The organism is Halorubrum sp. (assembly GCF_046498025.1).
GTDB lineage: Archaea > Halobacteriota > Halobacteria > Halobacteriales > Haloferacaceae > Halorubrum.
This window is the reverse complement of sequence record NZ_JAWOBM010000017.1, coordinates 1-55,064: the sequence shown is the minus strand read 5'-3', so window position 1 is coordinate 55,064 and position 55,064 is coordinate 1. Positions and strand designations below refer to the sequence as shown.

General features: G+C 70.4%; 57 protein-coding genes (1 of these 57 running past the window's edge). 29 read left to right on the top strand and 28 right to left on the bottom strand.

Features of this window, described 5'->3' with window-relative positions:
• Nucleotides 1-956: the 3' portion of a sugar ABC transporter permease gene (locus tag R6U01_RS03760; protein ID WP_410285124.1), read on the top strand. The gene continues 112 nt to the left of window position 1, outside the view; only the last 956 of its 1,068 coding nucleotides appear in the window; the start codon falls outside the window, past its left edge; the stop codon is at nt 954-956.
• Between the two features lie 260 nt (nt 957-1,216).
• Here R6U01_RS03760 and R6U01_RS03755 read toward each other — a convergent pair whose 3' ends face one another.
• Nucleotides 1,217-2,248: a glutathione S-transferase family protein gene (locus R6U01_RS03755; RefSeq protein ID WP_410285123.1), complete on the bottom strand. Its 1,032-nt coding sequence runs from the start codon at nt 2,246-2,248 to the stop codon at nt 1,217-1,219.
• Nucleotides 2,249-2,351: 103 nt separating this feature from the next.
• Between R6U01_RS03755 and R6U01_RS03750 the strand changes: the two genes are divergently transcribed.
• Nucleotides 2,352-3,638, top strand: a complete 1,287-nt coding sequence (locus R6U01_RS03750; protein ID WP_410285122.1) for an NAD(P)/FAD-dependent oxidoreductase — start codon at nt 2,352-2,354, stop codon at nt 3,636-3,638.
• Nucleotides 3,639-3,674: 36 nt separating this feature from the next.
• Here R6U01_RS03750 and R6U01_RS03745 read toward each other — a convergent pair whose 3' ends face one another.
• Both R6U01_RS03745 and R6U01_RS03740 read right to left on the bottom strand, forming a co-directional pair.
• The gene (locus tag R6U01_RS03745; protein ID WP_410285121.1) at nt 3,675-4,100 is read right to left on the bottom strand and encodes an Hsp20/alpha crystallin family protein; all 426 of its coding nucleotides are present in this window, start codon (nt 4,098-4,100) and stop codon (nt 3,675-3,677) included.
• Between the two features lie 3 nt (nt 4,101-4,103).
• A complete protein-coding gene (locus R6U01_RS03740) occupies nt 4,104-4,259 on the bottom strand; it encodes a hypothetical protein (RefSeq protein WP_410285120.1) in 156 nt (51 codons plus the stop codon).
• Nucleotides 4,260-4,315: 56 nt separating this feature from the next.
• On the opposite strand from R6U01_RS03740, the gene R6U01_RS03735 reads away from it, so the two are divergent.
• The 3 genes from R6U01_RS03735 (at nt 4,316) to R6U01_RS03725 (ending at nt 8,290) form a co-directional block, all read left to right on the top strand.
• Nucleotides 4,316-5,404, top strand: coding sequence for a DUF429 domain-containing protein (locus R6U01_RS03735; protein ID WP_410285119.1), 1,089 nt, complete (start codon nt 4,316-4,318; stop codon nt 5,402-5,404).
• 98 nt (nt 5,405-5,502) lie between these two features.
• On the top strand, nt 5,503-7,380 hold the full coding sequence (locus R6U01_RS03730; RefSeq protein ID WP_410285118.1) for a radical SAM protein: 1,878 nt from the start codon (nt 5,503-5,505) through the stop codon (nt 7,378-7,380).
• A 4-nt stretch (nt 7,381-7,384) separates the two neighbouring features.
• Entirely contained in the window at nt 7,385-8,290 is a 906-nt protein-coding gene (locus tag R6U01_RS03725; RefSeq protein WP_410285117.1) for an MBL fold metallo-hydrolase, read from the top strand.
• Nucleotides 8,291-8,345: 55 nt separating this feature from the next.
• Here R6U01_RS03725 and R6U01_RS03720 read toward each other — a convergent pair whose 3' ends face one another.
• Together R6U01_RS03720 and R6U01_RS03715 are read right to left on the bottom strand one after the other, a co-directional pair.
• Nucleotides 8,346-8,966: an HAD family hydrolase gene (locus R6U01_RS03720; RefSeq protein WP_410285116.1), complete on the bottom strand. Its 621-nt coding sequence runs from the start codon at nt 8,964-8,966 to the stop codon at nt 8,346-8,348.
• 118 nt (nt 8,967-9,084) lie between these two features.
• Nucleotides 9,085-9,567, bottom strand: coding sequence for a hypothetical protein (locus tag R6U01_RS03715; RefSeq protein ID WP_410285115.1), 483 nt, complete (start codon nt 9,565-9,567; stop codon nt 9,085-9,087).
• A 150-nt stretch (nt 9,568-9,717) separates the two neighbouring features.
• Between R6U01_RS03715 and R6U01_RS03710 the strand changes: the two genes are divergently transcribed.
• The 7 genes from R6U01_RS03710 to R6U01_RS03680 all read left to right on the top strand — a co-directional run bounded on the left by R6U01_RS03710 (nt 9,718) and on the right by R6U01_RS03680 (nt 14,113).
• Nucleotides 9,718-10,608 (top strand): hypothetical protein, encoded by an 891-nt coding sequence (locus R6U01_RS03710; RefSeq protein ID WP_410285114.1) that lies wholly within the window; start codon nt 9,718-9,720, stop codon nt 10,606-10,608.
• Between the two features lie 95 nt (nt 10,609-10,703).
• Nucleotides 10,704-11,345 carry a halocyanin domain-containing protein gene (locus R6U01_RS03705; RefSeq protein ID WP_410285113.1) on the top strand — a complete coding sequence of 214 codons (642 nt, stop codon included), beginning with the start codon at nt 10,704-10,706 and terminating at the stop codon, nt 11,343-11,345.
• Nucleotides 11,342-11,731: a hypothetical protein gene (locus tag R6U01_RS03700; RefSeq protein ID WP_410285112.1), complete on the top strand. Its 390-nt coding sequence runs from the start codon at nt 11,342-11,344 to the stop codon at nt 11,729-11,731. Before R6U01_RS03705 ends, R6U01_RS03700 begins: the two co-directional genes overlap by 4 nt.
• Nucleotides 11,732-11,738: 7 nt before the next feature.
• The gene (locus tag R6U01_RS03695; protein WP_410285111.1) at nt 11,739-12,548 is read left to right on the top strand and encodes a cytochrome b; all 810 of its coding nucleotides are present in this window, start codon (nt 11,739-11,741) and stop codon (nt 12,546-12,548) included.
• Between the two features lie 4 nt (nt 12,549-12,552).
• The gene (locus R6U01_RS03690) at nt 12,553-13,341 is read left to right on the top strand and encodes a cytochrome bc complex cytochrome b subunit (RefSeq protein ID WP_410285110.1); all 789 of its coding nucleotides are present in this window, start codon (nt 12,553-12,555) and stop codon (nt 13,339-13,341) included.
• Between the two features lie 54 nt (nt 13,342-13,395).
• A complete protein-coding gene (locus R6U01_RS03685; RefSeq protein ID WP_410285109.1) occupies nt 13,396-13,827 on the top strand; it encodes a hypothetical protein in 432 nt (143 codons plus the stop codon).
• Nucleotides 13,828-13,831: 4 nt separating this feature from the next.
• A complete protein-coding gene (locus R6U01_RS03680) occupies nt 13,832-14,113 on the top strand; it encodes a hypothetical protein (protein ID WP_410285108.1) in 282 nt (93 codons plus the stop codon).
• Between the two features lie 317 nt (nt 14,114-14,430).
• Here R6U01_RS03680 and R6U01_RS03675 read toward each other — a convergent pair whose 3' ends face one another.
• The 8 genes from R6U01_RS03675 to R6U01_RS03640 all read right to left on the bottom strand — a co-directional run bounded on the left by R6U01_RS03675 (nt 14,431) and on the right by R6U01_RS03640 (nt 21,530).
• Entirely contained in the window at nt 14,431-14,874 is a 444-nt protein-coding gene (locus R6U01_RS03675; RefSeq protein ID WP_410285107.1) for a hypothetical protein, read from the bottom strand.
• 24 nt (nt 14,875-14,898) lie between these two features.
• Nucleotides 14,899-15,666 carry an ATP-NAD kinase gene (locus R6U01_RS03670; RefSeq protein ID WP_410285106.1) on the bottom strand — a complete coding sequence of 256 codons (768 nt, stop codon included), beginning with the start codon at nt 15,664-15,666 and terminating at the stop codon, nt 14,899-14,901.
• A gap of 58 nt (nt 15,667-15,724) precedes the next feature.
• The gene (locus R6U01_RS03665) at nt 15,725-17,041 is read right to left on the bottom strand and encodes a M28 family peptidase (protein WP_410285105.1); all 1,317 of its coding nucleotides are present in this window, start codon (nt 17,039-17,041) and stop codon (nt 15,725-15,727) included.
• A gap of 59 nt (nt 17,042-17,100) precedes the next feature.
• Complete coding sequence (locus tag R6U01_RS03660) at nt 17,101-17,763, bottom strand: DUF420 domain-containing protein (RefSeq protein WP_410285104.1); 663 nt, start codon at nt 17,761-17,763, stop codon at nt 17,101-17,103.
• Nucleotides 17,764-17,919: 156 nt separating this feature from the next.
• Entirely contained in the window at nt 17,920-18,972 is a 1,053-nt protein-coding gene (locus R6U01_RS03655; protein WP_410285103.1) for an NAD(P)-dependent glycerol-1-phosphate dehydrogenase, read from the bottom strand.
• 88 nt (nt 18,973-19,060) lie between these two features.
• Nucleotides 19,061-19,753, bottom strand: coding sequence for a LysE family translocator (locus tag R6U01_RS03650; RefSeq protein WP_410285102.1), 693 nt, complete (start codon nt 19,751-19,753; stop codon nt 19,061-19,063).
• A gap of 179 nt (nt 19,754-19,932) precedes the next feature.
• Entirely contained in the window at nt 19,933-20,592 is a 660-nt protein-coding gene (locus R6U01_RS03645; protein WP_410285101.1) for a metal-dependent transcriptional regulator, read from the bottom strand.
• A 98-nt stretch (nt 20,593-20,690) separates the two neighbouring features.
• Nucleotides 20,691-21,530, bottom strand: a complete 840-nt coding sequence (locus tag R6U01_RS03640; RefSeq protein ID WP_410285100.1) for a DUF2103 domain-containing protein — start codon at nt 21,528-21,530, stop codon at nt 20,691-20,693.
• A gap of 162 nt (nt 21,531-21,692) precedes the next feature.
• On the opposite strand from R6U01_RS03640, the gene R6U01_RS03635 reads away from it, so the two are divergent.
• Nucleotides 21,693-22,415, top strand: a complete 723-nt coding sequence (locus tag R6U01_RS03635; protein WP_410285099.1) for a hypothetical protein — start codon at nt 21,693-21,695, stop codon at nt 22,413-22,415.
• On the top strand, nt 22,412-23,065 hold the full coding sequence (locus R6U01_RS03630; RefSeq protein ID WP_410285098.1) for a hypothetical protein: 654 nt from the start codon (nt 22,412-22,414) through the stop codon (nt 23,063-23,065). The genes R6U01_RS03635 and R6U01_RS03630 overlap by 4 nt, the downstream gene beginning before the upstream one ends.
• Here R6U01_RS03630 and R6U01_RS03625 read toward each other — a convergent pair.
• Both R6U01_RS03625 and aroA read right to left on the bottom strand, forming a co-directional pair.
• Nucleotides 23,062-24,231, bottom strand: coding sequence for an ArsA family ATPase (locus tag R6U01_RS03625; protein WP_410285097.1), 1,170 nt, complete (start codon nt 24,229-24,231; stop codon nt 23,062-23,064). The genes R6U01_RS03630 and R6U01_RS03625 overlap by 4 nt on opposite strands.
• A 468-nt stretch (nt 24,232-24,699) precedes the next feature.
• Entirely contained in the window at nt 24,700-26,061 is a 1,362-nt protein-coding gene (aroA, locus tag R6U01_RS03620) for a 3-phosphoshikimate 1-carboxyvinyltransferase (protein WP_410285096.1), read from the bottom strand.
• Between the two features lie 182 nt (nt 26,062-26,243).
• Here aroA and R6U01_RS03615 point away from each other — a divergent pair, with 182 nt between their 5' ends.
• Nucleotides 26,244-26,774: a multiprotein bridging factor aMBF1 gene (locus R6U01_RS03615; protein ID WP_410285095.1), complete on the top strand. Its 531-nt coding sequence runs from the start codon at nt 26,244-26,246 to the stop codon at nt 26,772-26,774.
• Nucleotides 26,775-26,798: 24 nt separating this feature from the next.
• Here the strand turns inward: R6U01_RS03615 and R6U01_RS03610 are convergent, their stop codons facing one another.
• On the bottom strand, nt 26,799-27,602 hold the full coding sequence (locus R6U01_RS03610; protein WP_410285094.1) for a DICT sensory domain-containing protein: 804 nt from the start codon (nt 27,600-27,602) through the stop codon (nt 26,799-26,801).
• A 200-nt stretch (nt 27,603-27,802) separates the two neighbouring features.
• Here R6U01_RS03610 and tpiA point away from each other — a divergent pair, with 200 nt between their 5' ends.
• From tpiA to R6U01_RS03585, 5 genes are all read left to right on the top strand, one after another.
• Nucleotides 27,803-28,447: a triose-phosphate isomerase gene (gene tpiA / locus R6U01_RS03605; RefSeq protein ID WP_410285093.1), complete on the top strand. Its 645-nt coding sequence runs from the start codon at nt 27,803-27,805 to the stop codon at nt 28,445-28,447.
• Between the two features lie 317 nt (nt 28,448-28,764).
• On the top strand, nt 28,765-30,675 hold the full coding sequence (gene dnaK, locus R6U01_RS03600) for a molecular chaperone DnaK (RefSeq protein ID WP_410285092.1): 1,911 nt from the start codon (nt 28,765-28,767) through the stop codon (nt 30,673-30,675).
• A gap of 101 nt (nt 30,676-30,776) precedes the next feature.
• A complete protein-coding gene (dnaJ, locus tag R6U01_RS03595) occupies nt 30,777-31,925 on the top strand; it encodes a molecular chaperone DnaJ (RefSeq protein ID WP_410285091.1) in 1,149 nt (382 codons plus the stop codon).
• 69 nt (nt 31,926-31,994) lie between these two features.
• Nucleotides 31,995-32,315, top strand: coding sequence for a cupin domain-containing protein (locus R6U01_RS03590; RefSeq protein ID WP_410285090.1), 321 nt, complete (start codon nt 31,995-31,997; stop codon nt 32,313-32,315).
• A gap of 137 nt (nt 32,316-32,452) precedes the next feature.
• A complete protein-coding gene (locus R6U01_RS03585; protein WP_410285089.1) occupies nt 32,453-33,214 on the top strand; it encodes a hypothetical protein in 762 nt (253 codons plus the stop codon).
• A 30-nt stretch (nt 33,215-33,244) separates the two neighbouring features.
• Here R6U01_RS03585 and R6U01_RS03580 read toward each other — a convergent pair whose 3' ends face one another.
• From R6U01_RS03580 to R6U01_RS03560, 5 genes are read right to left on the bottom strand one after another with little or no spacing between them, the layout of a single operon-like run.
• Complete coding sequence (locus R6U01_RS03580; protein WP_410285088.1) at nt 33,245-34,585, bottom strand: ABC transporter ATP-binding protein; 1,341 nt, start codon at nt 34,583-34,585, stop codon at nt 33,245-33,247.
• Complete coding sequence (locus R6U01_RS03575; RefSeq protein WP_410285087.1) at nt 34,578-35,618, bottom strand: ABC transporter ATP-binding protein; 1,041 nt, start codon at nt 35,616-35,618, stop codon at nt 34,578-34,580. The genes R6U01_RS03580 and R6U01_RS03575 overlap by 8 nt, the downstream gene beginning before the upstream one ends.
• A complete protein-coding gene (locus tag R6U01_RS03570) occupies nt 35,618-36,802 on the bottom strand; it encodes an ABC transporter permease (RefSeq protein WP_410285086.1) in 1,185 nt (394 codons plus the stop codon). Before R6U01_RS03570 ends, R6U01_RS03575 begins: the two co-directional genes overlap by 1 nt.
• A gap of 6 nt (nt 36,803-36,808) precedes the next feature.
• Complete coding sequence (locus R6U01_RS03565; RefSeq protein WP_410285085.1) at nt 36,809-37,783, bottom strand: ABC transporter permease; 975 nt, start codon at nt 37,781-37,783, stop codon at nt 36,809-36,811.
• A gap of 39 nt (nt 37,784-37,822) precedes the next feature.
• On the bottom strand, nt 37,823-39,772 hold the full coding sequence (locus tag R6U01_RS03560; RefSeq protein ID WP_410285084.1) for an ABC transporter substrate-binding protein: 1,950 nt from the start codon (nt 39,770-39,772) through the stop codon (nt 37,823-37,825).
• Nucleotides 39,773-39,998: 226 nt separating this feature from the next.
• On the opposite strand from R6U01_RS03560, the gene R6U01_RS03555 reads away from it, so the two are divergent.
• Nucleotides 39,999-40,496 carry an NYN domain-containing protein gene (locus R6U01_RS03555; RefSeq protein ID WP_410285083.1) on the top strand — a complete coding sequence of 166 codons (498 nt, stop codon included), beginning with the start codon at nt 39,999-40,001 and terminating at the stop codon, nt 40,494-40,496.
• Here the strand turns inward: R6U01_RS03555 and R6U01_RS03550 are convergent.
• From R6U01_RS03550 to dapA, 6 genes are read right to left on the bottom strand one after another with little or no spacing between them, the layout of a single operon-like run.
• Complete coding sequence (locus R6U01_RS03550) at nt 40,493-41,710, bottom strand: M20/M25/M40 family metallo-hydrolase (protein ID WP_410285082.1); 1,218 nt, start codon at nt 41,708-41,710, stop codon at nt 40,493-40,495. The genes R6U01_RS03555 and R6U01_RS03550 overlap by 4 nt on opposite strands.
• A complete protein-coding gene (dapF, locus tag R6U01_RS03545; RefSeq protein ID WP_410285081.1) occupies nt 41,707-42,657 on the bottom strand; it encodes a diaminopimelate epimerase in 951 nt (316 codons plus the stop codon). Before dapF ends, R6U01_RS03550 begins: the two co-directional genes overlap by 4 nt.
• Nucleotides 42,654-44,096: a diaminopimelate decarboxylase gene (lysA, locus tag R6U01_RS03540; RefSeq protein WP_410285080.1), complete on the bottom strand. Its 1,443-nt coding sequence runs from the start codon at nt 44,094-44,096 to the stop codon at nt 42,654-42,656. The genes dapF and lysA overlap by 4 nt, the downstream gene beginning before the upstream one ends.
• Entirely contained in the window at nt 44,093-44,932 is an 840-nt protein-coding gene (locus tag R6U01_RS03535) for a 2,3,4,5-tetrahydropyridine-2,6-dicarboxylate N-succinyltransferase (protein ID WP_410285079.1), read from the bottom strand. The genes lysA and R6U01_RS03535 overlap by 4 nt, the downstream gene beginning before the upstream one ends.
• 57 nt (nt 44,933-44,989) lie before the next feature.
• On the bottom strand, nt 44,990-45,775 hold the full coding sequence (gene dapB, locus R6U01_RS03530; RefSeq protein ID WP_410285078.1) for a 4-hydroxy-tetrahydrodipicolinate reductase: 786 nt from the start codon (nt 45,773-45,775) through the stop codon (nt 44,990-44,992).
• Entirely contained in the window at nt 45,772-46,770 is a 999-nt protein-coding gene (gene dapA, locus R6U01_RS03525; RefSeq protein ID WP_410285077.1) for a 4-hydroxy-tetrahydrodipicolinate synthase, read from the bottom strand. The genes dapB and dapA overlap by 4 nt, the downstream gene beginning before the upstream one ends.
• A 312-nt stretch (nt 46,771-47,082) precedes the next feature.
• Here dapA and R6U01_RS03520 point away from each other — a divergent pair, with 312 nt between their 5' ends.
• From R6U01_RS03520 to R6U01_RS03490, 7 genes are all read left to right on the top strand, one after another.
• Nucleotides 47,083-48,021: an HD domain-containing protein gene (locus tag R6U01_RS03520; protein WP_410285076.1), complete on the top strand. Its 939-nt coding sequence runs from the start codon at nt 47,083-47,085 to the stop codon at nt 48,019-48,021.
• A gap of 65 nt (nt 48,022-48,086) precedes the next feature.
• Nucleotides 48,087-48,608: a PUA domain-containing protein gene (locus R6U01_RS03515; protein WP_410285075.1), complete on the top strand. Its 522-nt coding sequence runs from the start codon at nt 48,087-48,089 to the stop codon at nt 48,606-48,608.
• 111 nt (nt 48,609-48,719) lie between these two features.
• A complete protein-coding gene (locus tag R6U01_RS03510; protein WP_410285074.1) occupies nt 48,720-49,454 on the top strand; it encodes a dihydrofolate reductase family protein in 735 nt (244 codons plus the stop codon).
• Nucleotides 49,455-49,757: 303 nt separating this feature from the next.
• Nucleotides 49,758-50,681 carry a coiled-coil protein gene (locus R6U01_RS03505; protein WP_410285073.1) on the top strand — a complete coding sequence of 308 codons (924 nt, stop codon included), beginning with the start codon at nt 49,758-49,760 and terminating at the stop codon, nt 50,679-50,681.
• Nucleotides 50,682-50,837: 156 nt separating this feature from the next.
• A complete protein-coding gene (sppA, locus tag R6U01_RS03500; protein WP_410285072.1) occupies nt 50,838-51,773 on the top strand; it encodes a signal peptide peptidase SppA in 936 nt (311 codons plus the stop codon).
• 47 nt (nt 51,774-51,820) lie between these two features.
• Entirely contained in the window at nt 51,821-52,948 is a 1,128-nt protein-coding gene (locus tag R6U01_RS03495) for a DUF373 family protein (RefSeq protein ID WP_410285071.1), read from the top strand.
• A 122-nt stretch (nt 52,949-53,070) separates the two neighbouring features.
• Complete coding sequence (locus R6U01_RS03490) at nt 53,071-53,895, top strand: shikimate dehydrogenase (RefSeq protein WP_410285070.1); 825 nt, start codon at nt 53,071-53,073, stop codon at nt 53,893-53,895.
• Between the two features lie 38 nt (nt 53,896-53,933).
• Here the strand turns inward: R6U01_RS03490 and R6U01_RS03485 are convergent, their stop codons facing one another.
• Complete coding sequence (locus R6U01_RS03485) at nt 53,934-54,392, bottom strand: transporter (RefSeq protein ID WP_410285069.1); 459 nt, start codon at nt 54,390-54,392, stop codon at nt 53,934-53,936.
• A 181-nt stretch (nt 54,393-54,573) separates the two neighbouring features.
• On the opposite strand from R6U01_RS03485, the gene R6U01_RS03480 reads away from it, so the two are divergent.
• Nucleotides 54,574-55,064: helix-hairpin-helix domain-containing protein (locus R6U01_RS03480; RefSeq protein WP_410285068.1), on the top strand; the 491-nt coding region annotated here is incomplete at its 3' end.

Here is a 55,064-nt window from a genome sequence, read left to right as displayed (position 1 = left end):
CCGGCAAGCGCACCCCGTGGGACGTCGCCAAGAGCGTGCTGATGACGGCGTTCGGGCTGTTGATGGTGCTGATCCTATTGTTCCCGCTGTTCTGGATCTTCGCGGCGTCGCTCGCCGAGGGGACCCGGCTGTTCAACACGAGCGGGATCTTCCCCGACCCGACGACGTACAACCTCGACGCGTACCGGTGGGTGCTGTTCGAGTCCGACTTCTTCTTCATCGACGGCGACTGGGGGTACCCCCAGCTCGTTATCGGCGGCGGGAGCGGGCTCGTTCCGCTCGGCTTCCGGTGGGCCGGCACCGAGACCGGCCCGGGCGCGGTGTTCAACAGCCTCTACCTCGTGAGCGTGACGATCGTCGCCGGCTTCGGGATGATCGTGCCGGCGGCGTACGCGTTCTCACGCCGGAGCTTCATCGGTCGCAAGCGGATCCTCTACGGGTACGTGCTGTTCACGCAGATCGGCGCCGGGCTCTCGATCGCGACGCTCGTGGCGCTGTACTCGCTGTTCAGCTCCTACGGGCTGACGAACAACCTGTTCATCCTCGGGCTGTTCTACGCCGCCGGCGCGATCCCGTTCAACACCTGGCTGCTGAAGACGTACATGGACAACATCCCCGTCTCCTACGAGGAGGCGGCGATGGTGGACGGCGCGAGCTTCCTCGACACGATCCGGGAGGTCATCCTCCCGCTGACGAAGCCGGGACTCGCCGTCGTGCTCATCTTCGTCTGGCTCGCCGGGTGGAACGAGTTCATCATCGCGCAGACGCTGCTCTCGCCGGATAACTACCCGCTCTCGGTGGAGCTGTACAACCTCGCCACCGAGGGGCGGTTCTCGACGCCGTGGACGCGCTTCGCGGCGTTCGCGAACCTGTTCGCGCTCCCCGTCGCGATCGTCTACTTCGCGGCGCAGCGCTCCGTCGAGGACGGCCTCTCGTTCGGCGGGATGGAGGGATAAGACGCGGGTCGGCCCGTTTTATTCCGTTCTGCGTTTCTCTCGTTTTGCGCGGTTTCTCGTTTTGCGCGTTCTCCGAAATTGGTGGCCGACGACGGAACGGCGGTGTATACCTCCAAAGCCCCAGTCGCCGGCGGCCACGCCGCCGGCTGTCAGAGGGACCTTCGGTCCCTCGCTACTCGCGCCTTTCAGGCGCTCGCCGGCACGCGCCACCGCAGAATCGGTTTGTAAAATAACGGTCGTCGTGGACGGTCGTTCGGCCCTCAGTCGTCCGCCGTCGGCGTCGGCGCTTTACCGCCGAATCGGTCGCGGTCGTGGTCCGCCTCGAAGTCGAGGTCTGGACCGCGCGCGATGATCCCGGACGGCGTCACGTCCGGGTGGGTCGTGTAGTAGTGCTCCTTGATGTGGCTCGTGTTCACGGTCTCGGCGACGCCCTCGGTCTGGTAGAGGTCCCGCAGGTACGGCCACAGGTGCTCGTACTGGTGGACGAACCGCTTGTTACACATGAAATGGGTGTGGTACACCTGGTCGAACCGCACCAGCGTGGTGAACAGGCAGATGTCGGCCTCGGTGAGCGAGTCGCCGACGAGGTACCGCTGGTCCGCGAGGTGGTCGTTCCAGCGGCCGAGCGCGTCGAACAGGTCGTCGACCGCCTCGTCGTACGCCGACTGCGAGGTCGCGAACCCGGCGCGGTAGACGCCGTTGTTGATCGGCTCGTAGATCTCGGTGATCACCTCGTCGACGTCCGCGACGGTCGCCTCGTCGTCGGGGCCGGGGAGCAGCGAGACGTCGTTCCCGAGGCCGTCGAACGCGGTGGAGAGGGTGCGGAGGATCTCGCGGGACTCGTTGTTGACTACTGTCTCCTCCTCGGTGTCCCACAGCACGGGGACGGTCACGCGGCAGGTGGCGTCGGGGTCGGCCGCGACGTACAGCTCTCGGAGGTAGTCGCTGCCGTGGAGGCGGTCGGGGGTACAGCCCTCCTTTTCCGGAGTGAACTGCCAGCCGTCCTCGGCGCGGTACGGGTCGACGACCGAGACGCCGATGGCGTCCTCCAAGCCGAGGAGCGACCGCGCGAGCAGGATGCGGTGCGCCCACGGGCACGCGTAGGAGACGTACAGGTGATACCGGCCCGCCTCGGGCTGGAACCGCTCATCGGGCTCGGCGTCGACGTGGGCCGGCACGTCGCTGCCGGCGATCCAGTTCCGGAACGTCGTCTCCCCGCGCTGGAACGACCCGTCCCCGTCCGTCGCCTCGTACGCGTCCGTCCGCCACTCGCCGTCGACGAGTTGATTCATACCGATCACACGAGCGCGAGCCTCATAACGTGGGCGGGGACGTGCGTGTCACCCGGCCGACTCGGCGGTAGCATTAATCCCCCTCCCGGTGAGAGACGGACCCATGAGCCGATCCGCGCGAACGGACCCACAGGACCCGCCCGCAGTCGCGGTCGTCGGCGGCGGCGCGGTCGGCGTCACCGCGGCCGCCGACCTCGCGGCCCGCGGCGCCCACGTGACGCTCTACGACCGCGACGACCTCGGCGCCGGGAGCTCCGGCCGCGCCGCCGGCGTCCTCTACGACGCGTACGCCGAGGACGTCGACGCCGCCCTGGCCGCCCGCGCGATGGAGCGGTTCCGGGCGTTCGACCGCTCGCTCCCGGGGTTCTCGTTCACGCCGTGCCCGTACGTGATCGCGGTCCGCGAGGGCGACACGGACGCCGACGCCGTGCCGTCGATGGTCGACCGGATGCGCTCGCACGGCCGCGAGGTCTCGGTCGTCGACCCGGCGGCGCTCGCCGAGCGGTTCCCGGTCGCGACCGACGACCTCGCGGTCGCCGCAGTCGCCGAGAACGGCGGGTGGTGCGACCCGGCGAGCTACGTCGCGGCGATGGGCCGACGGGCACGCCGCGAGGGCGTGACCGTCGAAACCGGGACGGCGGTTTCGCTGACCGGCGCGGGCGCGGAGCTCCGGATCGGCGCGAGCGGAGGCGGGGTCGACGGAGGGGGGGACGGCAGAGGGGGGAGCCGCGCCGAGGTCCGCGAGTTCGACGCGGTCGTCGTCGCCGCCGGCGCGCACACCGCCGACGTCCTCGCGGGCGCCGAGATCGCGGTCCCGGTCGTCCCCTATCGCGTGCAGGCGCTGACGAGCGGGGTCGCCTACGACGGTCCGATGGTCTACGACGCGACCGCGGGCGTCTACCTCCGCCCGCACCCGACCGGGCTGCTGGCCGGCGACGGGACCGAGCCGTTCGCGGCCGACCCGGACGACTACGACCGCGAGGGCGACGACTGGTTCGTCGAGTCCGTCGCGACGACGCTCCGCGAGCGCGTCGACGCCGTGGGCGACGGCGAGCCGGACGTGGAGCGGGCGTGGGCCGGGCTCTGCACGGCGACGCCCGACGGCGACCCGCTCCTCGGACCGGTCGGCGGGGGAACGGACGCCGCAGGCGGGTCCGGCGGCGACCCGGACCGCCTGTTTGTCGCCGCCGGCTGGCAGGGACACGGGTTCATGCGCGCGCCGGCGGTGGGAGAACACGTCGCGGAGGGCGTGTTGGCGTCGCTCGACGGGGCCGCCGCCGATGCTCCCGAGTCGCCGTGGATCGAACCGTTCGATCCCGACCGGTTCGACGGGGACGAGACGTTCGAGATCACGGAGGGGATGTCGGTCGAGGGCCGGACGAAGAACTGAGGGCCGAAGAGCGGGGCGGCGTGGGCGTCTCCGCCGTTACCCGTCGGCGTCGTCTTCCTCGACGACCGCGACGTCCCGCCCGTCGTCTTTCTTCGGGATCTCCACCTGCAGCGTCCCGTTGCGGGTCAGCGTCGCGTTCGCGCCCTCCGGCGTGACGTTCGCGTCGTTGGGGAGGTCCGCGCTCCCCGAGAGGGAGACGCCCCGTCCGGGGAACCGCATCTCGTAGCCGTCGTAGAAGTCGCGGAACCGGTCGAGCTCGACTTCGACGGTGTGATCGAGGAAGGTCACGTTCAGGTCCTCGCCGCGGACGCCCGGGGCGTCGAAGACGACGAGGTAGGCGTCGTCGCTCTCGAGGAGGTCGTACGAGAGCGGGCGACGCTCCTGCATCTTGCTCCATCCTCGCCCGACCCGTTCGAGGGCGCGGCGGACGGCCGACCGGCCCGCCTCGACGAATCCGCTCACGGGTTACACCTCGACTTCGGCGAGGTCGCTCCCGCCGCAGTACGGGCACGACAGGTCCTCAACGGCGTGGTCGTCGGGAACGTCGTACGTGTAGTGGTTCTCGAACATGTCGAGCTCGCAGTCGTCGCTCTCGCATTTGACCTCCATCGTCGATGGCATATACGACACCGTTGTGTCGGCGAGGGCTTAAACGGCGTGGCGGCGGTCGTCCGTGTATGGACGTCAGCGGGGACGGCGACGTGGCGGGGCAGTCGAGCGGCGAGTCGGCGCGCACAGACGGCGACTCGGGTCGCGCTACTGACGAACCGATCCGCGTGTGCGGCGTCGACTTCAGCGCGGCGGCGACCGACGCGGGACGGAAGACGTGGATCGCGAGCGGGCGGGTCGACCCCCCGAGCGACGACCTGGTCGTGACCGACCTCCGGCCACTCGCCGACGTCGCCGGTCTCGACGACGCGGGCCGCACGGACGCGCTGCCGGCGCTCGCGGGGTGGATCCGCGAGCGCGACGAGGCAACCGTGGTCGGGCTCGACTTCCCGTTCGGACTGCCGCGGTTCGTCGTCGAGGAGACGGGCAACGAGTCGTGGCGGTCGTTTATAAATGGATTTCCGGAGTCGATCGGGGTCAACGGAAGCGAAGGCGGCGACCCGAGCAAGGGCGACGGCGACGGTGACTCGGGCGACGGCGACGGTGACTCGGGCGAGGGCGAGGGCGACGGTGACTCGGGCGACGGCGACGGCGACCCGCGCGATCCGGTGCGCGCGTTCGCCGAGCGCTGCGTCGGGCTGACCGAGCGCCACGGCGAGGGGACCTACGCCAAGCGCCGGACGGACGCCGCCGTCGGCGCGCGCTCGCCCTACGGGTTCATCGCCGACACCATCGCCTTTTACGGCATGCGCGACGTGCTCGCCTCCCTGATCGACGAGGTCCGGTTCGCGCCGATGGACCGGACGGACGGGGGCTGGCGGCCCGAGGCGCCGGCGGGACCGACGGCGGTCGAGACGTACCCGGCCGCGGTGCTGGACCGGCTCGGCCTCCACCGGACGAACTACAAGGGAAGCGGCGACGAGAAGGCGACCCGGCGTCGGCGGAACGCCGAGGGGCTGGCCGAGGCGGCCGGCGTCGTATATAACTCCGGGTCCGGGCTGACGGAGACGATGGTCGCGGACGCGGGCGGCGACGCCCTCGACGCCGTCGCCGCCTGCGTCGGGGCGTTCACGGCCTGGACGCGCGACTACGAGCCGGACGCCGCCGCGCTCGGCGACCCCGACGCGGTCGCCCTCGAGGGACACATCTACGGCTGAGGGGTCGCGTCGCCGGCCGCGGCGGCATATATATTCGACCGGGCGGCCCCCGACGTTCCGCACGCTTTTCCCGTCTCGGCCGACTACGGTGGGTCAACATGACCGATTCGCCCGCGTCGGGCCGGGGGTCGCTCCCGCCCGATCCGAACGACCTCTCCGTCACCATCGTCGACGGCTACGTCGACGAGCCGGCGCACTTCGGCGTGCCGCCGTACATCTCGACGTACCCGCGGTACACGGCCGGCGCGCTCGTCGACGCGGGCGTCCCCGAGGGGCAGATCACCTACCACACCATCGACGAGCTGCGCGAGGACCGCGGGAAGCGCGCCGACGTCGCCGACGCCGACCTCATGGTGTACGTCGGCGGGATGACGGTCCCCGGGAAGTACGTCGGCGGCACCCCGGCCGAGCCCGACGAGGTCCGCGAGCTGGGCTGGACCGCGGACGGCGTCACCCTGCTCGGCGGGCCGGTGCGGTTCGGCGTCGGCGAGGAGAACGCGGGCGCGACCGAGACCGAGCGCGACGACCTCGACTACGACTTCGTCGCCATGGGCGACGTGGAGGCGGCCGCCCACGACCTCGTGCGCGAGGGGTTAGAGGGGTTCGGCAACCGGATGCGCGACAACGCGGAGATCGACCGCTGGGCCGAGAAGGGCGCGTTCGTCGTCGAGCAGCACCCCAACCACCCCGACTACCTCATCTGCGAGATGGAGACCTCCCGCGGCTGCGCTTACCGCTGTTCGTTCTGCACGGAGCCGCTGTACGGGAGCCCGGCGTTCCGCGAGGCGCGCTCCGTCGTTGAGGAGGTCGACGCGCTCTCGGATCGGGGGGTCAAGCACTTCCGGCTCGGGCGGCAGGCCGACATCCTCGCGTTCGGCGGCGACGGCGAGGCGCCGAACCCCGACGCGCTCCGCGAGCTGTACGGCGGGATCCGCGAGGTCGCGCCCGACCTCCGGACGCTCCACCTCGACAACATGAACCCGGTGACGATCACCGACTACCCCGAGGCCTCCCGCGAGGCGATCCGGGTCATCGCCGCGCACAACACGCCCGGCGACACCGCCGCGTTCGGGCTCGAATCGGCCGACCCGGTCGTCCAAGAGCGGAACAACCTGCTGGTCACCGCCGAGGAGTGCCTGGAGGCCGTCCGCGTCGTTAACGAGGAAGGCGGGTGGCGGCCGGGCGACACGCCGGAGACCACGCCCGGCGGCGACGACCGGGTGACCGGCCCCTCGACCGGCCCGGACGCCTCGCCGCGGCTCCCGAAGCTGCTCCCCGGGATCAACCTCGTCCACGGGCTCGCCGGCGAGCGCCCGGAGACGTACGAGCACAACAAGCGGTTCCTCCAGACGGTGTACGACGAGGGGCTGATGCTCCGCCGGATCAACATCCGGCAGGTGATGGCGTTCGCCGGCACGGAGATGGCCGAGACGGGCGCGGACATCGCCCAGGAGCACAAAGACCAGTTCCAGGCGTACAAGCGGGAGGTCCGCGAGACGGTCGACAACCCGATGCTCGACCGCGTCGTCCCGCCCGGGACCGTCCTCCCCGACGTCCACTTGGAGTACCACCAGGACGGGAAGACGTTCGGCCGCCAGCTCGGCACGTACGCCCTCCTGGTCGCCGTCCCCGGCGAGCGCGAGCTCGGCACCGCCATCGACGTGGCGATCACGGACCACGGTTACCGCTCGGTCACCGGCGTGCCCTACCCCCTCGACGTCAACGCGGCGTCGATGGACGAGCTGACGGCGATCCCCGGGATCAACCGGAGCACGGCCGGAGACGTCGTCGTCGGACGCCCCTACGGCTCGGTCGAGGCGGTCGACGCCGGCGTCGCCGACCTCTCGCGGTTCGCCGTCGCCGACGACCTCGACGTGCCGATCCCCGGACGTGAACTCGCCGGGTCAGGCCCCGGCCCGGCCGCGCGCTCCCTGCTCGACCGGCGCGACGGTTCCTCCCTGGGACGCGGGGACTGAGCCGATGGCGGAACCGAAACCGGACCCCGGACCGCCGGTCAACCGCGTCCCGGTTCCGGTCGACACCCGCGCGCCCGGCGGGACCACGAACGCCTACGTCGCCGGGGGACTCCTCGTCGACCCGGCCGCCCGGACCGACGCCCTCGACGCCGCGGTCGGGGTCGGCGGAGGGACCGACGGCGGTCCGAGCGACGGCGAGCCGGGAGCCGCCGGTGTCGACGCGATAGCGGTCACCCACACGCACCCGGACCACGTCGGCGCGGTCGCCGCGTACGCCGATCGCGCAGACGCCCCCGTCTTCGCGCACGCCGACCACGTCGACCGGTTCGTCGCCGCGACCGGCGTCGAGCCGGACGGGACGTTCGCCGGCGGCGAGCGCGTCGGGGACACGCCCGTTCGCGCGGTCGACACGCCCGGCCACGCGCCGGACCACGTCGCCTTCGCGGTCGGACGCGTACGCGAAGACGGACGTGGCGACGGACGCGGAGGCGACGACGGCGAGAACCCTCCCGGCGTGCTCCTCTGCGGCGACCTCGCCGTGGCCGAGGGGAGCGTCGCGGTCGGCGCTCCCGAGGGCGACCTCCGCGGGTACCTCGACAGCCTCGAACGCGTCCGCGACGCCGGCTACGACCGGCTCTACCCCGGTCACGGTCCCGTGATCGACGACCCACGCGGGGTCTGCGACCGGCTGATCGAACACCGACTGGACCGCGAGCGGGCGGTCCTCGCGGCGGTCGAGGCCGGCGCGAGCGACGTGGACGGGGTCGTCGACCGCGCCTACGAGAAGGACCTGAGCGGCGTCGCGGACCTCGCGCGAACGACCGTCGTCGCGCACTTAGAGAAGCTGTTCGCGGAGGGACGGATCGACGGGGAGTGGGCCGACCGGCTCGGTCGCGAGCGCGGGAAGTGACGAGCCTCGACGCTGCGCCGGGGAACGAGCCTCGACGCTACCCCATGGATCCGCGCTACTGCTCGGCCCCGAGCTCGGCCGCGATCGCCTCCAGCGGCGTCTCCGTCACGTCCACGAACCGGCCCCCGACGTCGACGACGCCGCCGTCGGTGGCGGGGTCGTCGCCCACGTGGATCAGCGTCTCGGGCGCGACGTCGAGGGCGGCGGCCGCGGCCTCGAACGCCTCGGGGTGCGGCTTCCGCCACCCGCACCCGACGCTGGTCGTGACCGCGTCGAACTCGCCGCGGAGCCCGGCGCGGATCAGCGTCTTGGGGACGAGTTCCGGAACGGCGCAGTTCGAGAGGAGCCCCACCGGCCCCTTCGCGGCGGCGTCGCGGACGGCCTGCCGCGCGTCGTCGCGTCTGGTCACGTCCGGGTCGAACGCCGCGACGACGGCGTGCCGGACGACGTTCTCCGTCGCGTCGACGCCGCGGGAGGCGAGCGCGCGCGCGACGTGGGCCGGGAGGGGGACCTCCGCGCCCGCCGGGGCGTCCACGTGTCGCTCGCCGTACGCGACGTGCCAGTCGTCCGGGACGGCGACGTCGCGGGACTCCAGCTCGCGCGCGACGATCTCCGCGGGGTCGGACGGGTACTCGACGTCGACGAGGGTGCCGAACAGATCGAAGGTGACTGCCACGATACCGTCCCTTGGAGCAAAACGGGATTGAAGCTGTCGGTCGGAGAGGCGATCGACGGCGCCCGCCGCGCGTCGGCGGCCGAGTCGCGACGGGTGGGGAGCGTCGTCGGCCGCCCGGTCAGAGCATCGGGACGATGTGGATCGAGTAGAACCGATAGAGCCCCGTCACCCACGCGCAGAGCCAGAGTATCATGAAGCCGGCCACGCCGGCGCGGAGCCGAGCGCGCCAGTGGCTCATGTCCTCGTGGAGTTCGTCGATGTCGACGTCCGGGTCCTCGTACGCGTCGGCGTTGCGCTTCGCCTGGAAGATCCGGACGATACCCGTGAGCGCGAACGCCAGGAGCGCGTACGCCTGCAGTCCGAGGAACGCGTGGATCACCGCGAGCCCGGTCAGCCGCCGGAGGACCCGGGGGATCATCCACCCGACGATCGGGACGGTGGTCAGCGCCAGTCCGACGCCGATGTACCGCAGGTGGTGGGTGAGGACGTTCCAGCTCACGGTCTCGGCGTCGATCATGATCCACGCCCCGTAGAGCAGGAAGGGGAGGCTCATCGTCACCGACAGGCCGGCGAGCGCCGCCAAGACCGACTCGTCTACCATCGATCGACGCTTCGGGCTCCGGCGCGTAAAACTCCCCGATCCGTCCGTCGCCTCGGACGGCTTCCCCGCCGATTCGGTCGGCTAGGTCGATTCGGTCGGCGTCGAGCGCGGACGAAAACAGTTAGCGTCCGGAGCGCGTACGGTCGCACGATGGAGGACACCTCGACGGGATCGGAGTCGGAGCCGAGGCCGGGGCGGGCGCCGGACGCATCCGACGACGGGGCGTCCCGCGACGGCGACCCGCCCGAAGACGGAGGCGACGCGGCCGTCGAGGGCGGTGACGCGGACGCGGCGGACCGCGGGGACGCCGACGCGGACGCTGCCGACGAGCTCGACGAACTCAGGCGACGCGTCGAGGCGGAGTACGACTTCGACGACTTCGGGCCGTCGGACATGGCCCGGATGAGCGCGGAGGAGTGGGACGCCGCCTTCGACCCCGACACGTGGATCACCGGCGACCGCCTGCTCGAGCGCGCGGAGGCGGAGCTGAAGTCGCGGATCGCCCGTCGGGATGTCTTCGGCGTGTTGGAGCGCGTGCGGGCCGACGGCGAGGAGCGGCTTCTCGTCTACTCCGATGAGGGGTACGCCATCGTCCGCCCGACCGGCGAGGTGGCCGGGCAGGGAACGGTGCTGCGCGACATCGAACCGATCGTCGCGCTGGCGGCGATGGAGTCGTACGACGTGCCCGAGCCGCCGGACGACTGGTCGCTCCCGCACCCCGACACCGTGCCACAGGGCTCCGGCGAGTTCGGGAACCTCATGGTCCAGGTGATCGCGATCGTCCAGGTGCTCGCCGGCGTGGCGCTGTTGGCCGCCACGTTCCTCACCGACCTCAACACGATCGTCGCGCCCGCGATGGGGATCGTGTTCCTGCTCATCGGGCTCTTCCTGTTCGTGATGGTGGCGAACGCGCGGCTCTCCGATCGGTTCCGCTCGGAGGAGTACCGCGAGCGGCTTCGCGCCCTCCGCGAGGCGAAGGAGCGACCCGACTTCGTCCCGGTCGAAGGAGGGGTCGTAGACGAGGAGGAGCTCGACGAGTAAAGAGCCGTTATCGAGGGGTAGAGCCCCTGTAAACGCTTCCACGCGGACGAGTTCAGTCGGTGGGTTTAAGCGCACGCCGTCCTGAGTGAGCCTGTATGAAAAGGCGGGAATTCGTGCGGACGGCCGGCGGTGCGACCGCGGCGACCGCGGCCGCCGTCGGGACGACCGGAACGGCCGCCGCACAGGAGCAACAACCGGACTGGCCGAGCGGCGCCAGCGACGGGAACCTCGGAGAGTACGTGGACGCTCGCGGCGAGAGCGAGGTGACCGTCGAGGTGGGCGCGGACGACGACGGGCTCGCCTTCGACCCGACGCTGCTGTGGGTGGACACGGGCACGACGGTCACGTTCGAGTGGACGGGCGACGGCGGCGCCCACAACGTGGTGACGGTCGACGGCCCGGCCGAGCTGGACAGCGGCGACCCGGTGGACGAGGAGGGCGAAACCTACGAGGTCGAGCTGGGCGAGGACGCGGCCGGCATCACCCACTACCACTGCGTCCCCCACGACGCGGTCGGGATGCACGGCGGCATCGCCGTCGGCGAAGACGTCGAGACCACCGAGGTTGGCGGCGCGTCCACCGGCTGGCCGGAGAACATCGCCCACGTCGGAGTGCCGCTCCACGCGCACTGGGTCGGGATCGCCGCGATTCTGGGCATCTCGCTCACCTTCGTGTTCACGTTCTACCTGTTGAAGTACGGCGAGTCGGCCCACACCGGTCACGGGGGTAACCAATGAGCTCCGGCGGCTCCTCGTACGGGGACATCCACCGGTACGAGCCGGCCCGCGAGAGCACGGCCGCGGCGATCGCGATCGTGCTCCTCACGATCATCGAGGTCGTGTTCGTCGGACTGTTCGTCTATGGGCTCATGTCCGCGTGGGCGTCGACCGAGTTCGGGAACATGTACACCGGCGCGCTGTTGGCGATGATCTTCATCGACCTCGCGTTCATCCTCCTGTTGTACCGCAAGGAATTCCTTCCGGACGTGATGATCGTGAAGAAGCGTCGTCGCAAGTGGGAGGACCTCTACGTTCGCGAGGAGGACAAGGACGGCACCGGCATCGACACCGGCAGTGCCATGGAGACGGTCAAACGGGCAGTCTACCCGTACTACAAGAAGTAACCCGACAATGAGCCTCAAAAAACAAGACGAGATGGACCACAACGCGTGGCTCAAAACGCAGGATCTGACGGTCATCGAGACCGCGTTCCTCACCACGCTCATCTGGCTGGACAAGCGGCTCCGCATCGTCGACTACCTCGAACTGCTGGAGACGATGTACTACCGCGCGAACCTCCAGATGCCGAAGAGCCACACGGAGCAGTACGACCTGGACAACAAGTTCTGGTACTGGTACCCGCTGTACTCGCTCGGATCGCTGTCGATCATCGCGTATCTGGTCGCGGCGATCTCGGGCGCGCTGCTCGGATTCTACTACTCGCCGTCCACCGCCGGCGCCGCCGCGCAGGGCGACCCGACGGCGGCGTACGACTCGCTCGTGTTTATCATGACGGACGTGCAGTTCGGCTACATGCTCCGCTCGATCCACCGCTGGTCGGCCCAGTTCATGGTCGCCGCGGTGTTCCTGCACATGCTCCGCGTGTACTTCACCGGCTCCTACAAGGAGCCCCGCGAGGTCAACTGGATCCTCGGAATCGTCCTCATCGGCCTGACGCTGCTGTTCGGCTTCTCCGGGTACGTGCTCCCGTGGAAGCAGCTGTCGTTCTGGGCCGCGCAGATCGGCGTCGAGATGGCGCTCGCGACGCCCCTCGTGGGCGAGTGGGCGGCGCAGCTCCTGTTCGGCGGCTTCACGCTCGGACAGGCGACGCTCGTGAGAATGTACATCCTGCACGTCTTCGTGCTGCCGTTCGTGGTGACCGGCCTCATCGCGCTCCACGTCGGCATCGTCTGGGTGCAGGGGATCGCCGAGCCGCACTAATCCAATGACTGACGACACCACCCCACTGACGGACGGAGGCACCGACGAGGAGGCGCGCACCGACGGCGGACCGCCGGCGACGGTCCCGCCGGACGACGAGACCCCGACCTGGAGCGAACGCAAGGAGCACTCCAGCGGGCTCGCACAGCTCACCTACCAGTACTTCGAGCGCTCCCGGCGCGAGGACGAGGACCTCCGCGCGGAGTCGACGTACGTCGAGCGCGACGTGCTCGGCTTCCCCACGTGGCCCCACGAGACGATTCGTAACCTCGCTATCACGAGCTTCTTCGTCGGGATCATGATCCTCGTGTCGGCGCTGATGCCGGCGCACTTCGGCGAGCCGGCGAACCCCGGGTCGACGCCGGCGATCATCCTGCCCGACTGGTACCTCTACTGGTCGTTCGGCCTCCTGAAGCTCGACCCGCTTAACCCGGATCTGGCGGTGCTCGGCGGGAACATCGTCATGTCGAACGAGCTGCTCGGGATCGTGGCTCACGGGATCGTCTTCGGCGTCATCACGCTCGTGCCGTTCCTCAACAAGGGGAGCGCGCGGCGTCCCGTCGAGCAGCCGTTCTGGGCGGCCGTCGGCGTGGCCGGCGTTATCCTGTCGTTCACGCTCGCGGCGCTCGCGATCCAGAACTTCTTCCCGATCTCGCTCGACCTGCTGCTCACGCTGACGTTCATGCTCCCGCTCGTCGGAGGAATCATCACCTACGCGGTGTTGAAGACGATGCGTGAAGGGTACATGTACGACCTGAACCGGCGGTACTACATGCTGCGGCCGCCGAAGTAACGGCAAAGAGTCGCGACCGGCGCTCCGCTTTCCCGCCCGTCGACCACCAGTTCGATGTCATCACCAACCGATCACGACGACGCACAGGCGTTCGACGAGACGGGCGATCCGATCGCCGCTGACGAGCAAGAGGACCCGCGAGACGAGCCGACGGGCCCGCGGATCGGCCCCGACGGACGCGAGGTGGTGGTCCCGTTCCGTCTGTACAAGGCCGTCACCGTCTTTTCGACGCTCGCGGCCGTCGTCGCGTACCTGATCGGGTTCACGCTCGTCGACGCCGCGACGCTGCAGATAAGCTTCGTCCGGACGACGGTCGTCTATATCCTGAACAGCGCCGGACTCTATCCGTCACAGGACGTGCTGGTCGCCGTGCTAGCGATAACGGGAATCGTCTTCATCATCGCGGGGACGGCGGTGTACGTCCTCGGGACGCGGTTCCGCGGCCAAGGGATGGGAAAGTCTCAAGACGACTCCGGCGAATCGTGAAGTAATGGCAGACGAGTTCATGAAGGGCTTCGCGCTGTTCACGCTCGGTGGCCTCGGCTGGCTCACCTTCGGTGGATGGTACCGGACGCCCTCGTACTACGACGTCGTGCAGCTGGTCAACCCGCCCGAGGGCATCGAAAGCGCCTACGGGGAAATCGGTCTCATCGCCGGCGACGCGTTCTTCTGGGTGATGATCCTCGGGGCGCTCACGTTCTGGGTGTTGATCCCGGCGAGCCGCGAACTGCGCGACGCCCTCGACGACGACGACGCAGACGCCGCGAACTAACAGGCGGTCTCGTTTTACTGTCGGAGCGGTCGCCGCCGAGCGCGTCTCGCGGCGTTCCGTCCACCGTGTCCTCCGCGACGCCGAGGTCACGTCCCGTGAGCCCGTCCGACGACAGGCGGCGGGCAGACGCGGCGTCGCGAGAGAGAGGGCCAAGCGGCGAACGGACGCGTCGTCGCGAGAGACGGGACCACAGGCGGCGAGCACGCGAGCGGGACGCCACGACGGAGCGAAGCGACACGGAAGCGCGAACGATCGTGAAGGGGAGGGGCCGCGGACGGGAGGGAGACGTCGGTCGCGGGAGTTCCGGCGGTCGCCGTCTACGCGACGACGAACTGGTTCCAGATGCCCGAGACGAGGAACCACAGGGAGTAGTAGGCGGCGAACACCAAGACGAGCAGCGACGCCGCAATCGAGCTCTTCGGGGCCTCGATCGGCATGTCGTTTCGCGCCTCGACGTTGCGCGCCTCCAACTCGAAGAGGTCGGCGATCAGCATCGTGATCACGAGCACCGAGAGGATAACACCGCTCACGGGCGCGACGGGCACGAACAGGAAGCTCAACAGCACGAGCCCGATGTTCGTGAACGCGTGCGGCGTGTACGGTTCGACCTCGTCACCGTCGGTTCCCTGTTCGACGTGACTTCGGTACGCGATGTGTCGCGTCGCGAGGTTCGCGACTGCCATGACGAGTATCGCGTACGGCAGCACCGGTCCGACGGCGGACAGCCAGCCGAGGGGAACGAGGAACTGCAGTGGGTCCATATCGACACATCCGGTCACGAGTTATTAGAGTGTTTCCGATCGTCGCGCTCGACCCGCGTCGGCGAGCGTCACGAGCGTGACTCGCTCGGTGGCCTCGATCGCGACGGACCGGTGCGGCGTGACGACGCCGCGCTCTCGCCCGTCGACGACGAGCGCGACCGACTCCGTCTCGCGCTCGACGGAGAGGGAGAGGCGGCTCGCGACGATCCGCGCGTCCGTTCGGGTGCTGAACGGGGCGATCGGCGTGACGGCGAGTCCGGCACCGGGTTCTACGACCGGACCGCCGGCGGCGTTGGCGTACCCGTCGCTCCCGAGCGGCGTCGCGACGACCACGCCGTCGGCGCGGAACGAGTCGTCCGGCCCGTCGGTGAAGTCGACCGCGAACTCGGAGATGCGAGCGGGCTCGGCGGTGACGAGCGCGACGTCGAAGGCGGCGCGCCGCGTCGGTCCGTCCCCCGCGTCGACCGCGAGGATCGGGTGCGCGGCACGCTGGACGCCGTCGACGGGCGGGTCGTCGACGTGCTCGTCGCCGCGGAGCGCCGCGTCGATCAGCGTTCGAACGCGCCCCTCCGCGTCGTCGGCGTCGACCGCGAGCCGCCGCGAGCCGACCGGAATCACCGGCGCGTCCGGGGCGTCGAGGAGCACGTCGCGGAGGGCGTCGTCGCCGACCGCGACGACCACGTCCGCGACGGACCGCTCGGCGGACCGGTAGGGGGAGCGCCCGAGGGCCTCCCGGAGCGCCGCCGCCCGATCGTCGCCGACGACCGCGACGCGCCGTTCCGACGGTTGCATACGCGATGGGTGCGGTCGGCGCGCGTGAAAACCTCCCGGTTCTCGGCTGGGGCTGCTCCTAGAACGGCCAGTCGCCCGTGATCTTCATCCCGGTCGCTTTCCCTTCGCGTTCCAGCGCCCCCGCGATCTCCTCGCGGTCTCGCCGCTCGGTGGTCACCGACTCGTCGGCGAGCTCGACGACGAGTTCGGTCAGCAGGATCGCCTGCTCGCGAAGGTTGCGGGACTCCAGCTTGTCGAGCGTGTCGGCGCCGGTGTGGCCCCAGCCGCGGCCGCGTCCCTCGGTCTCGCCGGAGACCATGTACCCCGGGATCCCGCGCTCGACGAACGGCCAGTGGTCGCTGTGAGGCACCAGCTCTTCGCCGAGCGTGATCGGGTGATCGAAGCGGTCGCTCACGCGCTCTCCCGCCGCCTCCAGCGCGTCGAAGCCGTGGTGGTCGAGCTTCAGCGTGCGGCCGAACACGTTGCTGTCGACGTTGACGACGGCCGCGACTCGGTCGGGGTCGACCTCGTCCGCGAACAGCGAGGAGCCCACGAGCCCCACCTCCTCGGCGCCGAAGCCGACGAACCGAACGCGCCGGTCGAGCTCGTCCTCGCGGGCGGCGAGGGCGGTCGCGACCTCGACGATCGTGGCCGTTCCGGCCCCGTTGTCCATCGCGCCCTGCGAGATGTCGTGGGCGTCGACGTGCGAGGAGACGACGAGGAACTCGTCGGTGTCGGGGCCGAGCTCGGCAACCGCGTTCCCGCTGGTCGCGTCGGCGATCTCGCAGTCGACCGCAACGGTCAGGTCGTCGCCCTCGTGCCGGCGGGCGAGCCGCGCGCCGGTCTCCTTCGAGACGCCGACCGCGGGAATGTCGCCCACGGGCGCGTCCGCCGTGCCGACGCTGCCGGTCGGCGGGAGCGTCCCCTCGACGTGGTTCGCGAAGACGAAGGCGGCGGCATCGGCCTCGACGGCGTGATAGTACTTCTCGCGGCGGTGGATGAACCGGTCGACGGAGTCGGGGGTGTCCGAGGAGACCATCACGACCTTGCCGTCGAGGTCCCCCGCGAAGTCCTCGGGGACGCCGTAGCCGAGGTCGACGAACTCGCCGGTCGCCTCGCCGCTCGGGCTTCGCGGGAGCGCGATGCAGGCGTTCATTCCGCTGGCGACCGGGTCGTCGCCGCGACGGATCGCGCTGTTCCCGCGCTCCCAGCCCTGTATCTCGAACACCTCGATCCGGGCGTCCCGCGCGCCGGCGTCGGCCAGCGCGTCGCGCGTCAGTTCCAGTCCCTCGCGCTCGCCGTCGGTGCCGGCCATGCGGCTCCCGACGTCGACGAGGGCTTCGAGGTGCGTCCAGCCGGCGGCGCTCGTGAAGGTGTCGCCGATCCAGTCGGTCATGCGTGTCGGTGCGGCGGCGGCTAATCAAGCGTTTCGGTGGCGGCGGCCGGTGCCGGAGTTTATAAACCGGGAACGAGCGGAAGCACGACCGACGCGGCCTCGGCGGCCGCGAACGTCGAGTCGTAGAGGTGATTTAAAAGGAGATAGGTGACGACGCCGAGCACGAGCGAGAGGATCCACGCGCTCGCCGCGATCCGCCCGACGCGGCGATGCGGGGTCTCGTTCCGCAGCTCGCGCTCCGTGTGGGTGAGTCCCAGGACGATCGCGTAGAGGACGACGGGCACGGAGACGACGGAGAGCAGGATGTGGATCGCGAGCATGATCAGGTACGCGGGATACACCCACTCCCACAGCGGCACCCAGCCGTACGAGGAGTCCAGGACGAACTCCTTCGTCCCGCCGCCCGCCACCTTCGGGAGGTACATGGCGAGGAACACGAGGATGAGGGCAAAAGAGGTGGTCATCGCCGCGGCGTGTTTCTTCACCTCGTCGTTGCGGATCCAGTACCAGCCGAGCGAGAGCGTGACGATCGCGACGGTGTTGACGGCGGCGATGGCGTGCGCGAGCAGGTCGACGGTACCCCGGGTCAGCGTCGGGAACAGCGCCTGGAACTCGGGAACGAGGAACACGCCGCCGACGGCGCCGTAGCCGACGATCGTGAGGAGTACGGTTATCGCGCCGGCCCGCTCCTTGGCCCGGTCGCGAACGCTGGCGGTGGACATACAGGTGGTTGTCGCGGGACGGTTATTTCGCTTTCGAGGACGAGACGAGCCGCCGGCCGTCAGGGGTGAAGAGTCGCGGCCGTCAGGGCTGCCCAGGGTGCCGGGGCCGCCGCGGGCGCCTGGGCCGCCGCGGGCGTCGAGGCCATCGCGGGCGCCTCACCGCTCGATGACGCCCGTCGCCGTCGCGACCTCGATGGCGGCCTCCTCGTTGATCCCGCCCTGGAGGATCGTGTAGCGGTCGCGGATCTCGTGGGCGGTCGTCAGCGCGGCGAGCAGCTCCTCGTCGTCGACGCCGAGCTCGGCCGCGGTCGTCGGGGCGTCGAGCTCCGCGAGCGCCTCGCGGATCGCGCTCCACCGCCCGTTCTCGCCGCTGTGGAGGTACTCCGTCATGATCGATGCGACGCCGACCTGATGACCGTGAAGCGCCTTGCCGGGGGCGATCCGGTCGAGCTGGTGGGAGATGAGGTGCTCCGCGCCGGAGGCGGGCCGAGAGGAGCCCGCGATCGACATCGCGACCCCGGAGGAGACGAGCGCCTTCACGACGACCCACGACGACTCCTCTAAGCCGGGCCGGATCATGTCGGCGTTCTCGACGAGGAGCTCGGCGGTCATCTCCGAGAGCGCGCCGGCGTACTCGCTGTACTCGACGTTGCGGAGCCGCTGGGCGAGCCGCCAGTCCTTCACGGCGGTGTAGTTGGAGATGATGTCGGCACAGCCCGCGGTGGTGAGTCGCCACGGCGCGTTGGCGAGCAGCGTCGTGTCCGCGACGACCGCCAGCGGCGGGTCGGCGGCGACCGAGTGGCGCGTGTCGCCCTCGGGGATCGACGAGCGCCCCGAGACGATCCCGTCGTGGGAGGCGACCGTGGGGACGGAGACGAAGCCGACGCCGAGGTGGTCGGCCGCCATCTTCGCGATGTCGATCGGCTTCCCGCCGCCCAACGCGATCAGGTAGCCGGGGTCGACGTCCTCGGCAGTCTCGGTGAGCCTCTCGACCGCGTCGAAGGAGGCGTCCTCGACGACGGCGGTCGCCGGGTCGTCGAACTGCGCGCGCACCCGGTCGCCGGCGATCTCGTTCGGCGTCGGGCTCGTGACGATGAGCGGCCGTCCCGTGAGGTACAGCTCGCCGACCGCGGCGCCGAGGTCGTCGATCACGCCGTGACCGACGAGCACGTTGCGCGGGAGCTTGATCCACGTGGACTTCTCGAACATACCGGGGGGTCGGGCTCGCGGGGCAAAGCCGTTGCCCATGCGGTTCGCGGACTCGGCGTCGTCGCGCGAAACTCGTTCACCGACCCCGTCACCACGCGAGGACCGTCGTCGCGGCGTTGTACAGGAAATAAAGGCCGAACCCGCCGAGAACGACTGCCGACCCGACGGCGATGACCGGGCCGATCGCCTGGATGCGTTTCTCGGCCGCGACGAGGCTCACGGGAAACAGCGTCACCCAGCTCACCACGCCGATGAAGAACCCGCCGAGCAGCGCGGGCGACCCGGTCGAGACGACGAGCGCGCCCGCGAGGCCGTCGCCGACGACCGGGAGCGGCGCGAGGATGTCGAGCTCGCCGGGGCGTAACATCCCGACGCCGACGGTGAGCCAGAACAGCACCTGAAACGGATTTGTCAGTGCCAGCGCGAGCGCCTTCCTGAATCCCTTCCCCCCCTCGATCATGGGATCAGTGCCGGAGGTGGGCCGGAAGGACGCGCGCGCGTCCCGGGCCGTGCCGACCGCAAAGTAACACATCAGACCCCCGCCCACGGCGATCATGGCGGTCTGGAGCCGCGGGACGGACCGAACCACCGAGACCACGCCGAGGTACGCGAGCACGAAGAAGATCGCGTCCGCGGTCGCCGCGCCGAGCCCCGCCCGGACGCCGGCCGCGCGGCCGCGCAACACCGACTCCTCTGCGATGACGGCGTTCATCGGGCCGGGCGGGGCCGCGAGCGCGAGACCGAAGACGATCCCCGCCGCGAGCGTCACGAGGAGATTCACACCGCTGGAGACGGCCGGTTTCATAAAAAAGTCCGCGAAGGAACGGTGGGCGTCAGTGTCGGGGGACCGACACCAATGAACGGAAATGTACTCGGCGGTCGTCGGAGGGGACCTGCAGCGGGACGACGACGCGACTCGGACGATGACACGACTCGGACGACGACGCGGCCCGGTAGCGCTCAGTCCGCGTCGTCGACGCGGATCGACCGTGCGACCTCCGCCGGCAGGCTCTGTTCCCCGGTCGGCGTCGCTACGGTGACCATGCCGAAGGGAGCGACGTCGACGACCTCGAGTTCGGTCCCGGGGGTTATCCCGGCGTCGGCGAGGTAATCGAGTTCGGCCTCGTCGCGGTCGGACACCCGCCTGACGACCAGGCGGTCCCCTTCGACGTGGTCGGAGAGCCGCGGGCCGCTCCCCTCGTCGACGGGTTCGAGGTCGGCTCCCGGAATCGGGTCGCCGTGGGGGTCGACGGCGGGGTCGCCGAGCGCCTCGGCGACGCGGCGCTCGAACTCCTCGGAGATGTGGTGTTCCAGGGCGTCGGCCTCGTCGTGGACCTCGCTCCAGTCGTAATCGAGCCGGTCGGCGAGGAACGCCTCCAGCAGCCGGTGGTGGCGAACGACCTCCAGCGCGACGACCTCGCCCTCCGCCGTGAGCTCCGCGCCCTGATACGGCTCGCGCTCGACGAGCCCGCGGTCCTCCAGCTTTCCCAGCATGTCCGTGACCGACGGAGAGGTCTTCTCGAGGTACTCCGCGATCGCGGACGTCGAGACGGGGGGCCCCTGCTCCGATTGGAGGACGTAGATCGCCTTCAGATAGTCCTCCATGACGTCGCTGAGCATTTATAAGGAATCGCGGTCGGCGACTCAAATACCTACCGGGAGTCGCCGGCCACCATCCGGCCGCGAGCGAGCGCGACGCTCCCGTCGCCGACGGTCGATCAGGTGTCCTGCAGTCCCGCCTCGCGCAGCGCCTCGTTGAGGTCCTCGCGGACGCGCTCGCCCGTCTCGCGGTCCATCGCGGTGGTGACGATCCGGTTCTCCTGCACGCTGGAACCGTCGCGGAGGAGCAGCCGGACGTTCCCGTTGGTCCCGGCGCGCGTGGCCTTCGCGCGGAGCCCGGTCCGCGAGCCGGTGCCGCCGGCGTCGATGGGCCCCGGGACGATCTTCTTGACGTGGGGGTGTTGTGCGACCGCGCTCACCGCCTTCCGGCCCTTGCGGTCGCCGATCAGCGTCGAGTGGGAGCCGCCGACCTTCTCGCGCGGCGGGGTCTCGACCACCTCCAGCGCGCGGTCGCCGCGTCGGTCGAGCACCCACGCGACGACGGGGCTCAGGTCGCGGTTCGCGGTCGCGTTGTCGCGGCGTCCGTCTGCGCCCTCGCCGTGGTTCGCGTTCCGGTCGCGCGGGCGACTCGCGTTCGAACCGCCTCCCGCGTCGGTCCGCGCGTCGGGCACGCGGTAGAACTCGTGGTGGACCTGCGCGCGCGTCTCGCGGAGCGGCTCCCGCGCACCGGCCGCGTAGACCGTGTCGGGTCGCTTCCGACGGATCTCGTCGGCGACCCGACCGGCGAAGTTGCGGAGCTGGATCTCGGTGAGCTGTTCGTCGCTCTCGGGACGGGTCGTCACCGTCGTCTCGCCGACGACCTCGTCCTCGTCGAGCATCGTCAGGTGTGCGCGGTCCTCGGCGAACTCGACGACGACGGCGTCGGCGTTGGCGGTGTTGCAGGTGAGACAGTAGTCTCCGGGCTTGCGGAGCGGGGTGCCACACCGCCGACAGTTCATACCGGACGGAGGCGCGTGGCGGGTAAAAGCGCGTCCGTTCGTCGCGCGGTGAGCGTGTCCCTTCGTCGCGCCGCGAGCGCGTCCGTTCGCCGCGCCACGGCGGCGGGCCACCGCCTTCCCCGGAGGCGACCCATATTAGTGGGGGCCGGCCTGAGGAACGGTATGGACACCGACCGATCCGCCGCGGACGCCCCGGACGGGGACGCCGGGGCGGAGTTCGACGGGGCTGGAGCGGGGTCCGACGGCCCCGGTCCGACCGATTACGAACCGGACATTCCAGACGGGGACGCGATCGAGGACCGGCTGGCGCGGCTGTTTCAGAGCGGACGGACGAACGCACTGGTCGCGTGGGCGATGATAGCGGTGCTCGTCGGCGCCTTCGTCGAGAACCTGCTCGCGTTCGACCTCCTCCCGATGGTCCTCGTCGCCGCCATCACCGCCGTCGTGGTCGCGCCGGCGGTCGCGGCGCGGGACCCGCGAGTGATGCCCCCGTGGGAAGTCCTCGGACTCGCGTTGTTGCCGGTGTTGGTACGTACGCTCCTCGGGGGCGAACTGGGGACGTTCGCGACGTACCTCGCGATCGCCGCGTTCGCGCTGATCGTCACGGTCGAACTCCAGATGTTCACCACGCTGCGGGTCACCCACTGGTTCGCGGTCCTGTTCGTCGTGCTGACGACGATGGCGACGGCGGCCGCGTGGACGGTGCTCCGGTGGAACGCCGACCGACTGCTCGATACCGCCTTCCTGACGACGAACGAGGCGCTGATGATCGAGTGGATGTACGTGACGCTGGCCGGGGTCGCCGCCGGCGTCCTCTTCGACGCCTACTTCCGGCGTCGCGGAGCGCGGTTGCGTCGCGCCATCCGGTGGGTGGTGCGCCGATGAGCGTCCGCGGGGCCTTCCGCGCTCGCCCGTCGCTGCGGACCCAGCGGCGGCTCACCAGAGGGATGCAGGTCACGCTCGTCGCCATCGTCGTCTACGGCGCGGCGTTCGGCCAGCCGAAGGCGATCACCAACGGCGGGCTCGGCCTCTTCGTCACGTTCGTGCCCGCGCTGGTCGAACGCAACTACGAGATCCCGCTCGACCCGTGGCTCGGCGTGTGGATCACGACGGCGGTGTTCCTCCACACGTTGGGGTCGGCGGGGTTCTACGCGCAGATCCCGTGGTGGGACCACCTCACGCACGCGCTGTCGGCGTCGCTCGTCGCGGGCGCGGGATACACGACGCTGCGCGCCATCGACCTCCACAGCGACGAGATCCGGATCCCGTCGCGGTTCGCGTTCGTCTTCATCCTGGTCGTGGTACTGGCGTTCGGCGTCGTCTGGGAGCTGTTCGAGTTCGGGCTCGACATCGTGTCCGCCGAGACGGGGATCTCGATGCCGCTGGCGCAGTTCGGGCTCGACGACACGGTCCTCGACCTGACGTACAACTCCGTCGGCGCGCTGATCGTGGCGACGTTCGGACAGGCGCACCTCACCGGCGTCGCGGAGCGGGTTCGGGAATCGCTGTACGGAGCGTTAGATGAGCGGTCCTAGCGGAGGCACGCCGCCACGACCCGCAGCGCGTCCTCGCCGCGGACCTCGTTCGCGAGCAGCGGCACGCGCTTCACGTCGCGGCCGCGGAACAGGTCGGTGGCCCGCCGGAGCGCGGCCTGCTGGACCTCCCAGCGCCGCGCGCAGAACTCGCAGGTCTCCGGGTTCGGCTCGACGATCCACGCGGGGTCGACGTCGGCGACGTCCCCGACGCCCTCCATCACCCGGTTGACGACGAGCGTGCGCACCGGAATCCCGAACTCGTCGAGGCGGGCGACCAGTCGCTCCGACTCGACCACGCTCATCTCCTCCGGGATCGTCACGACGCGGAAGTCGGTCTGGTCGGGGTCCCGCAACACGGCCCGGAGGCGCTCGATCCGCTCCTGGAGCTCGTCGAGGTCGGCGGAGGGGTCGGCGGCGTCGTCCCCGCCGCCGAACATTCCCTTGAGCCCCTCCATCATCCCGGAGAAGCGGTTCCGGAGCTTCATCACGCGGCCGATCATCGAGTCCATGATCTCGGGGAGCTGGAGGAGTCGGAGGGTGTGACCGGTCGGCGCGGTGTCGACGATCACCCGATCGAAGCGCGGGTCGTCGAGGTACTCCAGCAGCTGGCGCATCGCGGCCGCCTCGTCCGCGCCGGGCATCGTCCCGCCGAGCAGCGAGCCGAGCCCCTCCTCGGTTCCATCGTCGTCGGGGCCGCCCATTCCGCCCATGGCCTCGCCCATCCCACCCATCGCGTCGCCCATCTCGCCCATCCCGCCGAGCGGGTCGCCGTCGGCGCCGAACATCCCCTCCTCCATCGCGTCGTCCGGGTCGATCTCCGCGGCGTACAGCGGCATGTCCTCGTGGATGCGCGTCGGTTCCGCCGGGATCTCCGTCTCGTAGGTGTCCGAGAGGGAGTGGGCCGGGTCCGTGGAGACGACGAGGGTCCGGACCCCGCCCGCGGCCGAGGAGAGTCCGGTCGCGGCCGCCATCGTCGTCTTGCCGACCCCGCCCTTCCCGCCGTAGAGGACGTACTCGGGGGCGTCGACGCCCTTCGGGAGGTCCGTGGCGTCCGTCTCGGCCGGGAGATCAGCGTCTGAGTCGGTCCCGTGATCGGCGTTCTCGGGGTGATCGGCGCTCTCGGGGTCCTCGACGCGATCCACGGGTTCGACGTCGATGTCGTCCATACCCGGTCGTGGGCGCGGCGTGTTTGTGTACCCGTCGGTATTGCGAGGGAGATCGGCGGGATTCGGGTCGTGGAAGGGAGGCGACCGGGAAGACCGTCGTCGCTCTCGACGGAAACACCTCCAAAGCCCCAGCCGCTCGCTTATAAGCCGTTGAACTCAGTACCGCGACGAGCGCTTCCAAAGCCCCAGCCGCGACGACTCGCGCGGCTTGCTGCGCTCCTCGTCACTCGCTCCGCTCGTTCCTGCGGTGCTTACTGCGCCGTGCTTCGTCCTCGCGGCTGCCCCTTTGAGTCCCGCCCTCCACCCAGCCTCACACCTCCCCAGCCTCGCGGCTCCCTTCGGTCGCCGCGTCCCTCGCGCGTGCTCCTCGCGGCCGCCGATGGCGGCCGCTCACAGGCACGCGCCACCGCACCGCGATCTGTATATAACTCGTGGTCAGTCCCGTCTGGCGGGACTTATATACCGCGTCTACTCGATCGCGCCGTCGCGCTCGACGGCCATCCCGAGGTCGGCCATCGCGTCGAAGAAGCCCGGGAACGAGACGTCCACGTGCTCGCCGCCGCGGATCGTCGTGGTGCCCTCGGCGGCGAGCGCGGCCACGGCGAGCGACATCACGATCCGGTGGTCGGCGCGGCCGTCGACGGTCGCCCCCCGCAGGTCGCTCTCGGCGCCGTGAATCGTGAGCACGTCCGGCTCCTCGGTCGTCTCGGCGCCGAGAGCGTCCAGCTCCTCGGCCATCGCGGCGACGCGGTCGGTCTCCTTGTACCGGACGTGCTCGCAGTTCGTGATGCGGGTGTCGCCGTCGGCGACCGCGCCGAGCGCGGCGATGGTGGGGAGGAGGTCGGGCGTGTCGCCCACGTCGACCTCGACGCCCGAGAGGTCGGAGCGCCGGACGGTGATGACGCCCGCATCGCGGTCCCACTCGATGTCGGCGCCCATGCGCTCCGCGATCTCGACGATCGCAGCGTCGCCCTGCGCGCTCGGGCGAGCGCCCTCGATCCGGACCGCGTCGCCCGGCTCCGCGGCGACCGCCCCGGCCGCGACGAGATACGAGATGGAGGAGAAGTCGCCGGGGACGGCGTAGCTGCCGCCCGCCGGCGCGTACGACTGACCGCCCTCGACGACGAACCCCGCCGCGCCGGCGGCGCCGTCCAGCGCCTCCCCGTCGGCTCCCACGGGGGTCGCCTCGACGCCGAAGTCCTCGAGGAGTTCGAGCGTGATGTCGACGTACGGCGCCGACTTGAGGTCGGTCGTCAGCTCGACTTCGATCCCGCGGTCGGTGACCGCGCCGGCCATCAGCAGCGCGGTGACGTACTGCGAGGAGACGTCGCCCGGGATGGCGACCTCGCCGCCCGCGAGGGGACCAGAAATGACTAGCGGCGCTCGCCCGTTGCCGCGGGTCGACTCCGCGCGCACGCCGAGGTCGCCGAGGGCCGCGAGGAGCGGCCCCTGCGGGCGCGACCGGAGCGATTCGTCGCCCGTCAACACCGTCGTGCCGTCGGCGAGCGCGGCCGCGGCCGTGACCAGCCGCATCGTCGTCCCGGAGTTCGCGCAGTCGATCACGTCGTCGGGGACCGCCGGCCGGCCGTCGAAGCCGTCGACGACGAGCGCGTCGGCGTCGGCGATTCGCTCGCCGGACTCCGGCTCGACCGCGCCGCCGAAGGCGGTCACGGCGCGGGCGGTCGCCCGCGTGTCCGCGGAGACGAGCGGGGACCGGACGGTCGCGCCGTCGCTGTACCCCGCGGCGAGCAGCGCGCGGTGCGTGTAGCTCTTCGAGGGGGGCGCGCGGGTCGTCCCCCGCACGGTCGAGTTGGTGACGTGGACGTCCATACCGTCCCTGCCGGCCGCGGCGACAAGTCGGTACCGGACGCGGCACGATTGGGCGGACGGCCGGGCCGGCCGCTCTCGGACGGTCCGCGTCGGCGCGGGAGGGCGCCCCCGTCGGTCGGGCCGCGCTTCCGTCGCCGCCGTCCGGCGCACCCTTTATACGAGCGGGAGCGTTACCGTCGCGTATGCCCCAGTGTGAGATGTGTGGCGCCGACCAGGCCTCGCTGACGACGACGAAGGTCGAAGGCGCCGAACTGGAGCTGTGTAGCTCGTGTACGGACTTCGGCACCGAGGTCCGCGACGAGTCGACCGGCTCCGGCGGCAGCAAGTACTCCACGAGCTCGAGCACCGGGAAGTCGTCGTCCGGGTCGTCCGGGTCGTCCGGGACCGGCGGGTCGTCGGGCGGGTCGACGCGTCGGCGCGACATGTTCGACGACATGGAGGAGATCGCCACCGACTACGACGACCGGATCCGGAACGCCCGCGAGTCCCGCGGGCTCAGCCAGGAGGAGCTGGCCGACCAGCTCAACGAGAAGGCCAGTCTCATCCGCAAGCTGGAACGCGGCGATACGCTCCCGACCGACGAGGTCCAGCGGAAGCTGGAGCGCGCGCTCGACATCTCGCTCGTCGAGGGCGAGTCCGTCGAGGACGCCGACTGGGACAGCGGCGACTCGGGGACCATGACGCTCGGCGACGTGGTCAAGCGGAAGGACTGAGCCCGCACGCGACCGCCGCCCCCTTTACTCCCCGCGTTCTCCGACGTCGTCCGTCGGTTCGATCTCGCCGTCGTCCGTGGCGTAGCGCTCGGTCAGGTACTCGATGATGTGATCGACCGTCTCGGGGTCGTAGCTCCAGAAACCGAAGAACTCGCCGGGCGCGCGCTCCTCGGCCAGCAGCGCGCACTTCGCGTCGTCGTAGCCGCCGCCGTCGTACGCGACGAACCACGTCTCGCGGATCTCGGCGGTCTCTCCGACGTGGACGGTGTAGTGTTCGACGGCCGGCGGGTCCCCTTCGTTGGCGGCGTACGCGTGGACGCTGAGCCGCTCTTTCTCGCCCAGCAGGTCGTACGTGTCCGCCTCCCCGGTGAGGACGTCGAGGGTCTGGAACCCCGCGTGGAGTTCGCCGTCTCCGACGCGCCACGCGCGGTCCTCGATCTCCCGCGACGCGGCGACCATGTCGTCGCGGGAGTAGGAGGTGAACATCGTCTCGTCGAGGTGGTCGAGGATCGGCGCGCCGACCCGTCGCCGATCGCGCGCCCCCGTCTCGTCCGGCGCGTCCCCGTCGGGCGGGGCGTCGGTGGCCGCGCCCGGCGCGCCGTCGACGCCGGGGAGGAGTTCGTTCACGGTGACGGCGGTGACGAACGCGCCGTCCCGCGAGAGGACGGCGTACCCGTCCGGCCCCTCGTCGGTCCGTTCCTCCACGATTCGGACGTTGCGGTCGGCGAAGTGCTCGCGGAGCTCCTCCGTGACCGCCGGGTCGGCGTTGAAGACGGTCAGCGTGGGCTCGTTCGCCTCCACGCCGGCGATGAGCTCGATGAGGGACATTGTGCTCGTTCCGACCCACAGTACCGGAGTATAAGGTCGTTTATGCTCCAGACAGTGTGACGGTCGAATCGGTGAGCCTCATCGCCGCGCTCGGCACGGGAACGGCGAGGGGAGAGGCGAGCCGACGCGGGACGTGACGTGGAACCCGGCGCGCGGCCGAAGCATGAAGCTATTTGCGCCCGCGGCCCCCGAGTGGGGGTATGTTCATCCTGGTGAATCTCAAGGCGTACCCGTGCGATCCGATCGAAGTCGCGACCGCCGCCCGCGACGTCGCCGAGGCGTCCGGCGCTCGGATCGCCGTCTCCCCGCAGGCGGCCGACCTCGCTCGCGTCGCGGACACCGGCGTCGAGACGTGGGCCCAGCACGTCTCGCCGAACGACCACGGCTCTCACACCGGGTCGACGCTCGCGGAGGCCGTCGCCGACAACGGCGCCGAGGGGACGCTCGTCAACCACTCCGAGAAGCGCCTGAAGCTCGCCGACGTCGACGGCTCCGTCCGCGCCGCCGAGCGCGCCGACCTGGAGACGATCGTCTGCGCGAACAACCCCGCGCAGGTCGGCGCGGCCGCCGCGCTCGGTCCCGACGCCGTCGCCGTCGAGCCCCCCGAGCTCATCGGCGGCGACGTCTCCGTCTCGACGGCCGACCCCGGCATCGTCGAGGACGCGGTCGCGGCCGCCGACGCGGTCGACGCCGACGTCGACGTGTTCTGCGGCGCCGGCGTCTCGACCGGCGAGGACGTGGCCGCCGCGGGCGACCTCGGCGCCTCGGGGATCCTGCTCGCCTCCGGCGTGGCGAAGGCCGACGACCCGCGAGCGGCGCTCGAGGACCTGGTCTCCGGGCTCTGAGCGCGGCGCTCCTTCCGAAATCGTCACGGCGGCCGACGGGTCGGATCGGACCGATCCGTACGGCGACCGACGGGTCGGATCGGACCGAACCGTACGGCGACCGACGAATCGGATCGGGCCGATCCGCACGGCGACCGACGGACCTCCCCCCACCGGCGGCGGACGCGAGTTCCTGCGCTTGCGGATCTGTATAAAGACATCGGTGCGAGCCGTTCACACGATCATCGAAACCGCACGACCTAGGCGGGATAGGCTGGTCACCGAGATCGCGTCGTCTAGTAACCTTTAACCGACACAAGCCGCTACCTTTGGCTAAGATGGCGAGCAACAAGATCCTCGGTATCGACCTCGGTACCACCAACTCCGCGTTCGCGGTGATGGAGGGCGACGAGCCCGAGATCATCGCGAACGCGGAGGGCGACCGGACCACGCCCTCCGTCGTCGCCTTCGCCGACGACGGCGAGCGGCTCGTCGGGAAGCCGGCGAAGAACCAGGCCGTCCAGAACCCCGACCGCACGGTCCAGTCGATCAAGCGGCACATGGGCGAGGACGACTACACGGTCGAGATCGGGGACGACGAGTACACCCCCGAGCAGATCTCGGCGATGATCCTCCAGAAGATCAAGCGCGACGCCGAGGAGTACCTCGGCGACGACGTCGAGAAGGCCGTGATCACGGTCCCGGCGTACTTCAACGACAAGCAGCGGCAGGCGACGAAGGACGCCGGCGAGATCGCCGGCTTCGACGTCGAGCGCATCGTCAACGAGCCGACCGCCGCCTCCATGGCGTACGGCCTCGACGACGAGTCCGACCAGACCGTCCTCGTGTACGACCTCGGGGGCGGCACGTTCGACGTGAGCGTCCTCGACCTCGGGGGCGGCGTCTACGAGGTCGTCGCCACGAACGGCGACAACGACCTCGGCGGCGACGACTGGGACGAAGCGCTCATCGACCACATCGCCGACGAGTTCCGGAACGATCACGGGATCGACCTCCGCGAGGACCGGCAGGCGCTCCAGCGGCTGAAAGACGCCGCCGAGGAGGCGAAGATCGAGCTGTCCAACAAGAAGGAGACGACGGTGAACCTCCCGTTCATCACCGCGACCGACAGCGGCCCGGTCCACCTCGAACAGTCGATCACCCGCGCGACGTTCGAGAACCTCACCTCGGACCTCATCGAGCGCACCGTCGGGCCGACGGAGCAGGCGCTCTCCGACGCCGGCTACGACAAGGGCGACATCGACGAGGTCATCCTCGTCGGCGGGTCGACCCGGATGCCGCAGGTCCAAGAGAAGGTCGAAGAGCTCATCGGGCAGGAGCCGAAGAAGAACGTCAACCCGGACGAGGCGGTCGCGCTCGGCGCGGCGATCCAGGGCGGCGTCCTCTCCGGCGACGTCGACGACATCGTCCTGCTGGACGTCACCCCGCTCTCGCTCGGGATCGAGGTGAAAGGCGGGCTCTTCGAGCGGCTCATCGAGAAGAACACCACCATCCCGACCGAGGAGTCGAAGGTGTTCACCACCGCCGCCGACAACCAGACCTCCGTCAACGTCCGCGTCTTCCAGGGCGAACGCGAGATCGCCAACGAGAACGAGCTGCTCGGCGCGTTCCAGCTCTCCGGCATCCCGCCGGCGCCGGCCGGAACCCCGCAGATCGAGGTCTCGTTCAACATCGACGAGAACGGCATCGTCAACGTCGAGGCCGAAGACCAGGGCTCGGGCAACGCCGAGTCGATCACCATCGAGGGGGGCGTCGGCCTCTCCGACGAGGAGATCGAGGAGATGCAGGAGGAAGCCGAGAAGCACAAGGAGGAGGACGAGGCCCGTCGCGAGCGGATCGAGGCCCGTAACGAGGCCGAGACGACGATCCAGCGCGCCGAGACCCTCTTGGAGGAGAACGAGGAGGACCTCGACGAGGACCTCGTCGGCGACATCGAGGACGCGATCGAGGACGTCGAGGAGGTCCTCGAGGACGAGGACGCCGACACCGAAGAGATCGAGTCCGCCACCGAGGCGCTCACGACGGAGCTCCAGGAGATCGGCAAGCAGATGTACGAGGGACAGGCCGCACAGGCCGGTCCGGGCGGCGCCGGCGGCGCGGCCGGCGGTCCGGGCGGCATGGGCGGCGCGGCCGGTCCCGGCGGCGCGGCCGGCCCCGGCGCCGACGGCGACGACGAGGAGTACGTCGACGCCGACTTCGAGGACGTGGACGACGACGAAGACGAGTAGTCTCTCGCGCCGGTTCCGGTTCGCGCCGTCCCGGGCCTCCGCCCGCGGACGGACCCCTTAACACGACCCAGCCACGAACGACCCAACAACGAACGTAACGCATGAGCGAGAACTTTTACGACGTCCTCGGCGTGTCGCGGGACGCCAGCGAGGAGGAGATCAAGAAGGCGTACCGTAAAAAGGCCGCCGAACACCACCCCGACGTCAGCGACGACGACGACGCGGAGGAGCGGTTCAAGAAGATCCAGAAGGCCAAGGAGGTACTCACCGACGAGGAGAAGCGCCGCCAGTACGACCAGCTCGGCCACGACCGCTTCACCGAGGCCGACAAGCGGGGCGCGACGGGCGGCGGCGGCCCCGGCGGCGCGGGCGGCCCCTTCGGCGGGGCCGGCGGCGCCGGCGGCTTCGAGGACATCTTCAACCAGTTCTTCGGCGGCGGCGGGGGCCGCGGCGGTCGCGACAACCGCCCGCGACAGGGTCGCGACCTCCGGACGGGCCTCACGATCGACCTCGAGGAGGCGTTCGAGGGCGCGACCAAGGAGGTCACGCTCACCCGGCCGACGACCTGCGACACCTGCGACGGCGCGGGTCACCCGCCGGACGCCGACGTCCAGACGTGTCCCCAGTGTAACGGGCGCGGACAGGTCCAACAGGTCCAGCAGACGCCGCTCGGCCGCGTCCAGCAGACCTCCACGTGCCCGCGCTGCGAGGGCGAGGGCGAGCTGTACAGCGAGGACTGCCCCGACTGCGGCGGCGACGGCGTCGTCCGCGAGGAGGCCACGCTCTCCGTGGAGATCCCGGCGGGGATCCGGTCCGGGCAGAGCCTCCGGATGGAGCGCGAGGGCGCCCCCGGAGAGAACGGTGGCCCCAACGGCGACCTGCTGATCGAGGTCGACGTCGACGTGGGCGACCGGTACGAGCGCGACGGCGACGACCTCCGCGTGAAGGAGGCCGTCTCCTTCCCGCAGGCCGTCTTCGGCGACACGATCGAGGTCGAGACGGTCGACGGCACCGTCGAGATGGACGTTCCCGCCGGCACCCAGAGCGGCGAGACGTTCCGGCTCCAAGGGAAGGGGATGCCCCGGCTGCGCCGGCGCGGTCGCGGCGACCTCTACGTGCAGGTCGGCGTCGTGATCCCGGACTCGCTCAACGAGAAACAGCGCGAGGCGCTGGAGGCGTTCGCCGAGGCCGGCGGCGAGGACATCGACGTCGGGGGCGGCTTCTTCGAGCGGCTGAAGGGCTCCTTCTAGGCGAGTGACCCCGCAGCGGGAACTCGCCCGACCCGTAGTTTTTCCGGCGAGCGCCGCGTACCGCGGAGTATGGGCTACGACACCACCGCCTACGACGACGTGGAACCGCGCGCGCCGGGAATGTACTTCCTCCGCGACGCGCTCGGCTGCGAGAACCTCGGCGTCACCGTCGTCGAGGCCGACGACGGCTGGGAGGGGATGGAGCACGACCACGGCGACGCCGGACAGGAGGAGGTGTACGTGCTGCTCCACGGCGCGGCGACGCTGACCGTCGACGGCGAGCCGGTCGAGCTCGGCCCCGGCGATGCCGTCCGGGTCGACGCCGACTCGACCCGCGACTTGGCCTTCTCCGCCGACGGCTCGAAGATGGTCATCGCCGGCGCGCCCTGAGGGCGGGACTCGCTCGGCGACACCCCGGCGCGAGCGCGGCGCTATCTCCCGCCGCCGCGAGCGCGGCACCGTCTCCTGCCGGCGCGACCCCGGCCGCACTCCGCGTTTTTAAGTCTCGGCCGCTCCGAGCCTCGGGCATGGACGTCGTCGGCGATATCCTCGCGCGCGACCGGCGGAGCCGCGACATCGCGCTCGTCACGCCGGACGGGCGCGAGCGCACGTATCGGGACCTGATAACGAACGCGTACAAGGCGGCGAACGTGCTGCGCTACCTCGGCGCGCGGGAGGGATCGACCGTCGCCGTCGAGCCGGCGCCCGGCCTCCACACGACGCTCGGCCTCCTCGGCGCGGCCGGACTGGGCGCGCCGGTTCGGTTCGACCCCGCGGCGGGGATCGAGCGCGGCGACCGCGTCGTCCTCGTCCGCGTGGCCGACGAGTCGACGACGGAACCGGCGCCCGGCACCAGCCTCGCCGTTTTCGGCGGTCCGCCGGAGCGACCCGAGACGACCCACTGGGAGCAGGAGCTGTGGAGCGAGAACCCCGGTATGCCGCCGAGCGCGGTGGGGCCGGACGACCCCGTCCTTCGCGGGGCGGAAGGTGGCGACGGGTCGAGGGACGCGGCGCCGGACGGAATCGGCGACGTCTCCCACCGCCAGCTCCTCGACGCCGCCGCGTCGGTCGTGGACGAGCACGGACTCGGTCCGGGCGACAGGGTCGTCCTTCGCGGCGGGCTCGCGGAGCCGCGGGCGCTCGCCGCGGGGGTCGTCGCGCCGCTCGCTGTCGGTGCGACGGCCGTCCTCGCGGGCGACGGCGAGAGCGAGGACGAACCGACCGCGACCGTGGAGTGGGCCGGCGGCGACGCGCGGCCGGTGGCGCTTCCGCCGCTCGGCGGCCGGTAGGAGGGAAACGAAGCGGCGAGCGCCGCCCGCTCAGTCGTCGGCCGGGTTCGGCGGCGTCGACCGCTCCCGTCCGTGGAGGAGACACGCCGACTCGTGGTCGGGCGCGTGGCCGGTCCGCTCCGGGGCGACCTCCTCGCAGGGCGTGGTCACCCGCCGGGAGAGCGTCGCCGCCGCCCCGTCGAGGTCGCCGTCGAGCGCCTCGTCGAGCGCCCCGTCGAGCAGCGACTCCATCTCGGCGGCGGAGACGTCCTCCTCGATATCGAACTCGCGGCGGATCTGGCCCTTCACCGCCTCCGGCGTGGCGCCCACGTCGCTCCCGGCCCGGAAGTTCTCGCGGATCTGGTCGACGTCGACGCTCCCGGCGTCGAGCGCGTCGCGGAGGTTCAACAGTCCCCGCCAGGTCGACTGGTCGACGTCGACGTCGTCCGGTTGGATCACCTTGTGACACCGGGTGTGGAACCGGCAGCCAGACGGCGGGTTCGTCGGACTCGGGACGGTCCCCGTCAGCTCGATCCCCGTGGCGGTCGAGCGCGGGTCCGGCGTCGGGATCGACGAGAGCAGCGCCTCCGTGTACGGGTGCTGCGGGTCCGCGAAGATCCGGTCGGTCGGCCCGATCTCGACGATCTCGCCGAGGTACATGACGGCCACCCGGTCGCATATCTCCCGGATGACGGACATGTCGTGGCTGATGAACAGCAACGAGAGGTCGAACTCCTCCTGGAGGTCGGCGATGAGGGAGAGGATCTCCGCCTGGATGGAGACGTCGAGCGCGGAGACCGGCTCGTCGGCGACGATGAGCTCCGGGTTCAAGACGAGCGCCCGCGCCAGGGCGATCCGCTGTTTCTGCCCGCCGGAGAACTCGTGTGGGTACCGGTCGTAGTCCTCGGCCGAGAGGCCGACGCGTTCGAGCAGGTCCTCGACGATCGCCCGTCGACGGTGGCGGTCCGACATCCCGTGGATCTGCAGCATCTCGGCGACCGCGCTGCCGACTGACATCCGCGGGTCGAAGCTGGAGGAGGGGTCCTGAAAGATCATCTGGGCGTCGCGACGGAACGCTTTCAGCTCCCGGTCGTCGAACCGCGTCACGTCGTTCGGGTGCGTCCCGTCGGCGTTCCGGGTCGCACCGGCCCGTCCGCCGCCGTTGAAGATCACTTCGCCGCCCGTCGGGTCCTCCAGCCGGACGATGGAGGTGGCGGCGGTGGACTTCCCGCAGCCGGACTCGCCGACGAGCCCCAACGTCTCGCCGGGTGCGATGTCGAAGCCGATCCCGTCGACGGCGCGAGCGGCGCCGACCGTCCGGTTGAGGAGGCCCTTCCGGATCGGATAGTGCTTCTCGAGGTCCCGCACCGAGAGGAGCGGCTCCTCAGTCATCGGCGGAGCTCACCCCCCCTTCGTCGGCGCTCGCGCCCGGGATCCCGTCCCGGACGACCGAGTCGTCGCGCCCGGGGCGGTAGTGGACGCACGAGGCGCGCTGTCCCGGGTTCACCTCGATCTCCTCCGGCTGATCGCCGGTCACGCAGGCGTCCACCGCGTGCTCGCACCGCGGTGCGAACCGGCACCCGTCCGGGGGGTCGAGGGGGTCGGGAAGCGTTCCCGGGATCCCGCCCTTCTTGCCGCCGATCTCGGGGAGGCAGTTCAGCAGCCGTTGCGTGTACGGGTGGGCGGGGCGCTCGAAGATGTCGAGGACGTCGCCGCGCTCCATCACCTTGCCCGCGTACATCACGACGATGCGGTCGGCGATCTGAGCGACGACGCCGAGATCGTGCGTGACGAATAAGATCCCCATGTCGAACTCCTCCTGGAGCTCCTCGAGGAGCCGGAGGATCTGCGCCTGCACCGTCACGTCGAGCGCCGTGGTCGGCTCGTCGGCGATGAGCAGGTCGGGGTCGCCGACGAGCGCCATCGCGATCATCACGCGCTGTTTCTGGCCGCCGGAGAACTCGTGCGGATAGTCGTCGAACCGCGAGCTGGCGTTCGCGATCCCCACCTTGTCCATCAGGTCGATCGCCTTCGCCTTCGCCTCCTCGTCGGGGATGTCGCGGTGGATCTGGAGCGCCTCCACGATCTGCCACCCGACGGTGTAACAATGGTTCATCGCCTCCTGCGGGTTCTGAAAGATGTGCGCGATCTCGTACCCGCGGATCTTTCGGAGCTCCGGCTCGCTCATCGCCAGCAGGTCGCGGCCCTTGAATCGGACCGATCCCTCGACGCGGCCCGGCGGCTCCTTGATGATCCGCGTCACCGACTCCGTCGCGACGGTCTTGCCGGAGCCCGACTCGCCGACGATACAGACGGTCTCGCTCTCGTTGACGGAGAAGTCGATCCCGTCGACCGCCGTGAGCTCGCCGTTGTCTGTGCTGAACGTCGTCCTGAGGTCTTCGACCTCGAGCAGTGGGGTGGACATTATGCGTTCTCCGCCTCCGCTTCGGGGTTCAGAGCGTCCAGCAGCGCGTCGCCGATGAAGTTGAACGCCAGGATGGTCAAGAACAGTACGATACCGGGCGCCAACACGATCCAGGGGGCGAACGACAGGTCGCTCCGACCGGCGGAGATCAGCTGCCCCCACGACGGGATCGCCGAGTCGCCGATCCCGAGGAACGCGAGCTGTGCCTCGGCGAGCAGGAAGCCGGGGATGAGCAGCGTGAGCTGAGTGATGATGCTGCTCGCCACGTTCGGGACCACGTGTTTGCGGACCACCCGGTACGTGCTCGCGCCGCTGATCCGCGTCGCCTTGATGAACTCCTCCTCCGAGACGGACAGCGACTTACTGCGCACGTACCGCGCGGTGCCGCCCCACGCGAACGCCGAGAACACGAGGATGAACATCCCCAGCCCCGCGCCGTAGATATACAGGATGAGCAGGAACATCAGGAACGTCGGGAACGAGAGGATGATGTCGACGAACCGCATCATGATCTCGTCGACCCAGCCGCCCGCGTACGCGCTGACGGTGCCGAACGTGATGCCGATCGCCGCGACGATCGTCGTCGTGATGAAGGCGATCTGCATGCTGATCGTCATGCCGTAGACGATGCCGGCGAAGACGTCTTTTCCGCCTCGGGTGGTCCCGAGCGGGTGCTGCCACGTCCCCTGACACTGGCCGTTCACGACCTCTCCGACGCAGGTCGCGACGTTCGACTCGCTGACCGAGAGGAACACCGGCGGCTGGTGGCCGGTGAGGATGCTCTGTTCGGGCGCGCTGATCACGAGCGGACCGAGGAGGCCGCCCACGAACACGATCCCCAGCCAGCCGAGGCTGACGACCGCGGGGCGGTTCCGTCTGAACTCCTTCCAGTAGTACCGCGTCATCCGCGGGTTCTGGTACAACGGTACGATCAGGTAGAAGAAGAACAGGAACAGCGTGAAAATGAAGATGTAGTCCAGCGGATCGAGGTTCCTGCTGAGGCCGATCGCCTGGAACGTCGCCTCGCGTTCGCCGACGAACAGGTAATCGTACAGCCAGAGGAGCGCCAGCGGCAGCGTCGCCGCCAGCATGCCGAGCGAGTTTATCGACAGGTCGAACCGACCCGACTCGGAGAGCTCGCTCCAGTCGACGCGATCGAACTGCTCCGGTTTTTCTGTTGCCATAGTGTCTTATCTGTCGTCGTAGTTGATTCGCGGGTCGAGCACGGTGAACACCAGGTCCTCCAGCAGGTTACCGACGACGGCGATGAACGTGAACACGAGCGTCGAGCCCAAGATGAGGTTCGTGTCCTGTGCGACGAGCGCGTTGAACGTCAGCCTGCCGAGACCGGGGATGCCGAACACGACCTCCACGAGCAGCGAGGAGCCGATGAACAGCGCCAGGAGCTGGCCGACGAGGGTCGTCGACAGCGGCACCATCGTCGGCCGCATCACGTGGTAGGCGTACGCGCGAAGCGGCGAGACGCCCTTCGCCTTCGCCGTCTTCATGAACTCGGAGTTCTGGAACTCCGCGGACTCGTTCCGCGAGACGCGCATCGTCGCGCCGATCGACCCCGTCACGAGGACGAACACCGGCAGTATCAGCTGACGGACGTTCTGGAGGCTGAACACCGGAGCGCTTGTGTCGTACGATATCGGGACCACCTCGAACCAGACCCCGAAGATCAGGAGCAGGATGATCCCGAAGAAGAAGTTCGGGATCGCGTAGCCGAAGAACGCGAATCCGGTCGCGACGTGGTCTCGCCAGCTGTACATGTTCGCCGCCGAGTAGACGCCGACGAGCGGCCCGAGGGTTATCGTGAGGACGGTCCACGGGATCGAGTACTGCGCGGTGTAGTAAAGCGCCTGCAGCATCGCCTCGGTCACGGGTTGGCTGCGGCTCTCCGACCACCCCCAGTCGAGCGTGTACACGCTCCTGATGAAGTCCATGTACCGGACGTACAGGGGCTGGTTGAGGCCGCGGAGCTCCCGCTCCCGCTCGACCGCGGCAGACGGGTCACCGCCCTGTAAGGCGGCCTGCGTCGCCGCCTCGCGGATCGCCGGGTTGGGCGCGGCCGCGAGCAGGAGGAACGTGATCGTGGTGATGATCAGCGAGACGACCACGGCCCACAGCACGCGAGCGCCGACGTACTTTCCGAATCCCATGATGATGTCTTATACGGTGTAGTGGAGGGGCGAGGTGACCTACTCGTATCTCCACGCCGGCAGGTCCCAGCCGTTCGAGAAGTTCTCGATGGGGCCTTCGAGTCCTTCGCGGTAGCCGACCGTGCTGTCGGGGAACGCGAGCATGATGTACGGCTGCTCCTCCGCGAGGTTCCGAAACAGCTCGACGAGCGCGTCCGCCAGCTCGTCCTCGCTGGTGGCCTGCTGAGCGGTGTCGAACAGCCCCTGGGCGTCGAACCCGGGGTAGTAGCCGACCGGGTTGTAGAACGCGGTCGCGCCGTCGAAGAACGCGTTGTTGGTGATCGGGTTCCGCGGGTAGGTGTTCAGCCCGAACACGACCTCCATGTCCCAGTCCTCGTTGGCCGTGACGTTGCGCGGTCCGGGGTTCGTCGCGGTCGGCGAGGTCCACTCGACCTCCTCGCCGTTCACCGTGTCGACGAGCTCGTCCGGGACGTTGGTGACCTCTCCGTCGTCGTTCCGCTCTGGCGTCGGGAAGTCGCTGGCCGTCCAGTACTCGTTGTTGAAGCGAGTGCCGTCGATCGCTTCGACGCTCACGTCGATCCCGAGGTTGTTCTCGAGCTCCTGGGCGATGAACTCGGCCATCAGCTGCTCGGTCTCCTGACCCGCGCTGTGGTAGATACTGAGCTCGACCTGGTTGCCGTCGGGGTCGACCATCGTCTCCCCGTCGAAGCCGTAGTCGTGCTCCGACTGCTCGAAGGCCTCTTCCGCGAGGCCGCGGGCGACCTCGCTCCCGTAGCTGTCGCCGACGCCGAACTGCGGGATGTCGTCTTCGGGCGGGTAGAAGTCGCTGAAGCGGGGCTGCCACGTGAAGTGCGTCTCGGCGAAGTCGCGGAAGACGCCCTGTATCAGGCTCTCTTTGTCAATCGCGGCGGCCATCGCCTGGCGGAACTCCTTGTACCGGAACATGTTCCCCGGCCCCGTCGTCCAGCCGTTGTCGCGCATGTTGACCGAGATCTTCTCGTTGTACGGCTGCGGGACCCGGTTGACGTAGATCTCGTCTTCCTCCTGATACTCCTCGACGCGCTCCGGCGGGATGGCCGCCGAGTCGACCTCTCCCGTCTCCAACGCGCCGAGCCGGGAGGCCTGCTCGCCGAGCACCTGGATCTCCGACTCCTCGAAGTACGGTGCGTCGTTGAACCTCTCGGGCATGTCGTCGGCGTCCTGGAGGTAGTACTCGTCGTTGCGGCTGTACCTGGTGCCGCCGTCGCGCTCCCACTCGTCGAGCACGTACGGCCCGAGGGTCCCCGAGAACTGGAGCTCGAGGAGCTCCTCGTCCTGTTGGAGGCCGTCCGTGTCCTCCTCCTCGACGTACGGTTCGAGGAGGTCCCGCGGGATCGGGTACAGGAGCGGGTCGAAGCTCTCGGGCCAGAGGAGCGAGGGCTCGTCGAGGGTGGCCTGGAACTCGTAGTCGCCGGTCTCCTCGACCGTGACGCCCTCCCAGCTCGTCGTCGCCGCCGAGTTCGCCCAGCTGCTCTGGTGGACCTCCTGGATCAGGTAGACGAAGTCGCTCGCGGTCACCTCGCCGTACGGGTCGCTGAACTGAAGCCCCTCGCGGAGCTCGAACGTCCACACCTCGCCGTCCTCGGTGGACATGTCGTAGAGGAGCGGGACGTACTCGTTGTTCTCGTCGAACGTGTACCCCTGATCGAGCGCGCGGGCGATCGCGTTGCCGGCGCCGTTCTCGGTGTTGTATATCGGGTTGAGCGTCGTGAACGAGGCCGAGGCGGCCGTCGCGTACACGTTGTCGTCCGTCTCGCCGTCGGACCCGTCCTCGCCGTCGGTCTCGTCGGTGTCGTTTCCGTCGCTCCCGTCGCTCCCGTCCTCGCCGTCACCCTCGTTACCGGAACAGCCGGCGAGCGCGGTCGCGCCGCCGATACCGAGCATGGAGAGCCATTGTCGACGTCCGAGACGCCGACCGTCGTTGCCGCCGTCAGTGTGTCGCCGTGACATACCACGATACAATGAGTGTACCTACTAAAAACTTCAGATGTTTAGACAGGATCGAGAGAGATTCGACGAAACCGACAACAGACCCGGTTTAAACGCTCCACGCCGGTGTAGTTTATAAGCGAACGGGTACCTCGTTTCGTCGGTATGACACGTTCGGACGGACGGGGGCCTCCGGTCGGCGGTTTCGATCCCAAAGCCCCTAAACCACGCCGGCGAACGGGGCGGTATGACCGAGATTCACCCGCACCAGCGCGTCGCGGTGCTCGCCGACTCGCAGAACCTGTACCACTCCGCACAGAGCGTCTACTCGCGCAACATCGACTACTCGGGCCTGCTGGAGGCCGCGGTCGACGATCGCGCGCTCGTCCGCGCGATCGCGTACGTGATCCGCGCCGATTCCCCCGAAGAAGAGAGCTTCTTCGAGGCGCTCCGCGACATCGGCTTCGAGACGAAGATCAAGGAGATCAAGACGTTCGCCGACGGCTCGAAGAAGGCCGACTGGGACCTTGGGATAAGCCTCGACGCCGTCTCGCTCGCCGGCCACGTCGACACCGTCGTCCTCTGTACCGGCGACGGCGACTTCGCCCGGCTCTGCTCGCACCTCCGGCACGAGGGCGTCCGCGTCGAGGCGATGGGCTTCGGCAGCTCCGCCGCCGACGAGCTGATCGAGGCCGCAGACGACTTCATCGACCTCGCCGAGGAAGAGGAGACGTTCCTGCTCTAGGCGGCGTCGGTCGCCGTGTCGGCATCCCCGAGCAGCGTCGCGACCGACCGCTCGGCCGCCTCCGCCGCCGCCGTCACCTCCCGGACGCGGACGTACTCGCGCTCGGCGTGGGCGACCGCTCCCGCGGCCTCGGCGAGGTCGCCGGGGCCGAACACGACCGTCGGCGCCGGCGCGAAGTACGACGCCTCCGTCGCCGCGCCGAAGGGCCGCACGGACCCCCCGCGGTCGGCCGGAAGCCCGAGCGACGCGCCCGCCGCCCGGGCCGCGCTCGCGACCGTCTCCACCAACTCGTGGTCGGGGTCCGTCGAGAACGCCTCGAAGAAGGGCGACTCCCGGTCGGTGAGCGCGACCTCGACGCCGACCTCGTCGGGGACCCGCGCTCGCACCGCGGCCGCGAGCGACGACCGGAACCCCTCGGCCGTCTCCGGCGGGACGCTCCGCCGGTCGACGGTGATCTCGCAGCCTGCGGGCACCTGGTTGGTCGCCGCGCCGCCCTCGATGACGGTCGGCGTGAGTTTCGGTGGACCGAGCTGCGGGTGTTCGTCGGCGTCCGCGTCGAAGGTCCGGACCGCCGCGAGCGCGTCCTCGGCGGCCGCGACCGCGTTCGCGCCCGCGAACTCCGCGGCGTGGGCGGCGACCCCCGACAGCTCGACGGTCCCCTGAAACCGTCCCTTCGCGGCGGTGCACGCGTCGAGTCCGGTCGGCTCGCCGACCAGGAACAGGTCGCCGTCGAGCCGGTCGTCCGTCCCCGGTAGCCGGCCCGTCAGCGCCGCTCCGCCGAGCGACAGCGACTCCTCGTCGGGCGTGAGCGCGAGCGTGAGCCGGCCGCGTTCCGGGTCGGCGGCGAGGAACCCCGACAGGAGCGCCGCGAGCGGCCCCTTCGCGTCGCAGGCGCCCCGTCCGCGGATGACGTCGGAGGGGCTATCGTCGGCGGCGGAAGTAGCCCTCTCGTCCTCGCGTGCCGGCCCCCGCTCGAAGGGGACGTGTGGCGTCACGGTGTCGAGGTGGGTGTTCAACACGAGGTGCGGCCCCGCGTCCGGCGCGGGCGAGCGCTTCTCCGCGACCACGCAGCCGCCTGCGACGACCTCGCTCTCGACGCCGTCGCGGCCCAGGGTCTCGGCGACGAGCTCGCGCATCTCGGCGACGGACTCGTGGGAGGGCGTCCGGACGGCGCGCTCGAGGAAGGAGACGGGGTCGAACGACGGGCGGCTCATCGCGGGTCGGCGGGCAGGCTGCCGGTGAACTCGTGCGCGACGGGACCCGTCAGCGTCGCGTGGCCCGCGTCCGGCACCGTGATCTCGAGCTCGCCGCCCGGCGGGCGGCTCACGGCCGACTCGCCCTCGATCAGGCCGAGCCGGCGCGCGGCGGCGACGACCGCCACCGCGCCGGTGCCGCAGGATCGGGTCTCTCCCTCGACGCCGCGCTCGAAGGTGCGCTGGTCGAGGACCGCGGGACCCTCGCCGCTCCCGTCGTCGACCACCGCCGCGAGGTTCACGTTCGCGCCCTCGGGGAAGACGTCCGCGCCGCGGACCGGCGGGGCGACGGCGTCGAGGTCGACCGCGTCGATGCCCTCGGGGTCGTCGCGCCCGCCGTCGACGAACGCGACCGCGTGCGGGACGCCGGTGTGGACGGCGGTGACGGTCAGGCCCGCGACCGGCTCGTCGGTCAGCGGCTCGTCGCGCGCGACCGGGACCCACCGGGGATCGAACGTCGGCTCGCCCATCTCGATCGCCGCCGCGGTCGCGTCCGCGTTCACGGACGCGCGCCGGGTGCCCGCCTGCGTGTCGATCATGAACTCCCGGTCGCCGGTCCGGTCGTGGGCCCAGCGGGCGACCACGCGCGCGCCGTTGCCGCACATCGTCGCCGTCGAGCCGTCCGGCTGGACGAGCGTCATCACGACGCGGGTCGGGTCGAACCGCTCCTCGACGTGCAAGAAGAGGACGCCGTCGGCGCCCCGTCGACCGGCGCTCTCGGCGCGGCCCGCGACGCCGTCGCGCTCCGGGGCGGCGTCGAAGTCGGCCCCGTCGACGCCCGTCTCGCGGTCGCAGTGGGCGCGCGCGAACGCCGCGCGGTCGCCGACGCTCTCCGCGCTCGCGTCGACGACGAGGAAGTCGTTGCCCGTGCCGTGGTACTTCTCCACCGGGACGGCGTGGGTGTTCATCGGTCCCCCTCCGTCGCCCGGGTCGGCGTCTCCGCCTCCCGCTCGACCGTCGTCAGGTCCGTGAGGGTCTCTCGGCGTCGGGCGATCGTCGCGGTTCCGTCGTCGACCGCGACCTCCGCCGGCCGCGGTCGTGAGTTGTATTGGCTCGCCATCTCGTATCCGTACGCGCCCGCGACGCCGACCGCGAGGAGGTCCCCACGCGTCGGGTCGGCGAGCGCTCGGTTCCTACACAGCGTATCGCCGGTCTCACAGATAGGTCCGGCGACCGTGACAGGGGTTGCCTGCCGCTCGCCGGGCGCCGGCGCGTCGCCCCCGTCGGCGCCGGGTCCGCCTCCGAGGTTGCGAATCGGGTGGTACGCGTCGTACATCGCCGGGCGGAGCAGGTCGGTCATGCCCGCGTCGACGCCGACGACGCGCTCCTCCGGGGTCGGCTTCACGGTGTTCACGCGCGTCAGCAGGACGCCCGCGTCGGCGACGACGTACCGGCCGGGCTCGATCGCGAGGTCGACGCCCGCGGGCAGCGGCGCGACGGCCTCCCGGGTCGCCGCCGCGACCGCCGGGAGGTCGAGCGGGGGCTCGTCTTCTTTATAAGGGACGCCGAACCCGCCGCCGACGTCGACGTACTCGAGGTCGAGGGGGGCGGGCGCGTCCGCGTCGACGTCCTCGGGCGCGTCGGCGTCCTCGGGTGTATCGCCGTCCGGATCGGTCAGTTCCCGCGCCAGCTCGCCCATCCGGGCGACGAGCTCGCGGTGGCTGTCCAGCTGCTCGGGGTCGATACCGGAGCCGGCGTGGGCGTGGACCCCGACGACGTCGAAGCGCTCGGCCGCCCGGCGGGCCGCGTCGGCGGCGCGGTCGTACGGGATCCCGAACTTCGCCGCGCCGCCGGTCCGGACCTTCTCGTGGTGGCCCGCGCCGACGCCGGGGTTCACCCGGAGGCAGATTCGCCCGTCGTAGCCGCGCTCGGCGAGGCGGTCGAGGGTGTCGACCGCGCCGACCGTCACCGTGAGGTCGGGCTCCGCCTCGGCGACGCCGGCGACGTAGTCGAGGTCGCGGGCCGGCGGGTTGACCGCGGTGTAGTGGAGCCGCTCCCCGCCAAAGCCGGCCGCGAGCGCGCGGTCCACCTCGCCCGCCGAGGCGCACTCGGCGTCGAGCCCGGCCTCGCGGACCGTCTCGAGGACCGCCCGACCGGTGTGAGCCTTCACGGCGTACCGGACGTCGGCGTCCGGGAAGGCGTCGCGCAGGCGCTCGCAGTTCTCGCCCACGCGGTCGAGATCCTGCACGTAGAGCGGCGTGCCGTGCTCGGCCGCGAGTTCGGCGAGGCGGTCCGCGTCCCAGTCGCTCACGCGCCGGACCAGGGGATCGGCGGCGGCTACCGGCCCAGCGGCGGAGTCGCCGGCCGCGGAGTCGCCGGCCGATCCGCCCGCGTCGCGGTCGCTCATTCGCGGAGGGCGTCTTCTCGGCGCGTCGCCTCCAGCGTCTCCTCCTCGACGTGGGTGGCGACGACGGCGGGCTTGTACGCGCCGCCCTCGAACAGCTCGTGGTCGCCGACGGACGACTCCACCATCCGCGTGAACGCCCGGCGGTCGGCGGGGAGGTGGCCGTAGACGACCTCCTCCTCGACGAGGTCGTAGACGGGGATACGAGGCGTCAGGAGCGTGTTCTCGCCGACGATCGAGTTCTCGCCGACGCGGAAGCCAGAGGTGACCCGACAGCCGGCGCCGAGCGAGACGCCGTCCTCGATCACGACGGGCGCGTTCTCGACGGGTTCGAGGACGCCGCCGATCAGCGTGTTGGCGCCGAGCTTGACGTTCTCCCCGAGCTGCGCGCAGGAGCCCACCGTGTCACACGAGTCGACGAGGGTGCCGTCGCCGACGTGCGCGCCCATGTTGACGAACGAGGGGCTCATCATGATGCAGTCGCTCCCGAGGTACGCGCCGCGGCGGATGACGGTGCCGTCGGGGGTGTTCCGGGTGCCGCGCTCGCCGAGGTCGGCGGTGTCGCGCAGCGGGAGCACGTCGTAGTAGGTGACGCCGCCGTGCTCGCGGGGCTCGGTCTCGCGCAGGCCGAAGTTCAGCAGGATCCCCCGCTTGACCCACTCGTTGGCCGCCCACGTGGTCACGTCGTCGCCGGTCTTCTCGGCGGCGCGGACCTCGCCGGCCTCCAGCGCCGAGAGGAACGACTCGAGGACCTCGGCGTCCTCGCTCGTCGCGTCGGCGGCGGTCAGCCCGTCCTGATAGCGGTCCCACAGATCGGAGACGTCGGATCGGAGCGTCATTTGGTAGTGTATGGATGAGTGTCGGTATTTATTCGTCGATATTCGGATGTCTCGGGGTTATTCGCTCCCGGCGTCCAGCACGTCGTCGAACCCGTACCAGCCCGGGTCGCGCCCGGCGAGCCAGGCGGCGGCGTCGAGCGCGCCCTCCGCGAACACCCCGCGGTCGCCGGCGCGGTGCGTGAGCGCGAGCGTCTCGCGGTTGCCGGCCACCAGCACCTCGTGTTCGCCGGTGACGTCGCCGGCGCGGCGGGCGTGGACCCCGATCTCGCCGGGCGCTCGCGGGGCGTCGCCCTCGCGGCCGTGGACGCGCCGGTCGAGGTCGTCGCGGACCGACTCCACGTCGTCGAGGATCGACTTCGCGGTCCCGGAGGGGGCGTCGCGCTTCCCGTTGTGGTGCGTCTCGGTCAGCTCCACGTCGTAGCCGGGGAGCGCGGCGACCGCCTCGCGGACCGCGCGGCGGAGCGCGGCGACGCCGCGCGCGAAGTTCGACGCCTTGAGCACCGGGACCGCGTCGCTCGCGGCCCGGAGGTCGTCGAGCCCGGCGTCCGCGAACCCGGTCGTCCCGGTTACCAGCGGCACGCCCGCGTTGGCGCAGGCCCCGGCGTACGCGACCGCCGACTCGGGGCCGGTGAAGTCGACGAGGACGTCGGGGGTCTCGGCCGCGAGCAGCGCACCCAGCCTGTCGGCGGCGTCGACCTCGACGCCCGCGACGGGCTCGGTCGCGGTGCGATTGACCGCGACGGCGACGGCGACGCCCTCGCGGTCGACGGCGGCCTCGATCACCTCGCGGCCCATGCGGCCGCCGGCGCCGGTGACGGCGACCGACAGCGGCTCGCCGCTCATTCCGCGCCCCCCGTCGGGGGCTCGACGGCGCCCGGATCGACGGTACCGGGCGCTCCCTCCTCGTACTCGGCGAGCAGTTCGCGCAGGACCGCGCGGCGCTCCGCTGAGAGCCGCGAGAGCGGCGGGCGGACCAGCGGGCCGCCCCGACCGCGGATGTGCATCGCCTCCTTCACCGGGATCGGGTTCGTCTCGGCGAACAGCTCGCGGACGAGCGGCGAGAGCTCGTGGTGGAGGTCGCGGGCGCGGCCGTAATCGCCCGAGAGCGCGGCGCCGACCATCGCGCAGGATCGCTCCGGTTCGACGTTGGCGACCACGCTGATGGTGCCGGTGCCGCCGATCGACAGCACCGGGAGCGTCAGCCCGTCGTCCCCGGAGAGCACGGAGAACGCCTCGTCGCGGGTGCGCTCTATCACCTCGCTGATGAGGTTGAGGTCGCCGGAGGCGGCCTTGTAGCCCCGGATGTTCGGGTGTTCGGCGAGCTCGACGGTGACGTCGATCGGGATCGACTGGCCGGTCCGGCTCGGGACGTTGTAGACGATCTGCGGGAGGTCGACCGCGTCGGCGATCGTCCGGTAGTGGTTCAGAAATCCCTGCGGCTCAGGCCTGTTGTAGTACGGGGAGATGAGGAGGAGGCCGTCGGCGCCCGCGTCGGCGGCGCGCTCGGAGAGCGAGAGCGCCTCGGCGGTGTTGTTCGAGCCGGTGCCGGCGATCACGGGGATGTCGTCGACCGCGTCGCGGACCGTCTCGATCACGTCGACGTGCTCGTCGTGGGTCATCGTCGCCGACTCGCCGGTGGAGCCGACGGGGACGACCCCGTCGACGCCCGCGCGCTCGAGGTGTCGGGCGTTCTCGGCGAGCTGGTCGTGATCGACCCTGTCGTCGTCGGTGAACGGGGTCGTCATCGCGGGGTACACCCCTTCGAAGGGCTCGGCGGTCTGTTCTCGGTCCGTCGCGTCTCGGGCGCCGTAGGGCGTCGTGGTCGTGGTGTCTGTCATGGGTGGGCGGTCGGTGTCTGCTGTCGGTCCGTGGTCGCGGTCGGTAAACGAGCGGTGCGCGCTTATCGGGGGTCGTCCGGGACGGGGTCGCCACTCCCGCCGGCGGACGGCTCACGCGCGTTTTTTCGAGAAGAGTCGCGTCGCTGGCGGCGTCGGCGAGCCGCGTCCGGACGCGGGTCGGGTCACACCCGTAGTGGTACCCTCCGTCGCTTATAGATTTGGTCTCGGGTCGAAACTGCCGGGCGAGCGTGTCCGACGCGTGGCGACCGGGGCACACACCTTTTAGGTCGCCGACGCGTCTGCATCGATCTCATGACCGATCCAGCGGAGTCACCGACCGAACCCGAGGATCGCAACCGGCCGCACGGGGACTCGGCGCCCGATCCGAACGAGTCCGACCCGCCGGACGGGGACGCGCCGGCCGAGCCCGACCTCGTGGCGGACACCGACGCCGACCGCCACGAGTACGACCCCGACGCCGACCACGCCTTCCCCGACGCCCGGCTCAACGAGGTCCTCGACCGGATCGCGTCGGACGCGGAGATCACCGCGTACCTGGCGGCGCAGAACGTCAACCCCGTCGACCGGAAGGGGTACAACGACCACGGCGCGAAACACGTCGAGATCGTCCGGGACCGCGCGCTCCGGTTGTACGAGCTGCTGAAGGAGGGCGGCGTCGAGTTCAACGGCGCCCGACAGCAGGGGCTCGACGAGGCCGACGAGCCGGTGATCATCGCGCTCGCGGCGACGCTCCACGACGTCGGTCACGTCGTTCACCGCCACGACCACCCGTACTACTCGATCCCGCTCGCTGCGGACCTGCTCGACAACTTCCTCCCCTCGGTGTACGACGTCGCCGAGCAGGTTCGCGTGAAAGCGGAGGTGCTTCACGCCATCCTCTGTCACCACACCGAAGAGCAGCCGCTCACGCTGGAGGCCGGGGTGGTCCGCGTCGCCGACGGGCTCGACATGGAGCGCGGGCGGTCGCGGGTCCCCTACGAGGAGGGCGGCCGCGGGATCAACACCGTCTCCTCGCAGGCGATCGAACGCGTGTCGCTGCGAAAGGGCGAGCAGACGCCCGCGCAGGTCGTGATCCGGATGAACAACGCCGCGGGCGTCTACCAGGTCGACTCGCTGCTGCAGGCGAAGATCGAGGGATCGCTGCTGGAAGATCAGATCCGGACGATCGCGATAAACACCCGCAGCGACGGCGACGGCTCGGGACCGATCGTCGACCGGGTCGAGCTGTGACCCGCCGTGCGCGGTGACGCGACCGGGTTCGTAACGGCTTTGCGCGTGGCCGGGACAGTCTGGGTATGACCGACGCCGACGCGCTCGCGGACCTGCGGACCGGCGCCGACTACCAGTTCGGCGCCGGGGCGGGCCGCGCCCTGTTCCCGCCGGACGAGCCGCTGACCCTCCGCCGGTCGAGCGGCGGCCGCCCGCGGCAGGTGATCGTGGGAGACGTCGACGACACGCCCGGGAGCTCCGAGGGCGACCGCCTCGTCTCGTACGGCACCGACGGGCGGTTCACCCTCGGCGTCGCCGGCGGCCGACGGGTGCGCGAGGCGTTCGACCCGCCGCGACACCGGGTCGTCGTCGGCGAAGAGAGCGAGCCCTTCGTCCGCGAGGGACGCAACGCGTTCGCCAAGTTCGTGACCGCGGCCGACGACGAGATCCGCCCCGGGGACGAGGTGCTCGTCGTCGACGAGTCGGACGCGCTGTTCGCCGTCGGCCGCGCGGAGCTCGCCGGCGCCGAGGCCGAGGCGTTCGCGAGCGGGGTGGCCGTCAAGGTGCGGAACGGGGTCGGCGACGGCGAGGCCGTCGACGCGGGGTAGCGGCGGGACCAGCGACGCGGAGTAGCCGGTCGCCCGCGCCGAACGCGGCGTCGCCCGGAGCGTCCGCTCCCGGACCGAAACGATCATTTCCCGCCCGCGTCTCGCGGGCGTATGCACGTCGTCGTCAACGCCGCGCAGAGCGTCGACGGGAAGCTCGCCACGCGGCGTCGGGAGCAGCTCCGCATCTCGGGGCCGGAGGACTTCGACCGGGTCGACCGCATCAGGGCCGCCGCGGACGCGGTGCTCGTGGGCGTCGGAACGGTGCTCGCCGACGACCCGCACCTCACGCTCGACGAGGAGGACCGTCGCGTCCAGCGCCTGCGGAACGGCAGGTCCGGCCACCCCGCCCGAGTCGTCGTCGACTCGAGGGGCCGAACGCCGGCCGACGCCCGGATCCTCGACGACGCGGCGACGACGTACCTGCTCGTCTCGGCGGCGACCAGCGAGGAGCGTCGCGCGGCGCTGACGGGCGCCGGCGCCGAGGTCGTCGTCGCCGGGGGCGGAGGGGGAGAGATAGCAGACGACGAAGAGACGGACGGCGACGACGAAGAGACGGACGGCAGCCGCGTCGACCTCGCGGCGGGATTCGACGAGCTGGCCGACCGCGGCGTCGACCGCCTGATGGTCGAAGGGGGCGGCGAGGTCATCTACTCGTGTTTCGCCGCGGGGCTCGTCGACGAGCTCCACGTCTACGTCGGGTCGATGGTGATCGGCGGCCGCGACGCGCCGACGCTCGCCGACGGCGAGGGGTTCACGGAGTCGTTCCCGCGGCTCGATCTGGTCGACACGGAGCGGCTCGACGACGGAATCGTGCTCTCGTACGACGTCCGCGACGGAGAGACGTGAGTACCGGTACGCCTCGCGCAGATACTGTTGGCCGAGCGCCTCGCGCGGGTCCGTGTACAGACGTTTCATAAAGACTGATGGGTGTGTGATCGTTCGCCACGGATCGGCGGGTATACGGCCCGTGCTACCTGGTTACACCCGAATCACCGAAGTCTTTATATGTCGGCCTGTGGTAGCATTTGGTACCAGAACGCCTCCGGCACTGGTGGGATCGCACGCTTAAATGAACGGGAGCTCTTGTGAACGGCCCGACGCACGACGGCGAGCGATCGCTACCCCGGAGCGGTGATGGAGAGATAAAAAATGGTAACGAAAGACGAAGTCATCGAGCAGTACGACATCGAACCGATGGACGAGGCGGACAACGTGGACCTTTCCGAGGACGACCTCGAGAACGGGTCGAAGGGACAGCTTATCAAGCGCGCCGGTCAGCTGCGAGACCGACGCAACGAGCTGAACCAGATGGCCTCCGAGCGCGCCTCCAAGCGCGACGACCTCAACGCGAAGACGCGAGAGAAGGTCGACGAGGCCCAGGAACACCGTGAGAAGCGCGACGAACTCAACGAGCAGGTCCAGGAGCACAAGGACAAGCGGAACAAGCTCAACGCCGAGGCCAACGAGCTGTTCGACGAGGTCGAGGAGCTCAAACAGGACATGGAGCTCGGCTCCGGCAAGTCCATCGAGGAGCTCAAAGAGGAGATCGAGGACCTTGAGTTCCGCCAGCAGACGGAGGTGCTCGACGCCGACGACGAGCGCGAGCTCATCGAGAAGATCGACGAGAAGCGCGAGAAGCTCGCCGAGAAGAAGGAGAAGGTCGACGACACCAGCGAGCTCGACGAACTGGTCGAGGAGGCCGAGGAGGTCCGGTCCGAGGCGTCCCAGCACCACCAGAAGGTGACGGAGCTCGCTGACAAGGCCCAGGAGCACCACAACAACATGATCGAGGCCTACCGCGAGGCCGACGACATCCGCGACGAGGCCGACGAGATGCACGAGCTGTTCGTGGAGGCCCAGGAGGCCGCCGACCGACACCACGAGGACTTCGTGCGCGTCCAGAAGCGCCTGCGCGAGCTCGACAAGGAAGAGGAGCGCGAGCGCAAGGACGAGCGCGCGGAGAAGCGCGAGGAGGAGAAGGAGGAGGCCGAGGAGATCTATCAGAAGTTCAAGGAGGGTGAGACGCTCGACACCGAGGACCTGATGAAGCTCCAGAAGACCGGCCTGCTGTAGTTCGGACGCCGATTTCCCCCGGTTTTGCGGTCGTTTCACGACTCACGTAGCCGCGGCACCGCCGGGAGTGAGGCCGTCAGCGACCGCCAGGAGTACCACGCCGACGTCGACCCCCTCAGCGACAGCTTATAACCGGGCGCGCCCTCAACCGATCGTATGGAGAGCGACGCGCGTTCGGACGGACGGGCCCTCCTCGCGGCCGCCGTGGTCGGCGCGACGGCGACGGTGGCGGGCAAGCGGATCGTCTCGCGGCTCACCCGCGGGCGGTTCGGCGAGAGCGAGGAGTACAACGCGGCGAAGGTGAAAGTCTCCGGACCGATCCGGCGCAAGAAGGGGCGTCCCTCACCGGTGTCGGGACCGATCGGCACGACGGCCGACGACGTCGTCGAGCAGATCGAGGCGGCCGGCGAGGACGAGGACGTCGAGGCGCTCGTCGTCGAGCTCAACACGCCCGGCGGCGAGGTGCTCCCGAGCGACGACATCCGGCGCGCCGCGATCGACTTCGACGGCCCCACGGTGGCGTACGCGACCGACATCTGCGCGTCCGGCGGCTACTGGATCGCGAGCGGCTGCGACGAGCTGTGGGCGCACGACGCGAGCCTCGTCGGCTCCATCGGCGTCGTCGGCTCCCGCCCGAACGCGTCCGGGCTCGCCGACAAGCTCGGGATCTCCTACGAGCAGTTCACCGCCGGCGAGTACAAGGACGCCGGCGTGCCGCTGCGCGAGATCGAGCAGGACGAGAGGGAGTACCTCCAGGGGATCATCGACGGCTACTACGAGCAGTTCGTCGAGACCGTCAGCGAGGGCCGGGACATGGATCCGGAGACCGTCCGGGGGACGGAGGCGCGGGTCTACCTCGGCACCGACGCGGCCGAGGTCGGGCTCGTCGACGAGCTCGGCACCGAGGACGACGTCGAGGACCGGCTCGCGGAGCTGATCGGCGCGGAGCCCGAGGTCCGCGAGTTCACGCCCGACCGGGGGATCGCGGATCGGCTCGGCATCGGCGCGGAGCGCGTCGCGTTCGCAGCCGGGGGCGGGGTCGCGAGCGCGTTCGGGAGCGAGGGCGGCGACGTCGACGTCGAGCTGCGGTAGGCCCGCCGACGGGGAGCTTTTTATTCGGGCGGATCGAGAGTCGACCCGTGACGACGCTGGTCATCTGTATCGACCGCTCCGGGGCGATCGGGCGGGCCACGAACGTCCCGATGCCGGTCGCCGGCTGGGAGGCGGTCCGGTCGCTCGTCACCGACGCCGGACTCAGCGACCCGGAGGACGCCAGCGTCAACTGTCTGCTCGAATCGCTGCGGGTCGCTCGCGACCTCCGCGACGAGCGCGAGGAGTCGGTCGTCGCGGTCGTCTCCGCGGAGAGCGACACGGCCGTCGGCGCCGACCGGTCGATCGCCGCCCAGCTCGACGACCTCGTGGACCGGTACGACCCCCGCGCCGCGGTCGTCGTCGTCGACTCCGCCGAGGACGAGCAGGTGCTCCCGATCGTGGAGTCGCGGATCCCGGTCGACTCCGTCGATCGCGTCGTCGTCCGACAGGCCCACGACATCGAGTCGACGTACTACCTGCTCAAGCAGTTCCTCGCCGACGAGCAGCTCCGGTCGACGATCCTCGTGCCGTTCGGGGTCGCCCTCCTGCTGTTGCCGGCGCTGTTCTACTGGTTCTCCGCCGCCGAGGCGGTCGCGGGCGTCGCGGGCCTGCTCGGCGCCGCGCTGCTTTATAAGGGACTCGCGATCGACCGGTTCGTCGCGGGGATGCCCGAGCGGGTCCGAGAGGCGCTGTACGCCGGGCAGGTCTCGGTCGTCACGTACGTCGTCGCCGCCGGGCTCGCTCTGGTCGGCGGCTTCTTCGGAGTCCTGGCGGCCTCGGAGCTCGGAAGCGCGCCCCGGCTCGTGGAGGCGATGGAGTTCACCTACGCCGCCGTCCCGTGGTTCGCGGTCGCGGGCGTGACCGCGGCCGTGGGGCGCCTGCTCGACGAGCTGATCCGCGACGAGGGGATCCGGACGCCCTACCTCAACCTCCCCTTCGTCATCGTCGCCGTCTCGCTCGTCGTTCGCGGGTTCGCGGGCTACTTCCTCGCGCAGGAGGCGGTGATCGACCCGTTCGATCCGATCGGCGTCGGCGTGACGCCCGTCCAGCGGCTCGCGGCGTTCATCGTCGCGGGGGTCGTCGTCTCGCTCGTCGGGGTTAAACTGGCGAGCGACGTGGGGACGGAGACGCTGGAGGACGTCATCGACGCGGATCGGGAGACGGACGGGAAGTGAGGGCCGCGCGGGCGAGTCGGCGCGTTCGCTCTCGCGGTCTCCGCACGACGACCGCGCCCCTTTCCCGCGGTCTCCGCACGACGACCGCGCCTCTTTAGTCGGTCGCGGCCGCGAGAGCGGCCATGGACGTGTACGGACTGATCGGGAACCCCGTCGGCCACTCGCTGTCGCCGCCGCTCCACGAGGCCGGCTACGAGGCGCTCGGGATCGACGCGCGCTACGTCACCTTCGAGCCGGACGCCGACGCGGCGGCCGAGGCCGTCGCGGGCGCCGCCGACCTCGGCGTGGCCGGACTCAACGTGACGGTGCCGTTCAAACGCGACGTCCTCGACGCGGTCGACGCCGACCCGCTCGCCGAGCGGATCGGCGCGGTCAACACGGTCGACTTCGGACCGATGCGCGCCGGCGAGGCCGACCGACCCCGGGGGTACAACACCGACGCGGCCGGCGTGAAACGCGCCTTCGCGCGACACGACGTGGCGCTCGACGGCCGAGACGCGGTCGTCGTGGGCGCGGGCGGGGCCGGCCGTGCCGCGGCGTTCGCGCTGGCCGACGCCGGCGCGAGCGTCCACGTGGCGAACCGCACCGCCGAGCGCGCCGTCTCGCTGGCCGAGGCGGTCCCCGGGGCGACGGGCGGGGGCCTCGACGACCTCGGCGATCGAGTCGCCGGCGCGGACGTGCTGGTCAACGCGACCAGCGTCGGGATGGAGGCCCCGGGGGAGACGCCGGTGCCCGCGGCGCACCTCCACAGCGACCTGGCCGTCCTCGACGCGGTGTACGCGCCGATCGAGACGCGGCTCCTCCGGGAGGCGGCCGAGGCGGGCGCGACGACGGTCGACGGGGCGTGGATGCTGCTGTTCCAGGGGGTCGAGGCGTTCGAGGTCTGGACCGGCCGGGACGCGCCCGTCGAGGCGATGAACGCTGCGCTGCGGTCGGCGTTGGAGTGAATGGAAGGACGTCGAAGGCGGACCGATTCGGGCTCTTTTTAAATCGCTCCGGGCGTCGCCAGCAGCCCGGCGGTGCCGATGAGCGCCACGGAGAGCCCCGCGGCGCCGTAGAGGAACGGCTTCGCGTCGCGGGCGGGCTGGCGGAGCTTGCCGGCGTCGAGTCCGTCCGTCAGCTTCCCGCTCGCGACCTCGACGAGCCCGGTGATCAGGAACCAGAGCGCGAGCATCGTCAGCACGAGGTGCCCGCGACCGGTCCCGGTGAGCGACTCGAACGTGTACAGCGTCCCCGCCATGTGGCCGCCGGACGCGAGGAAGGCGAGGGCCGCGATACGGGTGATCCACCGGAGTCGGCCGACGATCGATCCGAGGGCGTCGCCGTCGACGTCGCCGCGGAGGGCCGGCGGGAGGACGGCGAGGGCCACGAACAGCACGCTGCCGGTCCAGAGGATAGCGAAGCCGACGTGGAGCGACCACATCACCGGGTTGACGATGTCCATACCCGTCGGAAGAACCGATACGACTTATAAACCGGCGGAACGGATTCGCCCGGACCGGCGGTGATCGAGACCGGGAACCGGTCGACCGCGACCGCAAGCAGGGGAAGACCGGCGGCGCCTCGGAGGCGGAAACCGCCGACGGCGAGGGCTTTTAAATATCCCACGTTCGTATGCTTCATCGATGGCCCTACTGCAGAAAATCAAGGAGAAACTCGGGTTCGGAACCGGTCGCGCCGAACGCGACGAAACGGACGCGAAAGTGACCGTCGAGAGCGACCCCGAGCAGGAATCGGAGTCGGAACCGGAACCGACGGATGACGCCGACGACGCGGCCCCGGACGCGGGAGCGGACGACGGCGAGCCGATCGCCACGGAGACGGAAGCGGCCGCCTCGACCGAGTCGATGGTCGACGAGGAGGGCGCCAGCGCGGATCCGGCCGAAGCCGCCGAGCCGGCGGAGGCCGTGGGACTCGCCCACGAGGAGATGTCGGACGACGACGAGACGGACGCGGGCGAGGAGTCGGCCGATGACGAGGAAGCCGTCGCAGACGAGGAAGCCGTCGCAGACGAGGAAGCCGTCGCAGACGAGGAAGCCGTCGCAGACGAGGAAGCCGTCGCAGACGAGGAAGCCGTCGCAGACGAGGAAGCCGTCGCAGACGAGGAAGCCGTCGC

Excerpts from the sequence above, each read along its gene's own strand:
- R6U01_RS03645 (WP_410285101.1), bottom strand. The coding sequence starts at position 20,592 with ATGCTCAGCGACGTCATGGAGGACTATCTGAAGGCGATCTACGTCCTC.
- R6U01_RS03510 (WP_410285074.1), top strand. The coding sequence starts at position 48,720 with ATGCACGTCGTCGTCAACGCCGCGCAGAGCGTCGACGGGAAGCTCGCC.
- R6U01_RS03750 (WP_410285122.1), top strand. The coding sequence starts at position 2,352 with ATGAGCCGATCCGCGCGAACGGACCCACAGGACCCGCCCGCAGTCGCG.
- R6U01_RS03655 (WP_410285103.1), bottom strand. The coding sequence starts at position 18,972 with ATGTTCGAGAAGTCCACGTGGATCAAGCTCCCGCGCAACGTGCTCGTC.
- sppA (WP_410285072.1), top strand. The coding sequence starts at position 50,838 with ATGGAGAGCGACGCGCGTTCGGACGGACGGGCCCTCCTCGCGGCCGCC.
- R6U01_RS03695 (WP_410285111.1), top strand. The coding sequence starts at position 11,739 with ATGAGCCTCAAAAAACAAGACGAGATGGACCACAACGCGTGGCTCAAA.
- R6U01_RS03725 (WP_410285117.1), top strand. The coding sequence starts at position 7,385 with ATGGCGGAACCGAAACCGGACCCCGGACCGCCGGTCAACCGCGTCCCG.
- R6U01_RS03685 (WP_410285109.1), top strand. The coding sequence starts at position 13,396 with ATGTCATCACCAACCGATCACGACGACGCACAGGCGTTCGACGAGACG.
- R6U01_RS03515 (WP_410285075.1), top strand. The coding sequence starts at position 48,087 with ATGACCGACGCCGACGCGCTCGCGGACCTGCGGACCGGCGCCGACTAC.
- R6U01_RS03590 (WP_410285090.1), top strand. The coding sequence starts at position 31,995 with ATGGGCTACGACACCACCGCCTACGACGACGTGGAACCGCGCGCGCCG.
- R6U01_RS03630 (WP_410285098.1), top strand. The coding sequence starts at position 22,412 with ATGAGCGTCCGCGGGGCCTTCCGCGCTCGCCCGTCGCTGCGGACCCAG.
- R6U01_RS03660 (WP_410285104.1), bottom strand. The coding sequence starts at position 17,763 with ATGTCCACCGCCAGCGTTCGCGACCGGGCCAAGGAGCGGGCCGGCGCG.
- R6U01_RS03690 (WP_410285110.1), top strand. The coding sequence starts at position 12,553 with ATGACTGACGACACCACCCCACTGACGGACGGAGGCACCGACGAGGAG.
- R6U01_RS03505 (WP_410285073.1), top strand. The coding sequence starts at position 49,758 with ATGGTAACGAAAGACGAAGTCATCGAGCAGTACGACATCGAACCGATG.
- R6U01_RS03675 (WP_410285107.1), bottom strand. The coding sequence starts at position 14,874 with ATGGACCCACTGCAGTTCCTCGTTCCCCTCGGCTGGCTGTCCGCCGTC.
- R6U01_RS03610 (WP_410285094.1), bottom strand. The coding sequence starts at position 27,602 with ATGTCCCTCATCGAGCTCATCGCCGGCGTGGAGGCGAACGAGCCCACG.
- R6U01_RS03730 (WP_410285118.1), top strand. The coding sequence starts at position 5,503 with ATGACCGATTCGCCCGCGTCGGGCCGGGGGTCGCTCCCGCCCGATCCG.
- R6U01_RS03485 (WP_410285069.1), bottom strand. The coding sequence starts at position 54,392 with ATGGACATCGTCAACCCGGTGATGTGGTCGCTCCACGTCGGCTTCGCT.
- R6U01_RS03560 (WP_410285084.1), bottom strand. The coding sequence starts at position 39,772 with ATGTCACGGCGACACACTGACGGCGGCAACGACGGTCGGCGTCTCGGA.
- R6U01_RS03555 (WP_410285083.1), top strand. The coding sequence starts at position 39,999 with ATGACCGAGATTCACCCGCACCAGCGCGTCGCGGTGCTCGCCGACTCG.
- R6U01_RS03535 (WP_410285079.1), bottom strand. The coding sequence starts at position 44,932 with ATGACGCTCCGATCCGACGTCTCCGATCTGTGGGACCGCTATCAGGAC.
- dnaJ (WP_410285091.1), top strand. The coding sequence starts at position 30,777 with ATGAGCGAGAACTTTTACGACGTCCTCGGCGTGTCGCGGGACGCCAGC.
- R6U01_RS03680 (WP_410285108.1), top strand. The coding sequence starts at position 13,832 with ATGGCAGACGAGTTCATGAAGGGCTTCGCGCTGTTCACGCTCGGTGGC.
- R6U01_RS03580 (WP_410285088.1), bottom strand. The coding sequence starts at position 34,585 with ATGACTGAGGAGCCGCTCCTCTCGGTGCGGGACCTCGAGAAGCACTAT.
- R6U01_RS03520 (WP_410285076.1), top strand. The coding sequence starts at position 47,083 with ATGACCGATCCAGCGGAGTCACCGACCGAACCCGAGGATCGCAACCGG.
- R6U01_RS03735 (WP_410285119.1), top strand. The coding sequence starts at position 4,316 with ATGGACGTCAGCGGGGACGGCGACGTGGCGGGGCAGTCGAGCGGCGAG.
- R6U01_RS03625 (WP_410285097.1), bottom strand. The coding sequence starts at position 24,231 with ATGGACGACATCGACGTCGAACCCGTGGATCGCGTCGAGGACCCCGAG.
- R6U01_RS03705 (WP_410285113.1), top strand. The coding sequence starts at position 10,704 with ATGAAAAGGCGGGAATTCGTGCGGACGGCCGGCGGTGCGACCGCGGCG.
- dapF (WP_410285081.1), bottom strand. The coding sequence starts at position 42,657 with ATGAACACCCACGCCGTCCCGGTGGAGAAGTACCACGGCACGGGCAAC.
- R6U01_RS03570 (WP_410285086.1), bottom strand. The coding sequence starts at position 36,802 with ATGGCAACAGAAAAACCGGAGCAGTTCGATCGCGTCGACTGGAGCGAG.
- R6U01_RS03550 (WP_410285082.1), bottom strand. The coding sequence starts at position 41,710 with ATGAGCCGCCCGTCGTTCGACCCCGTCTCCTTCCTCGAGCGCGCCGTC.
- R6U01_RS03565 (WP_410285085.1), bottom strand. The coding sequence starts at position 37,783 with ATGGGATTCGGAAAGTACGTCGGCGCTCGCGTGCTGTGGGCCGTGGTC.
- R6U01_RS03715 (WP_410285115.1), bottom strand. The coding sequence starts at position 9,567 with ATGGTAGACGAGTCGGTCTTGGCGGCGCTCGCCGGCCTGTCGGTGACG.
- R6U01_RS03700 (WP_410285112.1), top strand. The coding sequence starts at position 11,342 with ATGAGCTCCGGCGGCTCCTCGTACGGGGACATCCACCGGTACGAGCCG.
- R6U01_RS03640 (WP_410285100.1), bottom strand. The coding sequence starts at position 21,530 with ATGAACTGTCGGCGGTGTGGCACCCCGCTCCGCAAGCCCGGAGACTAC.
- dapB (WP_410285078.1), bottom strand. The coding sequence starts at position 45,775 with ATGAGCGGCGAGCCGCTGTCGGTCGCCGTCACCGGCGCCGGCGGCCGC.
- R6U01_RS03710 (WP_410285114.1), top strand. The coding sequence starts at position 9,718 with ATGGAGGACACCTCGACGGGATCGGAGTCGGAGCCGAGGCCGGGGCGG.
- dnaK (WP_410285092.1), top strand. The coding sequence starts at position 28,765 with ATGGCGAGCAACAAGATCCTCGGTATCGACCTCGGTACCACCAACTCC.
- R6U01_RS03615 (WP_410285095.1), top strand. The coding sequence starts at position 26,244 with ATGCCCCAGTGTGAGATGTGTGGCGCCGACCAGGCCTCGCTGACGACG.
- R6U01_RS03740 (WP_410285120.1), bottom strand. The coding sequence starts at position 4,259 with ATGCCATCGACGATGGAGGTCAAATGCGAGAGCGACGACTGCGAGCTC.
- R6U01_RS03670 (WP_410285106.1), bottom strand. The coding sequence starts at position 15,666 with ATGCAACCGTCGGAACGGCGCGTCGCGGTCGTCGGCGACGATCGGGCG.
- R6U01_RS03585 (WP_410285089.1), top strand. The coding sequence starts at position 32,453 with ATGGACGTCGTCGGCGATATCCTCGCGCGCGACCGGCGGAGCCGCGAC.
- R6U01_RS03490 (WP_410285070.1), top strand. The coding sequence starts at position 53,071 with ATGGACGTGTACGGACTGATCGGGAACCCCGTCGGCCACTCGCTGTCG.
- dapA (WP_410285077.1), bottom strand. The coding sequence starts at position 46,770 with ATGACAGACACCACGACCACGACGCCCTACGGCGCCCGAGACGCGACG.
- lysA (WP_410285080.1), bottom strand. The coding sequence starts at position 44,096 with ATGAGCGACCGCGACGCGGGCGGATCGGCCGGCGACTCCGCGGCCGGC.
- R6U01_RS03755 (WP_410285123.1), bottom strand. The coding sequence starts at position 2,248 with ATGAATCAACTCGTCGACGGCGAGTGGCGGACGGACGCGTACGAGGCG.
- R6U01_RS03575 (WP_410285087.1), bottom strand. The coding sequence starts at position 35,618 with ATGTCCACCCCACTGCTCGAGGTCGAAGACCTCAGGACGACGTTCAGC.
- R6U01_RS03665 (WP_410285105.1), bottom strand. The coding sequence starts at position 17,041 with ATGACCGACTGGATCGGCGACACCTTCACGAGCGCCGCCGGCTGGACG.
- aroA (WP_410285096.1), bottom strand. The coding sequence starts at position 26,061 with ATGGACGTCCACGTCACCAACTCGACCGTGCGGGGGACGACCCGCGCG.
- R6U01_RS03635 (WP_410285099.1), top strand. The coding sequence starts at position 21,693 with ATGGACACCGACCGATCCGCCGCGGACGCCCCGGACGGGGACGCCGGG.
- tpiA (WP_410285093.1), top strand. The coding sequence starts at position 27,803 with ATGTTCATCCTGGTGAATCTCAAGGCGTACCCGTGCGATCCGATCGAA.